We start from the raw sequence: 57,671 nt of genomic DNA on the forward strand, positions 1-57,671 counted from the left end.
TATCACTCGGTAACCGCGGCACAGGTAAGCGAATTTGCTTGCGAGAAACTTGGGCCCGACAACAGGGCGCTGCTGCTCTATGTTCCACGGCCGGAACGAGCTGTCGAAAGTGACGCTGATCTGATTGGAGCGACCGTGTCATGACAGTCGCTATACGGCCGCAACCGGGTCCTGCGCGGGAATACCATTTCCCGGATTTCGTCCGGAGACAACTCGATAACGGGCTGACGCTTATTGTTGCCTCCGTAAACAAACTGCCCATCGTCAGTGTCGTTGCCGTCGTCGATGCGACAGCACTGGGGGACAAGAAGGGGAAAGAAGGCACCGCGAATCTCACGGCACAAGCGCTGAGAGAAGGCACGACTACACGCGATGGGACCAGGCTCGCCCTGGATCTCGAGAAGCTGGGTACTTCCATCGAGGCCGGTGCTGACTGGGATAGCACCGTCGCAAGCATGACGGTGCTGAAAGACAGGCTCGCGGCGGCGTTTGGCATCTTCGCGGAGGTGCTGACGAAGCCACGTTTCCGGACGGAAGACATCGAGCGTCTCAAGGCCGAGCGTCTCGCCGAGAGAATGCAGCTCCTCACGGAGCCGCGCGGCCTCGCTGACGAATCGTTTGCGCGTTTCATCTATGCAGACAATTCCCGGTACGCTCAGCCAATGAGCGGTGACAGCCGCTCCGTATCGTCCCTCTCGCGAGACGATGTCGTGAGCTTCTACGAGTGCAACTATGTTCCGCCGCAGACGACGTTGATAATGGCCGGGGACATTACGATCGAAGAAGCAGTGACTCTGGCCGAATCAGCGCTCAGCGAATGGTGCGGCGAGCGCAAGACGTCCTCGGTGGACGCGGACAGAGGTGCCCGGGACTCACGGGCCATAGAGATAATTGTGAAGCCTGATGCCGCGCAGTCGGAGCTCAGGATCGGGCACGTGGGCGTCCCGCGATCGCATCCGGACTATTTCCCGATAGTGGTAATGAACGCGGTGCTTGGTGGACTCTTCTCATCACGAATCAATCTCAATCTGCGCGAGGCGCACGGCTACACATACGGGGCGTCGTCGTATTACGACTGGCGCCGTCAGTCTGGTCCTTTCGTGATCTCGACGGCGGTACAGAGCGAAGTGACGAGGGAAGCAATCGCCGAGACGCTAAAGGAGATTGATAGAATGCATGAAGAAGAAATTGGAGAAGAGGAGCTAACGCTGGCGACGAGTTATCTGGAAGGTGTGTTCCCAATTCGCTACGAGACGACCTCGGCGATCGCATCGGCGCTGGCGAATCTTGTGATGTTCGATCTTCCGGAGGACTATTACGACAGATACAGGGCCAACATCGGATCTGTGACGACTCACGACGTGCTTGACGCCGCGAGAAAGCATGTCCAGCCTGAGCGCCTGCAAATCGTGGTCGTAGGGAATCCGGAACTGGTAAAGTCGTCGATTGAGGCGCTGGGCTTCGGTTCAGTGCGAACGCGGGAGGTGACGGATTTCTAAGAAGGATCAGGACGGAGAAAGAATGTCCGCCGACACCGGGCAGGTTGCGTCGCGGCGTGTCTATGCAGGACGGATCGTGTCTCTGGACGTGGATACCGTTCGCTTTCCCAACGGCTCGACCGGCGAGCTGGAAATGGTGCGACATCCGGGAGCAAGCGCGGTAGTACCGTTTCTGGACGATCCATCTGATGAAGACCCGAGAGTCCTTCTCATCAGACAGTATCGGTACGCTGCCGGCGGACATGTGTACGAGATTCCGGCAGGCCGGCTCGATGCAGGGGAAGCCCCGGAGGTTTGTGCGGGAAGGGAGCTCAGGGAAGAAACCGGATACACGGCGGAAATCCTGGAACCGCTGACAACCTTCTATACGACGCCCGGCTTCACCGACGAGCGGATCCACCTTTTCATGGCATCTGGACTTACGGCCGGGATTTCTCAACTGGAGTCCGACGAAATCGTAGAGTTGCAGCCGATGCGGATATCGACGGCCCTGAGAATGGTCGATTCTGGTAAAATCGTGGACGGCAAGACAATCGTAGGGCTTCTCTTCGTAAGCTTATTTTGCCGGGGTGGGTAAACCCCCTGGAACCCAAAAGCATCCAATTGACGTAGAGCCAGAATGGACAGGTGTCCGGAAGAGTGGACACTTGATGATTCATAACTGGACAACCGGACGGCTTCCCACGTTCTATCTTCTTGATATATAAGGACTTACGTCGCGTTCCAAGATCGGCATATGCTCTGCTATATCAGATGCGTGAAGAATCTCTATAAGGAGGCAGACCCAATTCTTTCCTTATCAGATTCTCAATTTCTGGGGGTAGCAGCAATGGCAACTATTGCTCGTAAGCAGGTAGACCAGCTTCAGGGGACCAGTGTCAGGGAGCAGTTGCAGACGATGGATGACTCAGCCGTCGTTACCGCGTTCCTGGGCGGGGAAGAGAGGGCTTTCTCCGAGCTCGTCGAGAGATACCAAACGCGGCTTCTGAATTTTGTATACCGGACCATTGGCGACCGTGAAAGGGCGGAAGATCTGGTACAGGAGGTGTTCATCCGGGTATACCGGCATCTTCACAGGTTCGATCGCTCGAAGAAATTCTCGACGTGGGCTTATACGATCGCGTCGAATCTGGCCAAGAACGAGCTCCGGAACCGCTCAAGGAATCCGCTTGTTCTCTTCCAGACGGTTCAGAAAAACTGGCAGGATGAGGATCGTCCGCTACAGTTTGAGGACAGCAGGTCGCGTCCTGACGACATGTATCGGAAGCGCCACCTGAGAGAGATCGTCGAGGAGTCAGTAGCGAAGCTGCCGGAGCATCACAGGAACGTGTTCATCCTGCGGGAGCTCGAAGGGAAGTCGTACGAAGAAATCGCCGAGATCACCAACTGCAATCTCGGCACTGTGAAATCGAGGCTGAACAGAGCCAGAAACTCGTTCGCGGAGATTGTTGCGCCCTATCTGGAATAGGTGATAGCGTTGAGGGATTCGGGAACCAGTGCCCTCGAGACGGGTACTGCTATCCGAACCCTCATAGCCGCCTAAATGGACTGTCGGGAATTCCGGAAAAAACATTTCGCATTCGTGGATGACACCCTGCCGGGTGTCGAACTGGTCGGCATGCAGGTGCATATCGGCGAATGCGGTGAATGCGCCCGACAGGATGCGATCATCCGCCGGTCGCTGATGCTTTTCCGCAGCCTTCCCGTGATCGAGCCGTCATCGGGTTTTTCAGCGTGTCTTCAGCAGAAGCTTCGTAACGCAAGAGTGGCAGATGCGACGGCGGCACAATCAGGACGAGCCCTCACATTTGCAGCGACTGTAGCGATCACGAGCGTTGTCATGCTCGGCTACATCGGAGTTTCTCTCCGGCAGGTGGATTTCCCGCAGGACATCGTACTGCCTCCGGTAGTTGCCACCGCTTCCTCTCCGGGTACGGTATCGATGATGGCTCCAGCGCCAGCCATGGTAGCTTCAGTACCCGCCGGCTTGCTGATCTGGACTGCCGCACTTTTCGCTGAGCAGACCCCTGTCCATTTCGCTTCGGCCGATCTGACGCCTGCTACCAGGTAGAAGCAGAAGCACGTCAGCCGCCAGCGGACATCTATATTAGCATCATGTCCGCGACCGCCCCCAAGACCCTTAGTGACGCCCTCAAGAGAGGCACATTCGATGGGGCGTATTACATCTGCGGGGAGGACGATTTTCAGAAAGAAGATGCGATGAGACAGCTTATCGAGGCGGCCGTGGAGCCGGCAATGCTTGATTTCAACATGGAAATCAAGCGTGCGCAGGATACCGATGCCAAGTCCCTCGACGCCGCGTTGTCGGCATTGCCGATGATGGCCGATCGCAGAGTGGTCGTGATTCGTGATGCCAGCGCGCTTAAGAAGGACGTGCGGAAGGTGATGGACCGGTACCTGTCGAAGCCGTCTCCTGATGTCCTGCTGCTTCTTGTAGAGACGTCCGGTGGAAAGACAGAAAAGGACTTGGCCAAAAACTCGACTTCCCTGGAATTCGATTTTCTGACGGCAGACGAGATTCCAAAATGGATCGCACATTATGCGTCCACCCAATTTCAGATGCGAATATCGGCTGAGGCGACAGAGCTTCTGCAAAGCGCAGTGGGAACTGACCTGCACCAGCTTGTCGCAGAGCTGGACAAGCTTGCGAGCTTTGTTCAGGGCCATGAGATCGTGGAGTCGGACGTGACCGCGGTGGTAGGGGTGCGTCGTGGCGAAACGATGGCGGATTTTCTTGACGAAATTGCGCGTCGCAACGTGCCGCGGGCACTCGAGCTCGTGCCGCAGATTCTCAGTCAGCCGAAGACAACGGCCGTGTCGCTGGTAATGGCCCTGGCGACGCAGACAATCGCGTTGGCGTGGGGTCGGGCGAGACGGAATGAAGGGTTGTCGCAGAGCAGGCTGCAGAGCGAATACTTCGGATTCCTCAAGCAGTCCGGATCAGCTTTTACCGGGAGGCCGTGGGGATCCGCCGTCGCGGCCTGGACAGGGGCGGTGGATCGATGGAACGAACAGTCTTTAGGGCGCGCGCTCGATTCTCTTCTTGAGGCGGACATAGCGCTCAAGGAAACAAGGTTCTCGTCCGAGGAGCAGGTCATGGCGACGCTAGTCCTGTCAATGTGTGTGGACGACGAACGCAGCATCGCGGCATAACGCAGTGAGGACAGTGAAAATGTCGAGAATGTTCTGGTGTGGAGCGATCCTGGCACTATGCCCGGTCGTCGCGACGGCGCAGGGAACCACCGGTCTGAATCCTGTCTACAGGAGGGCGCAGACGATGGTGAATGATGGAAATGCCGCGCAGGGACGCGCACTCGTGGACTCGATGATTGCGGTCACTGCTCCGGGATCCAACAATTACGCTGAAGGCATCTACTGGCGTGCGGTGCTTGCAGCGACCGCGGCCGACGCGGAGATGGATTACAAGCGGATCGTGGTGGATTACCCACTTTCGCCAAGGGTCGAGGACGCGCTGATCCGGCTCGCGCAGCTGGAGATCGCGCGCGCGAACTACGATGGTGCACTGCGGCACCTGAATCGCCTGGCTACGGAACATCCCCAGAGTCCGGTACGGGCACGTGCCGCCTACTGGATGGCGCGAGCCATGTTCGAGAAAAACGATGTTCAAGGCGGATGCAGCGCGACCGCTGATGCTCTCGGGCGCACGAGTGAAGACGATGCCGAGCTGCGGAATCAGATCAACTATCTGAACCAGCGGTGTGCAGGCGTGGTACTGGCGGGGCCGGCACTGTCACCGCCGGCTTCTGTAGCCACTGCTTCCGTAACGGCAGATCCGGGTACGGCTCCAGTTGCGGCGGACAGTACGAAGGTCGCGGTCACAGCGCCCGTCGCAGCCACTCCCGAACCGGTAAAAGTAACGCCACCCCGACAGCAGGTATCGCAGCCTTCTGCAAAGCCACGTGATACCGAGCCGAGCATGATTGAGCCGAGCGCTGCGCTGGCGAGGGGCAATCGCGGTTACTCGGTTCAGGTTGCGGCCTACAACGTGAAGTCGCAGGCGGACGCGATGGTCGCCAAACTGAAGAAGAGCGGCTACGAAGCGCGCGTAGATGGAACCAGCGCGCCGTTCAGGGTTCGCATCGGCAGGTACGCGACACAGGCGCAAGCGAGCGCCGTCCAGCGGTCACTCAAGGCGAAGCAAATAACCGGGTTCGTTGTACAGGCCAACACCCGGTGAGCCGCGCCACATCAACACCGTTGATGCAGCAGTACCGGGAAATCAAGGATCGGCATCAGAATGCGATCCTGTTTTTCCGGATGGGTGATTTCTACGAGATGTTTTATGAGGATGCGGAGATCGCATCGCGCGCCCTTGGCTTGACTCTGACCTCGAGGAACAACGGCGGAGCCGCTGAAGTCCCACTCGCCGGAGTGCCGGTGAAAGCGGCTGCCGAATATCTGCGACGCCTGGTGCAGCAGGGATTCCGCGTCTCGATCTGCGAGCAGACCGAAGATCCCCGACAGGCAAAAGGAATAGTGCGGCGCGAAGTAATCGAGACGATAACACCCGGTGCGGCGTTTGCGGACGATCTGCTCGATCGTGCACGGAACAACTTCCTGTGTGCGGTTTTTCCGGCGGACGAGGAAGTTGGAATCGCGGCAGCCGACCTGTCAACGGGCGAGCTGCGACTGATAGTGACCGCATCCGGTGACACCGACGCCGTGTTGTCACGTCTCTCTCCGCGGGAAATCCTCGTTGCGCGCGGACTGAGTCCGGCAATGAAGCTGGTGCAGCAGAGCCACGACGAAGGAGCTCTTGTTACGGAGCGTGAGCCGTGGGAGTTCGATGCGGCACTTGCGTCGAGTGACCTGGCCAGGCATTTCGGCGTTGCGTCGGTGGAAGGGCTTGGTGTTGGTGAAAAGGATGCGCCAGCGCTAGCCGCGGCCGGCGCGCTCATGCGATACATGCATGAGCTTCAGCCGGGAGGCGTGCCGCATCTTTCGCGTCCGACGATGGAGCGTCCGGGAGGCACCATGCCGCTGGACGAAATGACGCGGCGGAATCTGGAGCTTGTAGAGTCTCTACGTGGTGGCGACACTGGCGGGACACTATTGTCAGTGCTGGATAGGACGCTTACCCCAATGGGATCGCGTCTTCTCCGGCAATGGATACTTACGCCGCTGACGAATTGTAGAGAGATCGACGCACGTCTCGACGCTGTCGCTGCGTTTGCACGGGATCCGATAGGACGGGAAGCTCTGCGTACGGCGCTCGACGGTGTCCGTGACATCGAGCGCCTGGCCAGCAAGGCGGCAGTGGGTCGTGGGACACCGCGCGATCTTCGCGCGCTGGGTGATTCCATCGCCAGACTGCCGGACGTGTACGCCGTGCTGGAGAAGCTGGCAGGAACCACGGGGGTCGCATTGGGGCCGCTTTCCAAGGTAATGGAGCGATGGGACGCATGTGCTGATCTCGCCGCCGACATCATCGCGACGATTGTGGAGCGGCCACCGATCGTGATGGGCGAAGAGATCTGCATTCACAACGGAGTGGATACCAGGCTCGATGAATGGCGCTCGCTGCGTGACGGCGGAAAGGACGCGATCGCGCGCATTCAGATGGAAGAGCGGGCGCGCACCGGGATCAATTCCCTCAAAGTGGGCTACAATCGGGTGTTCGGATACTTCATCGAAGTGACGAACGCCAATGCCCATCTCGTGCCTGGCGACTATCAACGCAGGCAGACGCTCACGGGGGCGGAACGATACGTCACTCCGGCGTTGAAGGAGCACGAAGAAAAAGTTCTTACAGCTGCGGAACGAATCGAAGAGCGCGAGCGTGAGCTCTTCGAAGCGCTCAGAAAAAGAACTGGAGCACAGATCCGCAGGCTGCAATGCGCGGCGCAGATCACTGCGGAACTCGACGTTCTCTCGACGTTTGCCGAAGTGGCCGAGCGTGAGGGTTACGTGCGTCCGGTGATAACCGATGGCTTCGATCTCGTGATTACCGGCGGCCGACATCCGGTGGTGGAGCGGATGATGGCGAGGGAGAAATTCATTCCCAACAACGTGGGACTGCCGGAATCGGCAAGGATGATCATTCTTACCGGACCGAACATGTCCGGCAAATCCACGATCCTGCGACAGATCGGGCTGATCGTGCTAATGGCGCAAATCGGGAGCTTCGTTCCTGCAGCAGCAGCGGAAATTGGCGTGGTAGATCGGCTCTTTACACGGGTGGGGGCGAGCGACAACCTTGTGCGCGGTCAGTCCACGTTCATGGTGGAGATGTCGGAAACGAGTGCGATCCTCCACACGGCGACGCAGAGGAGCCTGGTGCTGCTGGACGAAATCGGGCGTGGCACGTCGACATACGACGGGGTGTCAATCGCATGGTCGGTGAGCGAGCACCTGCACGACGTGGTGAAGTGCAAGACCGTGTTCGCAACGCACTACCACGAGCTGACGCAGCTCACCGATGAATTAGTAGCCGCTTGCAACTATAGCGTGGAAGTAAAGGAAGCAGGCGATCAGGTGCTGTTCCTTTATCGGCTTGTTGCGGGAGGGGCCGATCGCTCGTACGGGATAGAGGTGGGGCGGCTGGCAGGCTTGCCGACGGTGGTACTGGAGCGGGCGAGGAAACTGCTTGCGCTCTTCGAAGGTGAGCAGATCGTGTCGGCGCTCGGCGGACGCAGTCATAGAAAGACGGGGCCTGAGGGGGCGGAAAAAGAGCAGGGCGGAAGCGGTGAAGACGGAACGATGGGATCGGATCAACTGGGACTGTTCGCGAGTGCACATCATCCGGTGGTGGCCGAGCTCAGAAAGGTCGATCCTGATTCCATGACGCCGCTCGAGGCGCTGACGCTATTGAATCGACTCGTGAGTCGCGCAAGGCAGGGGTAGATTATCGTGATGTCGATGAAAGTCCGGATACTGGCAGTGATGGCGTTTGGGACCCTGGCGAGCTGCCGAAAGGATGGGGCGCCGAATGGGACATTTTTTGGAGTGGGGCCGAGACCTGACATTCTTCCGGTGATATTGAACGAGGATCTTCCGTTCAGATATCCTTCTTCGCTCTACTCGAAGAAGGTGCAAGCCAACGTGACGCTCAGGGTGTTCATTGACAAAGAGGGGCAGATCGTGACCGAGTCGACACATGTCGCCGAAAGCTCTGGCTACCCTCCGATGGATTCCGCGGCGGTCAAGGGATCGAAGGACCTTCGGTTTGTTCCGGCAAAAACACGGGGACGGGCGGTGCCGGTGTCGATTCTGTTTCCGGTGTATTTCCGTCACCCGGAGGCATCGCCGCTTCCCGGCGACACGATTCTCCAGAAGGGTGGATCCGGAGCACAGCCCGCCAACACGAACCGCTGATGGCTCTCCAGGAGCGAAACAAACGGCCGTACGCGAGTGTGCTGGAGACTATCGCGTGGACGCCACTTATACGATTTAACGCGGTTACGCGTGGAATTCGCACGCCGGTCTACGGCAAGGCGGAATTCTTCAATCCCGGTGGATCGGTCAAGGACAGAATCGCGATGCCGATCATCGAGCGCGCAGAGCGGGAGGGTCGTCTCAAGCCAGGCGGCACGATCGTCGAGGGTACCAGCGGCAACACCGGAATAGCGCTGGCGATCGCAGCGGCACTCCGCGGCTACAAATGCATCTTCACGATGCCGGACAAGATGTCCCAGGAAAAAGTGCGTCTGCTCAAGGCGTTCGGCGCCAAAGTGATCATCACGCCCACGGCAGTGCCGCCAGACCATCCCGACAGTTACGTGACAATGGCAAGGAGAATCGCAAAAGAAACGCCCAACGCAATTCTTGCCGACCAGTTCTACAATGAAGCAAACCCTCAGGCTCATTACGACACCACCGGGCCCGAGCTCTGGGAGCAGACCGAAGGCCGCATCACGCATTTCGTAGCAGCGGCTGGGACAGGCGGGACGATCACTGGGGTCGGGCGCTACCTGAAGGAGAAGAACCCGAAGATCCGCATCATTGCCGGTGATCCCGTCGGCTCCATTCTGGCGGACCATTGGCGCACGGACGGCAAGGAGGTTCGTGAAGGAGTGCCGTACAAGATCGAGGGAATCGGTCAGGACAAAATTCCCGGAGCGCTCGATATGAGCGTGATCGACGATTTCGAGTCGGTCAGCGACAAGGACGCGTTTACGATGGCGCGGCGTCTCACCCGTGAAGAAGGATTGTTCGTTGGCGGCTCGTCGGGGCTCATTACTCACGTCGCCTTGCGTGTGGCGCGCGAGGTGAACGATCCCGATGCATTCGTCGTAGCCGTGCTGTGCGACACGGGAGAACGGTATCTCTCGAAGCTCTACAACGATGAGTGGATGCAGGAAAACCAGCTGCTGGATTCAACCCGCGTGACGCTCATGCATGTCCTGGGTCGAAAGGGAGCTGAGACGCCAGCGGTGGTCAGCACCACACCCGGCGCACCCGTTCGTCAGGCGCTCGGGCTGATGTCGCTTCACGACATCTCACAGCTTCCTGTGATGGAAGGCCAGAACTGTGTTGGTTCCGTAAGCGACTGGTCGTTGTCACAGAAGAGCCTGGAGAATCCGAAGCTTCTCGACGCGACCGTGAGTGAGGTGATGGATTCTCCGTTTCCGATGGTGTCGGGAGACCAGCCAGTGGAGAGCGTTGTAAGGCTGCTCTCCAAGTCGAATCCTGCGGTTCTCGTTCGAAACGACGGAGTGATTGATGGAATCGTGACGCGATCGGACATGCTGCATTACATGATGAGCCGGTAGGAGCATGAAGTTGAAGATCACGGTTTTGATGGGTGGCTCGTCGGCCGAGCGAAACGTTTCGCTCGCGTCGGGCATGCGAATCGTGCTCGCTCTGCGATCGCGCGGTCACGACGTGATCGCATTCGACCCGTCAAAGGGACTGATCAGCCGAGAAGAAGAGCAGAGACTGGCGTTAAGCGCTGTCGGCACCGAACCGCCGTCTCTCGACGCGCTGGCCCGGAGCACCGGGGGAGCATTTCTGCCAGCGCTCGAAGCACTTCCCGAGATATCCGGTGCGGACGTCGTGTTTTTGGCGCTGCATGGAGGCATGGGCGAGGATGGAACGCTTCAGGCGCTGCTTGACATGGCGCACGTGAAATACACAGGCAGTGGACATCTCTCGAGTGCGCTGGCGATGGACAAGGATCTTTCGAAGAAGCTCTTCCGGGCCGCGGGAGTGCAGACTGCGAACTGGCTCATGGCGCCCGCAACGATCGAGGAAGTCGAAAATACGCTGGGTTTTCCAGTGATAGTGAAACCCTCGAAGCAGGGATCCACCGTGGGCCTGTCGGTCGTCAAGCAGGCCGAGCAGCTGCAGCCGGCGATTCAAGAAGCGTGGCGTTATGATGACGAGGTAATGATCGAGCAGTTCATCGCCGGGCGTGAGTTGACAGTGGGAATACTCGGTGATCGAGCGTTGCCCGTGGGTGAGATTATCCCGGTGCACGAGATCTACGACTACGAGTGCAAGTACACGGCCGGCATGGCGAAGGAAGAGTTTCCGGCGAGGCTCTCAGTCGAGCAGACCTCGCTCGTGCAGCAGCAGGCACTGGCGGCTTTCAGGGCGCTCAAGCTTAGTGGTTATGCACGGATTGATTTTCGGCTGTCGAAGTCCGATGATGGAGATAGTGGTGGAGGGTTCTATTGTCTCGAGGCCAACACCCTGCCCGGGATGACGGAGTTCAGCCTGATACCACAGGGCGCGGCCGCGGCGGGACTGTCTTTTCCGGAATTGTGTGAAGAGATAGTTCGTTCTGCAGGCAAGTGAGGAACCGCGCGGCACGATCAGTGTTATAGAAGAAAACCCAACGCAGTAAGCAGGCTCTCATGTCCGACGCGCTGTACGATTCGCCTCCGCAACCCAGAATGACGCCAGCCGTGCAGTGGCTGATCGCGGCGAACGTCGGAGTGTATTTCCTTCAGGTCACGCTGTTCGGTGCGGAAGGCGTATTCGGCGTGATGGGACTCGATCCCGGCCACTTCCCGTCTGCGTGGTGGACGATTGCCACCTACATGTTCGTCCATGCGGGGCTCTGGCATCTTGCGTTCAACATGCTGTCGCTGTGGATGTTCGGGCCGCGAATCGAGAACGTCTGGGGCGCGCGGAGCTTCACGTACTTCTATCTCTGGTGCGGAATCGGTGGTAGCGTCGCCCATCTGCTACTGGGGGGGAATGCGGGACTGGTGGGAGCATCGGCGGCGATAATGGGAGTGCTGCTCGCTTATGCTCTGAGGTGGCCCGACGAAGAGGTCTACATCTTCGGCGTGATTCCGATGAAGACACGCTGGCTCGTCGTCTGGCTCGGGCTGATCAATCTCGCCATGGGCATATCGTCCACTAAAGGCGGCTCCGGGATAGGATGGTTCGCACATCTGGGCGGACTCGGATTCGGCTGGGTCTATCTGCGTGTGTCAGCATTCGGCGGTCTCGACAATTTCAGACGATGGGTCTCACCGGTACCGGACGAGCCGGAGGACGCATTTCGGGCGATACCACGGACGCACAGGAATCGTAACCGCGAGGAACACGCCGAGGGCATCGACGAGGTTGTCGCGAAGAGCAACGCCGTCGCAGCGAAGACCACCCGCCGAGCGCTTCTTCCGAGAGCAGGCAGTGACGGCTCACGGGAGTCGGCGGAGCGGCTGGACATGGTGCTCGACAAGATCTCGAAACATGGGATCGAGAGCCTGACGAGCGAAGAGCTGCAGGTTCTTGATGAGATGTCACGAAAGCTCAAGGGGCGCGACATCCACTGATTGAAACGGCATCCCGAATCGTGCATAGTTCGGAATGCCGAAGCCCGACCTGCTTGAGACTTTCGCGAATCCGTACGCGGATCGCGACTACGAAATCCACATGGATTGCAACGAGTTCACGTCGCTCTGCCCGCTGGGCGGAATCGAGAGCGACGCGGAGGAGCTTGCGCTGCTAAAGGGCGGAGCTCCGGATTTTGGGATCATCAGGATTACCTATCTGCCCGCAGAAGTATGCCTCGAGCTGAAGAGTCTCAAGCTCTATCTGTGGAGCTTTCGTAACGACGGAATATTCTACGAGCGGGCCGTCAACCGGATTCTGGACGATCTCGTTGCGGCGGCGAATCCCAAGTGGATGCAGGTTGTGGGCGATTTCAATCTCAGAGGCGGGATCAAGTCGGTGATCACGGCGGAGAAAGGAAAACGGTGAAGGCGGGAGAGACCTTCGGTGAATCGGTGAAGGATTCCCTCAATTGCCTGGTCTGCGCGAGGGGTTCCAGCGTCAGGCGGGCAGAATTACATTGCGAGCCGCGGCATTGTGTGTCGCAGGGGCAGGGGCCAGGTAGCTCAGTTGGTAGAGCAGCGGACTGAAAATCCGCGTGTCGGCAGTTCGATTCTGCCCCTGGCCATTCATGAAGGTGTGCTTGAGAACTCAATAGCAGATAACGCCATCAACTGCCCGGAACTCCGTGAGGCCAACCCACCGGAGTCGACAGTGGTGGCGTTTGTGCTGCAGACGACGTCAGTCCGAGGTACAGCAAAATGCGCATAGGTCTTCTCACGGGGGGTGGCGACGCTCCCGGGCTTAACGCCGTGATTCGTACGGCCGTGCTCTCGGCGGTTAATCGCGGCTGGAAGGTGCTCGGGATACGCCACGGGTTCGCCGGACTACTCGGCGAATGTGACGTCGCTCCGCTTACACGGTTGTCGGTAAGCGGAATCGCGCATCTTGGTGGCACCATCCTCCGTACAACGAACCGGGGGAATCCGCTTTCCTTTCCGGTTCGGATGGAGGATGGCAGCTACGTCGAGAAGGATCGCTCGGGCGAGCTGATTGCCAACGTGAAGAAGCTTGGCATTGACGCACTGGTCGCAATCGGCGGCGATGGAACGCTGCAAATCGCCCTCGAGCTGGTGAACCGCGGGTTGAGGATCGTCGGAGTTCCCAAGACGATCGACAACGACGTGAGCTGCACGATTACGACATTTGGCTTCGATACGGCGGTGAACACGGCGATCGAAGCGATCGACAAGCTGCACACAACAGCCGAGAGCCATGACCGGGTGATTGTGATGGAGGTGATGGGACGCTACGCGGGGTTCATCGCGCTGCATGCGGGGGTGGCGGGCACCGCCGATGTGATTCTGATCCCGGAGATTCCATACGATATTGACAAGGTCTGTGCGAAGATTCTGGCGCGTGACAGGGCGGGCCAGAATTTCTCGATCGTGGTTGCGGCGGAGGGTGCCTATCCGAAGTCAACGGAGACGGGCGATTCGAGTGTATCGGGTCCACCCCGGATCATTCACGCCGGGTTAGTGGCTGAGCGTCTGGTGGAGCGGATACATGCGGGGACAGGGAAGGAATGCCGGTCTCTCGTGCTGGGGCATCTGCAGCGAGGCGGGATGCCGACGGGATATGACCGCCTGCTGGCAATGAGGTTCGGGGCTGCAGCAGTGCGGGCCATCGAGAGCGAGGCATGGGGCCACATGGTGGCGCTCCAGTCACCTCACCTGGTGACGGTGCCAATAAGCGAGGTCATCCGTCGGGAGAAACGAGTTGAGTTAGGCCACGACATCGTGCAGACGGCCCGGGCGACCGGTATTAGCTTCGGCGATTAGATAGTTATCTAATTAATTAACATGTGGCGTATTGCTGCTCGCGGTCATATCAATGAGGGCGAGCCGGCAGGATAAAGTCGCCGAAGCCGGGACTTGGTCTGAAAGTCGCGAGCAACACCGGATAGCTGTTCTTAAAATGGAGATCGAATGCGGAAGTGGATTCCCGTACTGTTGATCGCGGTGGCAACGATCGCATCAGTGGCGATCTACTCCAAGCTGCCGGAGAGGATTCCGACGCACTGGAACATGTCAGGTGAGATTGACGGATGGTCGAGCAGATTCTGGGGAGCGTGGATGATGCCGCTCATGATGGCGGTGATCTGGCCGGTCATGCGGCTGATTCCACACATCGATCCGCACCGAGCTAACTACGCAAAATTCAGAGGGATGTATGAAGCGCTGATCATCGCAACGATGGCATTCATGCTGGCGATGCATCTGCTGCTGCTCGCGGCGGCGACAGGAAGCCATATCCCGATATCCCGTATCGTCATCGGTGCGGTCGGCGCGTTCTTCGTGGTGATCGGCGTACTGCTGCCACACGCGCACCCGAATTGGTTCGTGGGAATCCGAACACCGTGGACACTCAGCAGCGACCTCGCGTGGGAGCGCACCCACAAGGTCGGCGGCCTGCTGTTCATCGCGACAGGGACATTGACGATGCTGACGACGCTGCTGGCGCCGAAGCAGGCCATGTGGGTGCTTCTCGTTTCGGGAACTGCGATGATGGTGTTTCTCTTCGTCTATTCCTACGTGGTGTGGAAGAAGGACGGCGAAAGGCACTCAGCCGCCTGAGGCGCACTGGCCGCGCTCGAAGTCGAGCAGGAATTTCTTTCGCCATAGTCCCCCGCCGTATCCGCAAAGATCTCCATTCTGTCTGACCACGCGGTGGCAGGGAATAACGATCGCGATTCGATTGTCTCCATTTGCCTTGCCCACAGCGCGCTGGGCTCCTGCCCGTCCCATTGCCCTTGCCTGCTGTTCGTAACTAATGGTCTCTCCGTAGGGAATCTTGAGGAGCTGGTTCCAGGCCGCAGTCTGGAAATCGGTGCCCTTGAGGAGGAGCGGCACCGTAAAGCTCCTTAGACCTCCGGTAAAATATCTATCTAACTCATCCTTGAGCTGGGCAACATGCCGGTTCTCGCCAGGCACCGTCGGACGAGAAAACCGCTTTCTCACGCGTTCGAGCTGCGTTTTCAGCATACGGCGGTCGGCGAACTCGAGCAGGCATATTCCGTCGGCCGTGGCTCCGGCGATCATGGGGCCGAGGGGAGTGAGAAGGCGCGTAACGACGACAGGGGCGACGTCGGCTAGGCGGTTGGGTGCTGTCTCGAATGTACGCGTGAACGCGTCGTGGAAACCGCTGGCCGATTCGAAGCCGTGCGTATAGCCGACTCCTTCCCACTTTTCGCCCTGGCTTATCCGTCCGAACGCAAGGCCAAGGCGGTGTGCCCGCTGGTACGCCTGGAAGGTCAACCCGTGGTGGCGGAGAAACCACCGTCGGACGCGCGCCGGATCCAGCTCGGCCGCCTTGAGATCCGAGTCCTTCCAGCGTCTCGATGGATCTTCCTCGACTTGTTCGAGCAGCCTCTTGATCCAGTTGGGAGCGGCGCCCTCAGGCTGCATCGGATGGCAGCGCAGACACGGGCGATAGCCAGCGACGAGTGCGTCGCGAACGGACGGATAGAACTCGACGTTCTCGGGGCGTGGCTTCTTCGCGGCGCAGGTCGGCCGGCAGAAAATTCCAGTGGTTTTAACGGCGGCAAAGAACACGCCATCAAATGTCCCATCGCGCTCGGCGAGCGCGCGGTACATGCGGTCCGCGGAGGGAAGAGATGCTGTCGTCATGGAAGCCAATCTAGGACCGGAGACGGGGCGGTTCCACCGAAAAATAGACACTGAATTCACGGGCATTGTGCGATATTTTCCGAAGCACAACCGGAGGGCTCATGAGCGACGAACTTGAGGACAAGTGGGAGAGCATCGAGAAGGAGCTGAATGCTGCCATGTCGAAGCTCTCCGATGCGATCGAGAAGGCGAGAGAGGAGATCCCTGAAGCGGCGAAGGCGATCAATGAAGAATACCTTCGCATGCAGGAAAAACTCGACAAGGCCGTGAATAATCTCCGCAAGTAGAGACCGCAAGCGTCTGATGAAGAGGTGGCCGATACGGGGCACCCCTTTTTTGTTCCCCGAAAAAGAATCGACTCGCAACGCAGTGAGGCACGATTCCTGTAATCCGTAACAATGCTGCATTCTCAGCGGAGACAGAAACGTCCCAATCGACGTATTACCATCAGGCGCGCAACGTAATGGCGACCGATACAGGAGAAACATGATGCAACTGAATTCACGAAGGGTGCTGACAGTCCTTGCAGTCGTTGGCTCGTTCGGCCTTTCTGCATGCGCGAGCATGAAGAACAAGGAGCGTGGTGCTGTGATCGGAGCCAGCGCTGGCGCCGCGATAGGCGGCGTGATCGGCAAAACCACCGGCGGATCGACGGCCAGAGGAGCGATCATCGGAGCGGTTGTCGGTGGGGCGGCGGGGGCCGTGATAGGTCATCAGATGGATCAGCAGGCGAAGGAGCTGGATCAGTCCATACCCGGTGCCAAGGTCGAGCGTGTGGGCGAAGGCATCGAGGTCACATTCGACTCGGGTTTGTTGTTCGACTTCGATTCCGACAAGATCCGTCCGGCTGCTGCGGCGAACCTGCAGGAGCTCGCGCAAAGCCTCAACAAGTTCGGCAACTCGAGTCTACTCATCGTCGGTCACACGGACAGCAAAGGCGACGACACATACAATCAGACCCTGTCGTATCGTCGTGCCAACTCAGCTTCGGTGTACCTGCAGTCGCAGGGCGTACCGACTATGAGAATCTCGACTGCTGGCCGCGGTGAGTCCGAGCCGGTGGCATTGAACGACACCGAAGCGGGCAGGCAGCAGAACCGCAGGGTGGAGGTCGCGATCTACGCCAGCGAAGCCTACCGCGATCAGGTAAAGAAGAGTTACAGCGGGAAGTAGCCCAACGCCTGAAATGGGGAAGCACCCCGTAGATGTCGGACGGGGTGTTTTTTTGTCCACACGACGTCACGCCCACCTAGCGCGAAAGTGTGATAGGACGATCTTACCTCTAATGGAGCGCACGCGAACCGTCACATGGCAGGATCCCGCACTCGGAGTCGAGGCGGCGACAACACTCACAGGCGTGGAGTATCTGCGAGCAATGGCGCGCGGAGAGGCACCGCCATCGCCGCTGGGGCAGGTTCTGGGATTCCGTCTGGAGGAGATAGAAGAGGGACGCGTTGTGGTGACCCTGGAACCGGCGGAGTACCACTACAATCCGCTCGGTGTGGTGCACGGTGGTCTTGCGGCCACCCTCTTCGATTCATCGCTGGGCTGTGCGGTGCAGAGCCTGCTGCCGCCGGCGCACACGGCTCCGACGCTGCAGCTCCAGATCAACTACGTCCGGCCGATCACGGTTTCGACGGGGAAGGTCTACTGTTCCGGCGATGTCGTTCACATGGGCAGGCGGTCGGCAACCGCGGAAGGGAGATTGACCGACAGTGACGGCAAACTATACGCACATGCGACAGGGACGTTCATCCTCACAGGGCCCGAAGATCGAAAAGCCCGATAGCTTTCTTCCGGCGTACCTCTGACATTCGGCGATTCGTGGCAACCGTAACTCCGGCAAAAGACTCCTCCAGCAGACTTCTGCGATTTTTTCGCCGCTCAACAGACGAAGCGGACTGGAAGCTCGTGGGACCGATCAGGGGCGAAGTCTTCGGCACCGACCGACTCGCCAAGCACGCCCGGAACATCGCGCGCAAGCATCGGTTGCTTCCGCCGAAGAAGCAGCGCGGTCATGGACCGCTTCTCGGGCGGCTCGACGACACACGGCGCGTACTCGACGAGATCCACGATCGTCTGAGCGACGCCGCCGAGCGGGAAGTGGACATCAGCCCCGCGGGCGAGTGGCTGCTGGATAATTCGTACATCGTGCAGGAGCACATTCGCGAGATCCGGACGAACCTCCCAGGTGGATACTATCAGGAGCTTCCAAAACTGGCGAGCGGCATGCTGGCGCATTATCCGCGCGTGTACGACGTGGCGATCGAACTCATCGCACATTCCGAAGGCCACCTCTCGATTGATAACATCACGCTGTTCGTGCGGGAGTATCAGAAGGTCGCGGCGCTCAAGATGGGCGAGCTGTGGGCGATACCCACGATGCTCCGTCTCGGCCTCGTGGAGAATCTTCGGCGGATGTCGATGCGCGTGGCTGCGCGCCTGGATGAGGTAGAGGAAGCGGACCGCTGGGCAGCCGGGATAATGGCGGCGAACAACCAGTCGCCCGAGGCGCTTGCCGCATCTCTCAACGCGTTCATCAGCGATCATCCTCCGTTCAGCCCGAACTTTGTCGCGCGGTTCCTTCACCAGATTCGCGGCTATCAGGTCAACTTCACGCCGCTGATATGGCTCGAGCAGTGGATCGCGGAGGATGGGCCAAGCGCCGAAGTCGCGGTGATGCGCTCGAACCGGATGATCGCGCTGACGCAGGTGACTGTCTCGAACTGCATCACGAGCCTGCGTACGATCGCGCGTCTAAACTGGAAAGACTTCGTCGAGTCACAGAGCGCGACGGAGAAGATCCTGAGAAAGGATCTGTCGGGGCACTACACGGCCATGACGTTCGGGACGCGGGATTACTACCGCCACGTCATCGAGCACATCGCGAAGGAGACGATCAGGCAGGAAGAGGAAGTCGCGAACGTGGCGCTGGGACTTTCAGTGCAGGGCCACGGGCAGGGCGACGAGCGCCGATCGCACGTCGGGTACTATCTGATTGACAACGGCAGGCTCGAGCTCGAGGAGGCGACCGGCTACACGCCACCGTGGGGCGAGCGTGTGCACAGGTGGACGAAGCGCCATCCGACGTCGCTGTATTTCGGCGGGATTCTCGTGATGACGATTGTCCTGTTGGCATCTCTGTTCTGGATCGCGCCGGGAATGACGGTTAGCGAGCGGTTTGTGCTCTTCTTTGTGGCGGTGATTCCCGTTAACGAGATTGCAATCAGCGTGGTTAATCAGCTCGTCACGTTGTTGATGCCTCCGAATCTTCTTCCAAAGATGGAATTCCGCGACGACGGAATTCCGGAAGACTGCAGGACAGCAGTCGTGGTGCCGACGCTCTTCGGAAGCGTGAGGGCTGTGCAGGAAGCCCTGTCGCACATTGAAGTGCAATACCTCGCCAATCGCGATCCGAACCTGCACTTCGCCATTCTCAGCGATTTCACGGACGCCGCGACGGAGAAGAAGCAGGGCGATGCCGAAATACTACAGGCGGCGGTAGAGGGAATCGACGAGCTCAACCAGAAGTACGAGCGAGCGAGTGGCGATGTGTTCTTTCTCTTTCACCGTCGCCGGCTCTGGAACGAGAAGCAGGGTGTATGGATGGGCTGGGAGAGGAAGCGTGGAAAACTTGGCCAGTTCAATCGTTTTCTACGCGAAATGGCGGACGATGCGTTCTCGACGATCGCGGGAAACACCGCGGCACTGCAGAAAGTCCGCTATGTAATCACGCTCGACTCCGACACAGTGCTGCCGCGCGATGCTGCGCAGATACTCACCGGCATGATCGCGCATCCGCTCAACAAGGCGGATTACGATCCGCAGCTTGGACGAATTGTTCGCGGGTACGGCATCTTCCAGCCAAGGGTAGGCGTGTCGCTGACGAGCGCGCACGCGTCACGCTTCGCGGCGATTCACTCCGGGCATCCGGGCGTCGATCCGTACACGACGGCGGTGTCCGACGTCTATCAGGACCTGTTTGGTGAGGGAAGCTTCACCGGCAAGGGTATCTACGATGTAGATGCGTTCGAGAAGGCAACTCACGGCCGCTTTCCAGAAAACACGCTTCTTAGCCACGATCTCATAGAAGGCGCGTACTCGCGAGCCGGGCTGGCGACGGACATCGAGTTGTACGACGACTATCCGGCGAGATATCTGACATACACGCGCCGGAAGCATCGATGGATCCGAGGCGATTGGCAGCTCCTGCAGTGGCTTGGCCCGATTGTGCCGGGACCTCAGGGACCGACGAGAAACAGGCTGTCGGCGATCTCCCGGTGGAAGATTTTCGACAATCTCAGGCGAAGCGTTGTCGAGATATCGCAGCTCGCGCTTGTTGTATGCGGGTGGTTCGTGCTTTCCGGATCGGCGTTGCTGTGGACGACGGTCTTGCTGTTCGCGATCGCCGCTCCATGGATCTTTTCCCTCTTTGTATCGCTGCTGAGACCGCCGCGCGATCAATCCTGGATCGCGTATTACGCGGCCGTCGGCCGGGATACGCGAGTGAGTGTGCAGCAGTGGGCGCTGGCGGTTGCATTCCTTCCTCATCAGGCGGTCGTCAGCGCGGACGCGATCATCCGTACGTTAGCGCGTCTCTGGATCACGAAGCGAAATCTGCTGGAATGGCAAACAGCGTCGCAGGTGGAGCGCGCCATGGGCACCGGCTCGCGTGTCGAGATGTGGCGCAGGATGTGGCCGGTCACCGTGCTGAGCCTGATGCTTCTGGCCATGGTGGCTCTGCGCGCGAATCCCGCCGAATCCGAGATGTCGGGGCGAGTGCTGTTTCTCGTGGGCACGCTTCCGCTGCTCGGATTATGGCTGGGCTCGCCAGCGATCGCGCATTCTCTCAGCGCACCGGCGACGCCTCCGGAGCTACGACTGACGGGGACGGAGCGTCAGGCCGCGCTTCGATATGCACGTCTGCACTGGCAGTTCTTCGAGCATTTCGTGACGGAGCAGACGCAGTGGCTGGCGCCAGACAACTTCCAGGAAGATCCGGAGCCTGTGGTGGCTCCAAGAACATCGCCGACGAACATCGGACTTCAGCTGATGTCCATCATCTCGGCGTGGGACCTCGGGTTCATTACACTGGGATCGATGATCGAGCGCATGGAGAAAGTGTTCAGGTCGCTCGAGCGCATGCGACGCTACCGTGGCCATTTCTACAACTGGTACAATCTGACCGATTTCCACGTACTGGAGCCGGCGTACATCTCGACCGTGGACAGCGGCAACTTCGCCGGGCATCTGATCGCGATGAAGCAAGCCTGTCTGGAGGCGACGCATGAGCCGGAATGCAGTTCAGAGGATGCGCAGCGATTGCGGGCGATTGCCGAGCGTGCCAGAGCATACGCGCTGGAAATGGATTTCAGGTTCCTGTTCGACGAAAGGAGAAAACTGTTTTCGATCGGTTATCAGCCGGCGGCAAACACGTTCGACAACTCGTACTATGATCTGCTGGCGTCAGAGTCGCGTCTCTCTTCCTTCGTTGCGATCGCGAAGAACGATGTACCGGTGGATCACTGGTTCCGGCTCGGCCGGACGCTCACGGCAGCGGGCGGTACGCGCACGCTCGTTTCGTGGAGCGGCAGCATATTCGAGTATCTCATGCCGGCCCTCGTGCTGCGGACGTTCCCCTCGACGCTCCTGAGCCAGACATATCAGGGGGCCGTGCGCAGGCACATAGCCTACGGCGCGGAACACGGCGTACCGTGGGGCACGTCGGAATCCGCGTATAACCTGCGAGATCGTGCGCTCACATATCAGTATCGAGGGTTCGGTGTTCCCGAGCTTGCGCTGAAGCGGGGTCTGAGCAGAGAGGTGGTGATCGCTCCGTACGCCACGGCGCTCGCGCTGCTCGTGGAGCCGCATCAGGCGATCAGGAATCTGGCGATGCTCGAAGCCGAAGGAGCACTGGGCCCATACGGCTTCAGGGACGCGATCGACTACACGCGTCCACTGCCCGGATCGACGAAGGCGGTCGTCGGTGCGTACATGGCTCATCACATCGGAATGAGCATCGTTGCGTTCGACAACGCGCTCAACGCCAATGTGTGGCAGAAACGCTTCCACACGGATCCGATAGTGAGATCGGCCGAGCTGATACTCCAGGAGAGGATTCCGCGGAGACTCGTTCTCCAGGACGTGCAGCAGCAGGACGAGGCGATGCGCGTGCCGTCGGAAATGGAAAAGCCGGCAGTGCGGGAGCTCGACACAGCAAATACTCCACAGCCGCGGGTGGCTCTGCTTGGCAACGTTCCGTACACGACGATCGTCAGCAACGCCGGCAGCGGAGTTACCCGTTATGGCGAACTCGCGATCAACCGATGGAGAAGCGACGGAACACGCGACGACTTCGGCCAGTGGTGTTACGTGCGCGACATCAGCGCCGGGAAGATATGGTCGGCCGGACACCAACCTGTTTGCGCGGAGTACGCGTGGTATCGGGTGCTCTTCGCCAGCGATCGGGTCACGCTGCATCGGAGGGACGACGACATCGAGACGATGATGGAGATCGCCGTCGTGCCGGGAGAAGCGGCGGAAGTACGGAAGGTTACCATCCATAATCGCTCGCAAAAATCCCGCGACATGGAGCTGACGAGTTACATGGAAGTGGTGCTCGCCAGCGCCGACTCGGATCGTGCGCATCCGGCGTTCGGCAATCTCTTCGTGCAGACGGAGTGGCTACCGAACAGTGCGGCGCTCCTGGCAATGCGACGCCCAAGGTCGGCGACAGACAAGCCGAGCTGGTGCGGACATGTGATGGCAACAGCCGTCGGGAACAGTACCGTGACGTGTGAGACGGATCGCGCGCGATTCGTGGGACGGGGGCGGTCGGGCCGCGATCCGGTCGCCATGGACGCTCCCGGTGATCTGTCCGGCACGGTGGGAGCGGTGCTCGATCCGATATTCTCACTTCGCACGACGGTAACGATACCTGCGGGCAGGTCCGCCGAGGTGACGTTCACGACGTTCATAGCGGAGGATCGCGAGCAGGCGATTCAACTCGCGGATCTCTATCATGATCCATACAGTGCGCGGCGTGCGCTCGATCTGTCGTGGGCCCACGCGCAGGCCGAGCTCCGCGATCTGGGAATCACTCCCGCCGATGCCGCGCTGTATCAGGAACTGGCGGGCCACCTGCTCTACGCGCACCCGGGGTTCAAGGGACTGCCGGCGAAGGGAAGTGACAACACCCTGGGCCAAGCGGAGCTTTGGGGACTCGGCATCTCAGGCGACTGGCCAATTCTTCTGGCCACACTGGCATCGGCGGATGGACTTCCGAGCGTACGGCAGCTTCTCAAGGTGCACCACTACTGGAGAATGAAAGGAGTGGCATGCGATCTCGTGATTCTGAACGAGCATCCGCCGACATACCTGCAGGAGCTGAACGACGAGCTTCTGTCGACGGTGATGGCATCGAGCGAGGCAGGTTTGCTCGACAGGCCGGGAGGAATCTTCATCCGCCGATCGGACGTGCTCCAGCCGGCTGATATCAGGCTGCTGCATTCGCTTGCGAGAATCCAGGTTGATTGTGATGGCCTGGGTCTTGGCAACTTCCTCGAGTTCCCAAATGTCGAGGACAAGTATGTATCGAGCAGCCAGATTTCTGCGTTGTCAGCGATCACCGGCGACAGGGTGAACGTCACCGCGTCCGATGGCATAGCTGCAGCGAGGTCCCGGGTCGTGAATGCAATGCGCGGTGGCGGGTCTGATGGAGTGGAGGTTCCGGGCGGCGACACATCCGGCCTCGCGCTGTTCAATGGCCTAGGCGGATTCAATTCCAGCCATGAGTACGAGATCAGACTGGAAGGCGACAATCTTCCACCCGCGCCATGGGTGAACGTGATCGGAAACCCTGCGGGCGGGTTCATTGTCAGCGAGACCGGGGCGGGCTCCAGCTGGACGGACAACAGTTACTTCTTCAGGCTCACTCCGTGGCATAACGATCCGGTGCGTGATCCGGCCGGGGAATGCATCTACCTGCGCGATGACGATCGTGGCACAGTGTGGACGGCGACTCCGGAGCCGATCAGGCAGCCGACCGCATACACCGTGAAGCACGGCGCGGGATATACGGTATTCGAGCATTTGCACGACGGAATCTCAACGATGCTGAGGGTGGGAATGCCGGAGGCCGATCCGGTGAAGATCCAGGTGTTGCGGCTCACCAACCACGGATCGAGGTCACGCCGCATCAGGATCACCAGTTACGTCGAATGGGTGCTCGGCGTGAACAGGGAGAAGACACAGGCAAATATTCGGACCGAAATGGCTGCCGACGGGCAGGTGATGCTGGCGCGGAACTACTTCGATCCGGTGTTCTCGTCGCGTGTCGCGTTCACGGCGCTCAGCGAGCCGGTTGCAGCGTTTACCGCGGCGCGGCGCGAGTTCATAGGACGCAACGGAACACTGTCCGCGCCGATGGCGATCATGCGCGAGACTCTCACGGGCGACATCGGAGACACTATTGACCCGTGCGGAGCGCTCCAGTCGAGAGTCGAGCTGGCGCCAGGGGAGACACGTGATATCGTCGTGCTGCTTGGCGCCGGCGACGGACCGGAAGACGCGATCTCACTGTTCGAGAAATACAAGCATGCCGACGCCGCAAACGCCGCTCTCGATCACGCTGCGAGAGTATGGAGAGCGCGGCTCGGGACGATCACGGTGAAAACACCGGAGCCCACGTTCGACGTCGTGCTCAATCAGTGGGCGCTGTATCAGGCGCTGTCATGCCGCATGTGGGCCAGATCGGCGGTGTATCAGTCGGGCGGCGCGTTCGGGTTCAGGGATCAGCTTCAGGATGTGTTGGCATTCGTCTATACGGAACCGGCGCTCGCGAGGGAGCACATCGTCCGGTGTGCAGCGCGCCAGTTCGAGGAAGGTGATGTACAGCACTGGTGGCACCCGCATAGCGGTCGCGGTGTGCGCACGCGATTCTCCGACGACCTGGCGTGGCTGCCGTATGTTGTAAACCACTACCTGAGCCTAACGGCAGACCACTCGGTGCTGGACGCGACGGCACCGTATCTCAGAATGCGCCAGCTCAATGCTGACGAGCACGAGCTGTACGAACTGCCGCAGGTCTCGGAACTCGTCGAGCCGGTGTATGACCACTGTGTTCGCGCGCTCAGGAAAGCGTGCACAACCGGCGAGCACGGGCTTCCGCTGATCGGTGTCGGAGACTGGAACGATGGAATGAACCGCGTGGGAATCGACGGGCGCGGAGAGAGCGTGTGGCTTGCGTGGTTCCTGATCGTCACGCTGCGCGAGTTCGCCAAGCACGCGGAAGAGCGCGGCGACCGAGCTGTGGCAGACGAATTCCGCGCGACGGCACAGCGCTACAACGAAGCGGTCGAAAACGCGGGATGGGACGGCGAATGGTACAGGCGCGCCTACTATGATGACGGCACGCCGATGGGATCCGGGGAAAGCGACGATTGCAAGATCGACTCGATCGCACAGAGCTGGAGCGTCATCTCCGACGCCGGCGACCCCGCGCGCAGCCGAGCAGCGATGCGCGCGCTGAACGAGCATCTCGTACGTGAGGACGCGCGTCTCATCATGCTGCTGACGCCGCCGTTCAACAATTCGAAGCATGATCCCGGATACATCCAGGGATATCTGCCTGGAGTGCGCGAGAACGGTGCGCAATACACGCACGCGGCACTGTGGGCTGTGCTGGCGACCGCTCTCCAGGGAGACGGAGGTCGCGCGATGGAGCTTTATCAGATGGTGAATCCGGTGACGCATGGGCTGACACCGGAAGACGTCGCGACCTACAAGGTGGAGCCATACGTAGTCGCGGCCGACGTGTACACCGCCGAGGGCCATCTCGGCCGCGGCGGCTGGACTTGGTACACCGGCTCAGCGAGCTGGCTCTACCGCGTGGGACTGGAGGCAATACTCGGGTTCACCAAACGCGGCGAGACACTGGAGATGAATCCGTGTATTCCATCATCGTGGAAGGAATTCTGCGTGGGCTATCGACACGAGGACAGCATTTATTCCATCGTTGTGAGAAATCCGGGAGGAGTCGAGCGGGGCGTGGCTTCGACGACGCTCGATGGAACACCGGTCTCCGGGCCCATCACGCTCGTGAAGGATGGTCGCATTCACGAAGTTATCGTGACGCTGGGATCTCCTCCTCCTCCACCTCAGCCAGCGAAGTAATCGCCGGGCCGTTGACGACGTTGCCATAGGCATCGAATCGCGAGCCGTGGCAGGGGCAATCCCATGTTCGCTCGGCCGTGTTCCAGTCGACGATACAATAGAGATGCGTGCAGACGGCCGAGCGCTGGTGGATGTTGCCCTGGTCGTCGCGGTAAACGGCGATCTTCTTCGTCCCGCGGCGAAGGACGGTACCGGTACCCGGGGCAATGTCGTCGAGTGATGCAACCTCACCCTTCGTTGCCCAGTCCCCGTACTGTGCAGCGACGTTGAGGTTCTGTTTCACAAATTCCGGAGTGGCGCGGAGCTTCTTGCGTGACGGATCATAGAGCATCTGCCATGGATTGGGTCTTCCGAGCACGAGATCGGTGAGCAGAATGCCGGCGATCGTGCCATGGGTCATGCCGTTTCCGGAATCACCGGTGGCGATGTAGATGTGCTCGTCGGTTCCCGGATTCTTTCCGATGAACGCCATGTAGTCCACCGGCTCAATGATCTGTCCCGACCATTTGAAGTCCACGCTCTCGACCATCGGAAAACGCTTGCGCGTCCAATCCTCCAGGGACTTGAAGCGCTCATCGGCGTCGTCTTCCTGGCCAGTCTTGTGGTCCTCGCCACCGACGATGAGGATCTCCTCAGTGCGGGCGGGATCCAGGCGGGAATCCACTTCCTGGACGCGTATGTAGTGATACGGATCCTGAGTGTCCCAATACAATCCGTGTGGCACCGATCCACGCGGTATGCGCGCACCAATCACGAAGGTTCGATACGCGGACTGCTTGGTGTGCAGTATCACCCAGTCATTTACAGGCGTGTTGGTCGCGACGACCACGTGATCGGCGGTGATGACGTGGCCTTCGCTCGTCGTCACGCGACAGGGCTCGCCGTCCTCGATCTTTTCGGCGTGAGTGAAGCAAAAAATTTGCCCGCCATCGCGGAGAATCGCTCGTGTAAGGCCATTCAGATACTTGAGCGGATGGAACTGGGCTTGGCGAGGGAAGCGGAGCGCGGGTCCTGTATTCCAGAAATCGAGAGGTGCGCGATCCACCATTTCGACGTCGGCAAGCCCCGCGCGATGGGCGGCAGCGAGCTCGCGATCGAGCTCATTCTTGTGGCTGTCACCGAGGAAGAGATAACCGTCCACGCGCTCGAAGTCGCAGTCGATGTCTTCCTGTGAAGCGATGGACTCGATACGGGCGACGGCAGCGGTGTGGCTCTCGGCGGCGAGCCTTGCGCCTTCCTGACCGTGGAGCTTCTGAATCTGATAGTACCTGTCGTCGAGCGCGGCGGTCAGGTGGGCAGTAGTCCGGCCCGTCTCACCACCGCCGATCTGGCCATCGTCTATCACGACCACAGCACGGCCGGCGCGAGCGAGGAGGTACGCTGTGGTCATACCGGCTATCCCCGCTCCGATGACGCAGACACTGGTGCGCAAGCTCTGCGTGACACGCGGGGGCTCGGGCATGTCTGTCGTGCCCATCCAGACGGAAGTGGTGTGACCTGAATCGCTTCGCATTGCGGTGAGTGCGGTAAGGTGATGGCATCACGGAGAGCCGGCGCGTCCTATGGCGCATAGCGTATGCCAATGATACTCTAGCCGTAAGCAGCTGAATTCACAGTCCACTCCCGCGGACGCTCGAGGAAAGAAGATCATGGATTCGAATGTCCTGGACGCGGCTCGTGCCGCATTTCCCGTCATAGCCAACACTGTCACTCTCGCCGCCATCGTCCACAGTGGCGAATGCAATCCCGAACCGATCGTCACGATACCGATATCGATGATGAATCGGCACGGCTTGATTGCGGGAGCGACGGGCACCGGCAAGACGCGAACGCTGCAGCTCATCGCCGAGCAGCTGTCGGCGGTGGGCGTGCCGGTTTTCGTTGCCGACATGAAGGGTGATCTGTCGGGAATTGGCGCTGATGGCCCGGCCAGCGACAGGATAAACTCCCGGGCGAAAGAGACTGGCTACAAGTGGCAGCCGTCGGCATTCCCCGTCGAGTTCCTGAGCCTTACTGGCGCGAAAGGGGCGCGAGGGCTGATGGGCGCGCTCCTCGGCTCGCCGAGAAGACGCAGTACGCGAAGCCGCTGGTAGTGCGGAGGGGTTAGCGCTCGAGCAGGATCGCGCGCACCGGCGCGGCATCCAGCGACATCATCTTGATGGGGAACGCCATGATGTCGTACGGGCCTGGCGGCGTGCGCCGGAGGTCGAGGTTCTCGAGAATGAAGGCATTTCCCGAGAAGAGCATCTTGTGAACTGCGAGTGACTTGCTATCTCTCGCGTCCACTGAAGGCGCGTCGACGCCGAGCAGCCTGAGGCCGAGCCCGAGAAGGACACGCACGCATGATTCGGAGAGAGTAGCCCAGTGATCGGGGAAAGTGCCGGACGCAATGGTCGCTCCGGTCCTGAGGATCAATCGCTCCGTGGGCTGTCCAGCGAGAAGCGGCTCGATGTCGTTGAAGTTCAGCTCACCGCGCACATCGCTCACATCGCTCACATCGCTCACATCAATGACAATGACGGGGCCGTAGAATGCCTCGAGCGGAAGCTCGTGCGAGCCCGGCCAGCCATCGCGCACATGCAGCGGTGCGTCGGCGTGTGTTCCGACGTGCGGGCTCGACGTAATGCTGGAGAGATTGACGCTCGATCCGTTCGATGTCGTCGCCGTCCATCCGCACGAGAACGGTGTGTCGCCCGGCCACTCGGGGATGCCGGGCGCGAGTGTGATGCTGACGTCGTACAGGCGCATTCAGGCCATCTGCGTGGAATCGGTTACGTGTGTGTCAGGCGACGAGCTGTTTTACGGCCTCGACGATCTTCGAGACCGTAATGCCGAGGTGCTCGTAGAGCTCCTTGTACGGTGCCGAGGCACCGAAGCACTCGAGGCCGATGGTGATCCCATCTGACCCAACCCACCGATCCCAGGACATGGGGTGTCCAGCCTCAATGGAAATCCGTTTTACCCCCAATAGCAAGACACTGTCGCGATACTCAGCGCCCTGCGAAGCGAAAATCTCATGACTCGGCATGCTAACGGCGCGTGCCCGAATGCCCTGAGCCTCGAGCTGCTGCTGAGCTTCGAGAATGAGGGCGACCTCGGATCCGCTCGACATGAGCACGACCTGGGGTGCTCCGCCGGGGGCGTCGGCAAGGACGTAGGCACCCTTCGCCAGGCCGCTCGCGGGCGCATATTTCGTGCGGTCAATGAACCCGAGCTTCTGTCTGGTGAGAACGAGCGCGACCGGCCCGTGGGAATGCTTGAGAGCCGCTCGCCAGGCCTCCGCGGTCTCCGAGGCATCCGCGGGACGAATCAGCGTGAACCCGGGAATCGCGCGGAGCGTGCTGAGCTGCTCGATGGGCTGGTGTGTCGGACCATCTTCGCCAAGCCCGATCGAGTCATGCGTGTAGACGTAGATGACATGGCGCTTCATGATCGATGCGAGGCGCACCGAGGGGCGCATGTAATCCGAGAAGATCAGGAACGTCGCTCCGTATGGAATGAATCCGCCATGGGCCGACATTCCGTTCATGATCGCGGCCATGCCGTGCTCACGAATCCCGAAATGGAAATTGCGACCGGCATAATTGTCCGGCGTGATGTTGGGCGCGCCTTTCACGATGGTGTTCGTGGACGATGCGAGATCGGCAGAACCGCCGACGAGCTCGGGCAGCTTCGGAGCGATGGCATTGAGCACGGTCCCGGAAGCAGCACGGCTCGCGACGCTTCCGTTCTCCGCTGTGAACGACGGGATGAGATCTTCCCATCCTTCGAGGAGCTCGCCGCGCAGCCGGCGCTCGAGCTCGGCCGCATCTGCGGAATGAGTGGCCTTATATGCGTGGTACCTGTGCTGCCACTCGCTCTCGATCTTCGCGCCGCGATCGGACATCGTCCGCCAATGCGCCAGCGCTTCGGGCACAACGTAGAAAGGCTCCTGTGACGGGTAGCCCAGAGCTTCCCTGGTGAGCTTGATCTCTTCGACGCCGAGGGGTGATCCGTGCGCCTCGGCCGTGTCGTGCTTGTGGGGACTGCCGTATCCGATGTGCGACCTGACAATGATCAGCGAGGGCCGGTCGCGCACTTCCCTGGCGGCGACGGTCGCGTTGTCGAGCGCATCGAGATCGTTCGCGTCCTCGACGCGCTGGACGTGCCAGCCGTATGCCTCGAAGCGTTTCGCGGTGTCGTCGCTGAAGGTGAGGTCGGTATCACCCTCGATCGTGATGTGATTGTCGTCGTAGAATCCGACGATCTTTCCCAGCCCAAGATGTCCGGCGTATGATGAAGCCTCGTGCGAGATGCCTTCCATCATGTCACCGTCGCTGGCGATGAAGTAGGTGTGATGGTCAATGATCTCGTGCCCCGGGCGATTGAACGTCGCCGCAAGCTGCGCCTCGGCCACCGCCATTCCCACCGAGTTGCCGACTCCCTGGCCGAGCGGGCCGGTGGTGGTCTCGACTCCCGCGGTGTAGCCGTACTCAGGATGTCCGGGAGTTCTGCTCTCCCACTGCCGGAACTGCTTCAGATCCTGAAGGGTGAGGTCGTAGCCGGTGAGATAGAGCACGCTGTAGAGGAGCATCGAAGCGTGGCCGGCAGAGAGGATGAAGCGATCGCGGTCTATCCACCCGGGATTGTGCGGATTGTATCGAAGGTGGCGGGTCCAGAGCACATAGGCGAGCGGCGCGAGCGCCATCGGCGTGCCCGGGTGTCCTGAGTCCGCCTTCTGGACCGCATCCATGGACAAGACCCGAATAGCATTGATGCAAAGCTGGTCGAGACTGGCGGACGAGGGAGTGGATTTCGTTTCAGGCATCGGAGTCATGGGGGCTTTGCGTCGAGTCTGAAGTTAACGTCGGAAGCTGTCCGCGAAACACGAATTCCGAGACGTGCCTGCGACCGCTCGGCTTTTCGCGTCCGCGGTTGCGTTCATCGAGCTGACTGGGATCGCCATACTTTCCGATCGCGATGGCGGCCATCACTTCGTATCCATCGCGAGGGACGTTGAGCGAATCGTACGCTTTGTTCAGGTCGAAGCCCGCCATGGCGTGTGCGTAGAGCCCGAGCTTTCGCGCCTCGAGGGCGAGAGAGAGCCATGAGGAACCGGCGTCGAAGCGAGCGGTGCGATTCGGCTTGCCATTCCGGGCGAGCGTGAGACGGGCGACGACGAAAGCGATCATCGGCGCGTGCTTTACCCAGATTCGATTGGACTCGTCAAGGATGTCCAGAAATCGGGCGCGTTCCTCGGGAACAGTGGCGTAGAGGTAGATCCACGGCTGCTCGTTCCCGGAGGACGGAGCCCACCGAGCGGCCTCGAAGAGTGACATGATGGTGGCTTCATCCAGGGGCTCGGGCGAGAAGGCGCGCGGAGACCAGCGATCCAGGAATTGCGGATCTACCGAAGCGTCCGCGGTGCGGCTGTTGACGACCAGGGGATCGGGAAGGGTATCGGGCATGCGGGAAAGCTAATTCCGGAGGCACCAGCACTCTGTCCCGTACCTATCCGTTGTGGTTTTCTTCGCGCATGTTCATGTGTTCCTTAGAATCTCCGTGCGTCATACATCGGGTCTCCGTCGAGTTGACATAACCGGGCAATGGACATGCCGCATATCAGGGAATCGATCCCTTGAGCAAAAAGTCCGACGCCTCAACTCACTCCCGGTTCAGGAGCCTGAGCGATCCGGAGACTCTCACCAGGTTCGCACAAAATCTCGGCGAAGGAATCTACATAACCACAGAGCGCGGAGAGATTCTGGACGCCAACCCGGCATTCCTGAAAATCTTCGGCGTCGCCACACTGGACGAGCTGAAGAGCTACCGCGTGAGCGATTTCGTGGATGCCAGCATCAGGAAACAGGAAGTGGAGCTGGTGGAGCGGGAAGGCTCGATCCGCGACCGGGAACTTCAGATCACGCGTCCGGATGGCGGAGTGCGAACGGTTCTGGACACATGGTACACCAACACGGACCCCGAGACAGGGGAGCACGTCTTTCACGGCATCCTGGTGGACATTACGGGACGCAAGGCGCTCGAGACGCAGCTCATCGAGCAGAGCCTTCGCGACCCGCTCACGGGATGCTACAACAGAAGGTATCTGGGGACGCTGTATGCCGCGGTTCGCGAGCTGACGGCAACGTGGGGATGCATTTACGTGGACATCGACCACTTCAAGCAGTACAACGACATGAACGGCCACGCGGCGGGCGACGCTGTGCTGGTGAAGATGAGTCGCTTCCTCATGAGGCACGTGCGGGCGGAAGAGCCGGTGATACGGATGGGGGGCGACGAATTCATGGTCGCGCTATTCGATACCGATCTCGCGGAGACCGAGCTCATCGCGCACCGTCTGGAGAAAGCGGGCGAGGAGCGCGGGTCGGTTTCGTTCTCTCTCGGATGGGCAGCGCGGGACAATGCCGAGAATCTGGAGGAGACGGTGAACCGCGCCGACCGCGAGCTGATCAACGTGCGCGTCGTTCGCCGGCCGGGCAGCTATACGCGCCGGACCCCCGCGGATTCAGCCAGGAAATAGACAACGCCGCACGATTTGTCGTGATCGGCGACCCGGACAAGATCACGCGCGGACTGCTCGTGTCGTTCTGATTTTCCTACCGCTCGGGATTGAGAATGCGCTGGATCTCTGAGCGGGCATCCACGATGTGAAGCCGCGTTGTCCGGTCAGTGGCGTGGCTGATCGCCAACTTGAGCGCGGTGTCGAGATCCAGCAGCTCGCCGCGCATCAGCGATCTCACATCGCTGTTGGGGCCGGTGCTGCTTCTGGCGCGCGGGCCTCGCGAAGGTGTCGAGCTGATGATCATCGCGGGCACGGGGTTCAGCCGGGAATCCGCCTGTGCCAGCCATGCGCGCTGAAGCGAGCGGCGGAACGGATCAATGGTCACACGTTCTGCAGCGAGCTCTCTCCAGACAGCGCGACGAACATCGCCAAGCATCTCGCCGAGCGGGTAGATGTCGGCGCGGCCTCGGGCGAGGGCCTCATACTCGGCGAGGCGGTTCAGCCGATCGGTGTCGAAGAGACCGCCCAATATGCGTGCCTGTGCCGCTCCTATCCGGCGTAGCGTGCCGTCGGGCTCGATACGTCGCAGAAGATTCGTGTCTATCAGATATTCAGGCGTGCGGAAGGCGTTGTCGGCGAGGAAGCGAATGGCAGCCCGCTGGCGCGCGGAAGCAATCGGGGTGAAGCGCGGTCCTGGCTGTCCACCGTATTTCTCGCGTGAGTCCGAGCCGCCAACGATGTTGACGACGTGCTCGAGCTCCTGGCTCCATTGATCAACGAGGTCGTCGTAAAGCTCCGACAGATCGGAGTTGTCCTCTCCTCGCCGGAGCGCGACGGACATGAGGATGGGCATCGTTCGCCGGATGTTGCGAAGTCCCAGCGCGGTGGATTTCACCGCGTCCGCATCTCCGACGGCCTCGGTCTCGTCGCCAGGATCGCTGTCGCGGGCTCCGGAAGTACTGAAGCGGTACCACGGAACGGTGTCCTGCATCCGAGCCCAGCTATCGAGAGTCGGTTTCTCTTCATCCGGGGTGCGCGCGCCGGGAACAGGCGCATATCCCCACCGGGTGGCGAACAGATCATAGGGCCCTATGCGGGGGACCAGATCCTCGACGGCGATGTGGTCTTCGGGCTGTGCCACGTAGTTGAATCGTGCGTAGTCCATCAGCGTGGGCGTGTGGCCCATGCGGTGCACCCACATCGCGCTGCGAATGCTATCGGCCGGATATGTCGAGCTCGCTTTCATGTTGTGCTGAAAACCGAGCGTATGTCCGACCTCGTGTGCGACGACGTACTCCACGAGCCGTCCCATCAGCGAATCGGGAAAGGGGATGCGACGCGCGCGCGGATCGAGCGGTGCGACCTGAGTGATGTACCAGTTCCGCGCGAGATTGAGGACGTTGTGATGGACGCGGATGGATCCATTCAGGATCTCGCCGCTGCGCGGGTCGTGGACATCGGGCCCATCGGCGTTCTCTGTCGTCGAGGGGAGCCAGCGCACGACGGTGTTGCGAACGTCGTCCGGTGACCAGTCGGGGTTCTGGGCAGGAGTCGGCGCATCGCGGATGATGATGGCGCGACGAAATCCGGCGGCAGCAAAGGCCGGCTGCCAATCCTCGACTCCCTTCCTGATCCACGGAATCCACTGAGCGGGCGTGGCCGGATCGATGTAATACACGATCGGTTTCACGGGATCGGAAAGTGCCGAATCCGGGAATTTCTTCTCGAGGCGCCATCGCCGGATATATGATCGTGCGACGGAGCGATGCTGCGACGTTCCGAAGTCCGTCTGCTTCACGTCCGTGTAGCTGAGTCGCTTGTCGGCCAAGCGCGGCATCATCGGACGCGTGGGGAGCCGGATCATGCTCCAGTGAGCGAGGATGCTCTGCGCCGGGACCGGGCTGAGTCCGCGCTCCGAATCGGGCGGATTTTCCGGAGTGAACGTCTGCGTCGCTTCGACTTCGACGTTCTCGGGGAAAGCCGAGACACGCTCGACGAAGGATCTCTTCTCGTCGAACGATCCACGCGTAGCGACGAATTCCGGAACGTTGGTGGTGTAGAGCGGCGTGACGTCTATGACAGCGGAGCTGTCGGGACCGTAAGCTTCGACCTTGAAGGCGGCGACGATTGTGGGATAGCTCGCCTGGAAGACCGCCTGATATACGGGCAGCGTGGAGTCGGCGGCAAGCTCGAACGTCATGCTTCTGAGAAGCACGCGATTGCCTTCGCGCTCCCATCGCAGCACGCGCTCGGTGAATTCGTCGCCACCGTAGGATGATCCTCCCGAGGCGCGGGCAAATCGTCCAACGAGGAGCATGTCGCGCCCCATCTCGCGACGTGGAATCTCGAAGAGGAGAGTGTCGCCGACCCGGTGGGTAGTGAACAGGCCGGTGCGCGTGCGTGCAGCGCTCGTGACGACCTTGCCGTAAGGCCTGATTCCTGCCGCTTCGTTCGCCTTCTCGATACTGTCGGTGCGAATCTGTGCCGGAGACTTCTTCGACTCCGGCATGACAGTCGTCCGCGAGAGGAGAAAGCAGCCCTGCGATGCGAAAAAAAGGCAGCAGGCAGTGAGCGGGCTACGAAGCAATTTCAGGGATGAATCGAGCGAGGGTTTACGCAGGGGGAGGGCTGTCGTTTCCGCCCATTTCGGAGAGGGACATTCCCATTGTGTGATAACCCTTGTCCACGTAGACCGTCGTGCCGGTGATGCCGCTTCCCAGCGGGCTACACAGGAATGCCGCGGTGACACCCACTTCCTCCGCGGTCAGCGGATCCGGAAGCGGCGAGTTTTCCGCGCAGTACTGCACCATTCGCTCAATGATTCCGATCGCGCTCGCGGCGCGTGAGGCATACGGTCCGGCGGAGATGGTGTTCACGCGGATTCCGTACTTTCTTCCGACCTCATAGGCAAGCGTGCGGGTGTCGCTCTCGAGTGCCGCCTTCGCCGAAGACATTCCGCCGCCATAACCGGGAATGACTTTTTCGCTTGCCATGTAGGTGAGAGAGAGGAACGATCCGCCTTGACGCATCAGCGGGGCCAGCCGGCTCATCATTCCGACGAGCGAGTAGGCGCTGACACTCACGGCGGCGAGGTATCCGTTGCGGCTGGTCTCGAGCAGCGGCTTCTTCACCTCGGGTGCGTTGGCGAGGGAATGGATGACGATGTCGAGACCCTTGTCGCCGAAATCCGCCCGAATGCGATTGGCGAGGCCGTCTATCGAGAAATCGCCCGCACCGTTGTACCGTTTGCTCGCGCGGAGGTCCTCCGGAGCGTCGGCGATGGTGTCGAATGCGACATCGAGGGGATATATCCGCTCGAATTCCAGCAGGTGTCCGTTCGACATCCGGCGGGATTCATCCATCTTCCCGCGCTCGAGCAGGTTCATGAAGATGTTGAGTGCCGGAGGCCAGGTCGCCACCGACACCGATGCTCCTGCCTCGGCAAGTGCCTTGGCGATTGCGAAGCCGAAACCACCGTCGTCCGCGACGCCGGCCACGAGCGCGCGGCGCCCGTTGAGGTCAATATTGAGCATGTTGAGGAATATGTCCCAATCGCGTATTTGCGGCAAAGGGAGACGGGCCGGGATTTGCATTCCGAATCCCGAAATGAACGTCATGAACCCTGGGGTATTCGATTGAGAAGAGCCGGCTTTTCGCTTCTGCTTCTGTCGCTAGCCATCTCCGCTTCGGCGGGCGCGCAAACCGCGGACACTCTCTGGAAGGAGCGTCCGCTTTTCAGGACCAGTGACGCGGTCCTCGCCGCGGGGTTCATCGCCGCCGCGGCCGCTGCTGCGCCTGCGGACAAGTACTTCACTCGCCAACTGCAGGAGCCGGCACGGCAGGCCAACCGGTTCCTCAAGGGAGGCGCGACGGCATTTCGTATTTTCGGGAGCCCGGGAGGACTGGTCGCCGGCGGCAGCATGTACCTGATAGGGCTTGGCCGGGGCAGCCGAAGGGTCGAGGATCTGGGCCTGCACACCGTCGAGTCTATTCTGATGGGGAGCGTGGTGGCGGGGGGGATCAAGGTGGTGACGGGTCGCGCGCGACCGTATGCAGATACCGCGAATGCCGCGAACTTTCAGCTCATGCGGGGCCTGAAGAGCGACGACTACCGCTCCTTTCCATCGGGCCATTCGACGGCCGCGTTCGCGTTCGCGTCGATCATATCGGCCGAGACGAGCCACTGGTGGCCGCACACGAAATGGATCGTTGGTCCGGTCGTGTACGGAGCTGCGACGCTAACCGGAATTTCGCGCATATACAACGATGACCACTGGGCCAGTGACGTGATAGCTGGCGCGGCAATTGGCACGCTCGCGGGGATAAAGGTGTTCCGGTATCAGCACTCGCACCCCGGCAACCATCTCGACAAGCTCTTGTTGCGCGCGGGAGTCCAGGCGATGAACGACGGAAACTGGGCCCTGACCTTTTCAACGGCTTCGAGGTAAGTGCAGGCCAACGGCATCTTCATAATCGCCGAGATCGGAGGCGCGGCTGGCAAGCGAATTTGCGAGATCAACGAGAAGTACGACCCACGTCTCGCTCGATACAAGGCGCCGCATGTGACACTCGCCGGATCGTCGGGGGTGGGACCGGTTCTGGCGTCGGTGACGATCGCCGAGCTATGGGACAAGCTGGCGCCGATCACGTCCAGCACCGCCGCGCTGTCCCTGAGGTTCGGCCCTCCTCTCCGGTTCATGCAGACGGAAATCGTCGTGCTTCCACTCGATCCGCACGGCCCGCTGCGTGTTTTCCACGACCGGATCGCGACCTCCGGCCTGCTATTTCAACGGGCGCGGTTTACGTTCAGTCCGCATTGCACGTTGAGCTTGTATCCAACCCTCACGCGCGACGCCGAGCGGGAGCTGCTTGCGGTGCGCGTGCGGGAGCCGGCAATCATCGACCGAATCACCGTCTATCAGACTCTCGATCCGCAGCCGTCGAGAAAACTCCTGGAGCTGCCCCTCGGCGCGGAGGTTCCGCAACAGATCGCGATGCCCGACGTCTAACATCACGGCGACGTAGCTCTGGGGCGACGATCACCGGATGACCGGCGACGAGATGATGGAGCACCGCCACTAGCGGGCGAATGTTGGCAAGTGCGGCTACCGCGCTTCGCCCAGCGCCGTAGGATCCGCTGATTCATCGAGCGCGAAGAGAGTGCGTTTGTGGAAGATACTGTTCTCGTCGTCTATCAGGCCGAGCTCGATGACGCGGTCCACGACCCAGCCCTCGGACACCTTTAACCTGGGTTGTTGTATGTTCACGGGCAGGTCGAAAACAACGGTGGCGTCAACCGGCTGATGCGTCACTCTCGTCTCGGTGCCAAGCGGCTCGGGGCGTGCGCTTCCCGCGAGAGCCGTTTCCCCGGCGGCAGAGCGCGTGTACTCATGGCCGCGTACATCCACGACACGGACATCAGGGAGGTAGAGCAACATGTCCACCTTCGGATTCCGCGCGCTGTTGTGAAGCCGGAGGGTGAGCACGTAGAACGATCCCGCGGTCTTGACGGGACCTCTGGCGTCAGGCAGTGCGGTGACATTCTCGGTCCGCTCGACCGACATCCCGAGATGGCAATCGAGATAGAAGCCGCAGAACCATTTCGTATCCCCGGGCGCCACGATCTTCTCGGTGCTGGCCGCTGACGCTGCGATCACTCCACCGCAATAGGCAATCGCGAGGATCGCAGCGCCCCCGAGAAAAGCTCTGGTGATATTCGGCTTTTGTCTTCGGGCGGTGATGAAGGCGATCAGAATTGCGCCGCCGAGCGCCATGAACGTGAGAAGAAGCAGAATCGCGTTGCCGCCACCGATGAGAGGACCCATCGCCATGCTCCGGACAAGAGTTGAACCGATCCAGTGACTTCACCGTGATAATAGCGCGGGATTCAGAATTGTGTCAAGTACTTTGTATTACAGAGTAAACCGATGCCAGGCGCGGGACGGGGGTGTATTTTCCTCTGATGCGATACTTTCCCCTGCTTCGTTTCATTGCCGTCTTTCTGCTCGTAACCGGCTGCACTCCGGGCCCGCAGACGATCGCCAGGCCGGCCGCCGAACATTCCCGCGCCGTCACGCCCCTCGCCGACGAACGGCACTTCCGCGTGGTTCGCCAGATCACTTTCGGAGGCGAAAACGCCGAGGCGTACTTCAGCCATGACGGTCAGTGGTTGACGCTGCAGAGCACACGCGAGGGACGCACGTGCGACCAGCAATACGTGATGCGGCCAGACGGCACCGAGGTTCATCGCATTTCGGACGGACGCGGAAAAACGGCGTGCGGCTGGTTCTTCCCCGGTGACAAGCGCCTCTTCTTCGCCTCCACCAGCGCGCACGACTCGGCGTGTCCTCCACGTCCCGATCCATCGAAAGGGTACGTGTGGCCGCTGGACCGGTACGACATCTACACTGTGAACAGGGACGGGAGCGATCTCCGCCGCATCACGCACTACGACGTGTACACGGCGGAAGGCGTGCTGTCTCCCGATGGAAAACGAATCGTGTTCACGTCGCTCAAGGACGGCGATCTTGAGATCTACACGATGAATACGGATGGGAGCGACGTACGTCGCCTCACGCACACCCTTGGTTACGATGGCGGAGCCTGGTGGTCGCCGGACGGAAAGCAGATCGTGTACAGGGCAAACCATCCGACAGATTCGGTCGAGCTCAAAGCGTATCGCGATCTGCTGGATCAGCGGCTGGTGCGCCCGGCCAAGGTGGAATTGTTCGTGATGAACGCCGACGGCTCCAATCAACGGCAGATCACTAAGCTCGGCGGCGCCAACTTCGGTCCTTCGTGGACGCCCGACGGACGACGGATCGTTTTCTCGTCCAACTACAAGAACCCGAGAAGCGGGAATTTCGACATCTACATGGTGGATACCAATGGAAGCAATCTCGAACAGATCACGTTCGACCAGGCTTTCGACGGATTTCCGATGTTCAGTCCGGACGGGAAGCGGCTCGTGTGGGCCTCGAACCGGAACGACGACAAGCCTGGCGAGACGAACCTGTTCATAGCGGACTGGCAGTAGACGAGCCGCCGTTTCACCCCGAAGTCATCGCGGTATGGGCGCTGAGTCACGCGCCCATACCGCGATTTTGTCTCATTACTTCGCCGGCGGTATCTCCTTCAGGCCGCGCTCCTGGATGAGATACTCGACGCTCGGATCGTGTCCTCTGAACGCGCGGTAGAGCGCGGCCGCGTCCTGCGTGCCTCCGCGCGAGAGGATCATGTCGCGGAGGCGCTGGCCGTTGGCGCGCGAGAGCCCGCCGTTCTCGACGAACCACGCATAGGCGTCGTGATCCAGCACCTCGCTCCACAGGTACGCGTAATAGCTCGACGCGTAGCCGCCCGGCCAGATGTGGGAGAAGTACGTCGTGCGATAGCGCGGCGGAATCTCCGGCATCGCTACATCATACCGCTTGAGAGCAGCCGCCTCGAATGCGTCAATGTCCTGCTGCGGCGAGCCCGGCGGCAGCGTGTGCCAGGCGATGTCCAGAAGCGACGCCGCGAGATATTCTGTCGTGCCAAAGCCCTGATTGAACGTGCGTGCCTTTCTGATCTTGTCCACGAGCTCCTGCGGCATCGGCTGCCCGGTGCTGTAATGCTTCGCGTAGCTCGCGAACACGGCTGGATCGAGCGCCCAGTGCTCATTGAACTGCGACGGGAACTCCACGAAGTCGCGCGGGGTGTTGGTGCCCGACACGGACGGGTACTGCGTGTTCGACAGCATGCCGTGCAGCGCGTGTCCGAACTCGTGGAACATTGTCGTCACGTCGCTGAACGACAGCAGCGTCGGCTGTCCCACCGCCGGCTTAGTGAAGTTCGCGACGTTGAAGATGACGGGCTTCGTTCCACCGATGCCGGACTGGTCCACGAAGTTGTCCATCCACGCCCCGCCGCTCTTCTCGTCACGTTTGAAGTAATCGGCATAGAACAGGGCCAGTGGCCTGCCGTCGGCGTCGAACACCTCGAAGATACGAACGTCGGGATGATACACGGGAATGTCCTTGCGCTCCCTGAACGTCAGCCCATAGAGCTTGTTGGCGGCGAAGAACAATCCATCGCGCAGCACATGATCGAGCTCGAGGTACGGTTTGATCTGCGACTCGTCCAGCGCGTACTGCGCCTTTCTCACCTGCTCGGCGTAATACTGCCAGTCCCAGGGCGCGAGCTTGAATCCACCGTTCTGGCGATCGATGAGCGCCTGCATCTGGACGATCTCGGAGCGTGCCCTGGCCATGGCCGCGGGCACGAGATCGGTGAGGAGCTTGGTGGCGTTCGCCGGAGTCTTCGCCGTCTGATTGTCGAGCGCGTACGCTGAAAAGTTCGGGAAGCCGAGCAGCTTCGCTTTGTCGGCGCGCAGCTGCGCGAGACGCTTCACCAGATTACGCGTGTCGTTGGAATCGGAGTGCTCGGCACGGGTGGTCGAAGCGATGAACAGCCGCTCACGAACCGCGCGGTTCGTGAGCGACGCCTGGGCCGGGTGCTGAGTCGTATTCTGGAGTGGAATCACCCATTTGCCGGTGAGACCGCGCTGCTTCGCCGCCGCGGCGGTGGCCGCGATCTCGCCTTCGCTCATTCCATCGAGCTGCGCCACATCGTCTATCACCAAAGCTCCCGCCTTGGTTGCGGCGAGAAGCCGGTTCTGGAACTCCGTCGTGAGCTTTGACTCCTCGAGGTTGAGCGCGCGCAACTGTGATTTATCCGCTTCCGGAAGCTGCGCTCCGGCACGCACGAAGTTGCGGTTGTACAGCTCGACGAGCGCCTTCTGCTCGGGGTTTAGCCCAAGAGCGTCGCGGCGGTCGTAGATGCTCTTCACGCGCTGATAGAGCCGGTCGTTGAGGAAGATCGCGTCGGTATGCGCGGCGAGCTTGGGCGCCTCCCCTTTCTGGATCTTCTGAAAAGTGTTGTTGGTGTTCGCCTGCGTGATTGCGCCGAAGACCTTCGATACACGCGTGAGCAGTGCACCCGAACGCTCCATGGCGACGATAGTATTCTCGAACGTTGGCGGAGCCGTCTGCGCGGCGATCATGCCGATCTCCGCCAGTTGCTGGCTCATTCCCGCCTCGAGCGCGGGCTGATAATCCGTGTCGTGGATCCTGCTGAAGTCGGGCGCCTGGTACGGAAGAGCGCTGGGCGTGGCGAAGGGGTTGGAGGCCGGCAGCGTCGTTGCCGCGGCGACCGGCAATGTTGCGGGTGCCTGCTGAGTAGCTGGCGCGCACGCGGCGAGCCCCGTCATGACGACGGCAGTCAGGCAAAAGGCACGGGAGCTGAACATGCAGTTTTTCCTCAGGGTGATTGCAGACTTCCAGATAGTGAACGCCACGCCCCGCGAAGAGGGACGCCCGATCAGCCGCTGGAACCCGGCCGTGGCACGAGAAGCTTCTCCCGTCCGGTGAGGTAAAGGATGATCATCATCAGCACGAACGGGATCAGCGAGAGCAGATCCGACGACGGCCCAGTGCGGAACGGATTGGCTTCGCCGAAGGCATCAATGCGCTGGTTGAAACCCGCCATTGACGGCACTCCCGCGAGGAACGCGATGAAAATGCCCGCGATGGCGCCGCCGGCGATGTACCCCGACGCCATCAGCACACCGGGACTCTTGTCGCCCTCGGCGATCAACTGATCCCCGGTCAGGTTGCTGCCGGCGTGCTTGCGGGCAATCCACTTGTCCACGGCCCAGCGTATCAGCCCGCCAAACAAAATCGGTGCTGACGACGAGAGCGGCAGATAGACGCCAACCGCGAACGCGAGTGATGGAATGCCCGACATCTCGAGCACTATCGCGATCATCGTTCCGAGCAGCACCAGCGCCCACGGAAGCTTCCCGCCGAGTATGCCCTTGATGATGTAGGACATGAGCGTCGCTTTCGGCGCGTCGAACTTGGGAACTTGCTGTCCGTTGGGAAGCGTACGGATCGTTCCGTTGATGCCGCGGTCCACGAAGTAAACCGGCGTCCCGTTGTCGTCCACGAGGTATTTCTCGGCATTGCCGCCCGACGGATCCTGGCGGTGCCACACGAGATAGTGCCTGCTGTCCGCGGTACCACTGGCCAGGACGCCTTCGATTCCCTCGCGCCTGCTGAGCCCGGAGACGTCGGCTTTTTCGCCCGGCTTTACGGTGCCCGCAGAGATGCCGTTGATTGTCGTGCCGACGGGAACGTATACCGAACCAGCCGCGTTCAGTTTGAGGAGGATCGGACCGAGCGCGAGCGCGGAGACGAGAGCGCCGACGAGAATCGCGATTTGTTGCGAGCTCGGAGTCGCACCGATGAGGTATCCCGTCTTCAGATCCTGCGAAGTCGTCCCGCCGTTGGATGCGGCGATGCAGACGATGGCGCCGATCGAAAGCGCCGTAACGAAGTAGTTGCTACCCGTCCAGCCAAGTATGACGAAGGTGAGGCAAGTGAGGAGCAGTGTCGCGACCGTCATCCCCGAGATCGGATTCGACGACGAACCGATCTCACCCGTGAGACGGGAGGAGACGGTGACGAAGAGAAATCCGAAGATGATGATCAGGAAGGCAGCAGCGATCCGTGTGACAATGGACGTGCCGCCGATGTAGAGCGGGCTGGCGAACGCGATTGCGACGACGAGCGCGACGATGCCGATGAGAACGGCGCGCATGGGGAGATCGCGATCCGTGCGCACCGTGGCGGGAGCACCCGCGGCCTTGGAGGCGTTGAAATCGGCGACGCCACCTCTGATGCCGTGCCAGATGATGGGCAGAGAGCGGAACACGCTGATGATTCCGCCGGCGGCCACTGCGCCTGCGCCGATGTAGAGGACGTAGGCGTTGCGGATAGCGCCCGGGTTCATGTCCTTGATCAGTGTCGTCGTCTCCGGCGCCAGCGGCACCGTCAGGCCCTGGCCGAAGAAGCTGATCATCGGAATGAGCACCAGGTACGCGAGGACGCCTCCGGCGCACATGATTGCCGCGATACGCGGTCCGATGATGTAGCCCACACCCAGGAGCTCAGGAGATATCTCGGCGGAGAGGGACGCGGCCCTGAACGGAGCGCCGAATATCTTTTCCGGCACTTCCTTCCATCCGCGGAAGGCCACCATGAAGGTCTTGTAGGCCAGCGCCAGTCCGAAGCCGGTGAAGATCGTCTTGGCGCTGGTGCTGCTGCCGAGCTTTTCCTGATCTTTTCTCGCGGCTTCCGACGCTGCGGCGCGAGACTCCGCCGAAGCGCCGGCCTTGAGGACTTCGGCGCAAGCAGTGCCTTCGGGATATTTGAGAACTCCATGCTGCGCAACAATGAGCGCGCGGCGCAGCGGAATCATCATCAGGATTCCGAGGAGTCCGCCGAGGATCGCGACGAGCATCACGCGCGTGATCTCGAGGTCGAATCCGAGTATGAGGATGGCGGGCATCGTGACGCCGACGCCGAACGCGATGGATTCTCCGGCCGAACCGGCGGTCTGCACGATGTTGTGCTCGAGGATCGTCGCGTCGCGCGCGCCCATCTTGGAGAACAGGCGGAAGAGCGTTATCGAGATGACCGCGACGGGAATCGAGGCGCTGACCGTGAGGCCGACCTTGAGGACCAGGTAGAGCGACGACGCGCCGAAGATGAGACCGAGTATGGCGCCGACGATTACCGGGAGCGGCGTCAGCTCGCGCAGGGCCGTTGTGGCGGCGATGTACGGCGTGAACTGGGGCGGACCTTCGGGCTTGAAGTCTATTCTATCCGGATATTCCTGAGGGGGGACACCCATTCGATCACACCTCGTGGCTTGTGAGCGGTTCTATTGCGGGGCGCGCCACGGTGACGCGCGTGCATCGGGTCAGAATTGCAGAAAGCTTACCGCTGGGCGGGAGTAATGTACGGGATGGGAGGTAGTGGGGCGAAATCAGGGAATACCGCGGTGCACTGACCTCAGCGATCCCAGACTTTGTCCACCTCGCGATCGTAGCGTGACATCTTCGTTCCGCCTGGTCCGTAAAGCTCGCGTTTCAGGCGAAGGACTACCCAGACCGCAGCGGCGGTACCGGCGGTGACCGCGATGGCCTTCTCGAGTTTCTGCCGGCGGGATGGCTCGAGCTTCTGCCCGAGAGCTGATAGAGGATTTGGCAGTCGCATATTCGGAAATCTAGTCCGCCACGGGACGGCGAGCCAAGGTCATCCGCGTCGTCTGAACTCCAGCGGGAGAGGAGTCCAGCGCTCGCGTCCCCTGAAGTATTTCCACGGCTTGTAGCCGTTCTTTCGGACGAACTCGCGATATCGCCGGTGTCTCACGCGGAAGAGCTTGTCGGAGGAAATGATGGGGCGATGGGGCCAGTCGCGCAGAAGCTGCTCGACTTTCCAGAGATTCCTGTCGGACAGTCGCCAGTCGTACGGGTCGAGCACGCGGAGATCGAGGACCGCGTAGCCCTTGATGCGGCCCGAGTGGTCCACGTAGCCCTCGGCGTAACTGAGTGCGAGAGCGCGTGGCGTCGCGAAGACCGGCTTGCGTCCGTGCAGTCCGGGATCGCGTGAGCGGGCTACGGATCCCCAGCCTTGTCGAGTGCGATAGACGAAGATGACGTGATCGAGCAGATCAATGGATTCGAAGCCGAGTATGAGTGGAGGATACCTGTGCTGCTCGAGGGTGGTGGCGGCGAAGAGCGCGGCTTCGAGGCAGTGAACGGTGCGGGTGCGAACGACGCCGCGAAATCCGCGCATGGTGTCGCCAGCGGGCTCCGTGTTGTATGGAAGGTCGTTCAGCCAGCGCTGCACCACGGCCGGTGTGCGCAGGCGATGAATGAGCCGTTGCTCCGCCGCAGTGAATGGGAGCTGCGGCGGGTCGATCGTGGGTGTGTCGGGAAGTCGCTTGCTCGTGGTCAGGGTAGGCTGTGTCGTCTGAGGCCGCCCGAATATGGGTTCGAGTAACGGCCGAGGCCACCTTGGCGTTTTATCTTTGGAGTCGGCTCAGGCCGTCACTCATACCACATAGAGGCAACAGGCAGTGGCACCACAGTTCATCTATGTAATGAAGGATCTGCGCAAGGTTGTCCCGCCGTCGCGGGAGATTCTGCGTGGTATCTGGCTCTCTTTTTATCCCGGCGCGAAAATCGGCGTACTCGGCGGCAATGGCGCGGGAAAGTCGACATTACTGCGCATCATGGCCGGAGTCGATCACGATTTTCAGGGTGAGGCGTGGGCGCACGAGGGGACGCGGGTCGGGTACTTGTCGCAGGTTCCGGAGCTCGATCCTTCCAAGAATGTTCAGGAAAACGTCGAGGAAGCGGTAAAGGCGCAGCGGGATCTACTCAAGCAGTTCGAGGAGATCTCGATGAAGTTCGCCGAGCCGATGTCGGATGGTGAGATGGAGAAGCTGCTGGATCGCCAAGGGCGAGTTCAGGAGAAGATCGACGCGGCGAATCTTTGGGAGCTCGATAGGAAGATCGAGATCGCGATGGATGCGCTGCGACTGCCGCCGGCGGAGGCGGAAGTGACGAATCTCTCCGGTGGCGAGATGCGTCGTGTCGCGTTGTGTCGCACGCTGTTGGCAGAGCCGGAAATGCTGCTTTTGGATGAGCCTACCAACCACCTCGACGCTGAGTCGGTGGCGTGGCTCGAGAGGTATCTGGCCGAGTTTCCGGGAACCGTCGTGGCTGTCACACACGACCGGTACTTTCTGGACAACGTGGCGAAGTGGATTCTCGAGCTCGACCGCGGGTACGGGATTCCGTGGGAGGGGAACTACACGTCGTGGCTCGAGCAGAAGAAGAATCGGCTGGCTACCGAGGAGAAGCAGGCTTCGGCTCGGCAGCGCACTCTCGAGCACGAGCTGGAGTGGGTGAGAATGTCACCGCGTGCGCGGCAGTCGAAGAGCAAGGCAAGGCTTCAGAAGTATGAAGAGCTGGTGAGTGAGAAACAGGAAGAGCGGATCGCGCAGAACGAGATCGTGATTCCGCCTGCTCCGCGGCTCGGAAATGACGTGGTGATTGCTGACGGTTTGGCGAAAGCGTACGGCGACAAGGTGCTGTTCGATTCGCTGTCGTTTTCGCTGCCGCGCGGTGGTATCGTCGGAGTGATCGGGCCGAATGGTGCGGGAAAGACGACGCTGTTCAGGATGATCGTCGGCGAGGAGAAGCCGGATGCAGGGTCACTGAAGATCGGTGAGACCGTGCATCTCGCGTATGTGGATCAGGGGCGTGAGCTAGATGGATCGAAGACCGTGTACGACGAAGTGAGCGGCGGGCAGGACATGATCCAGGTGGGGAAGCGCGAGATCAATACGCGCGGGTATCTGTCGAGCTTAGGCTTCAAGGGGGCGGATCAGCAGAAGAAGGTCGCGAATCTCTCGGGTGGTGAGAGGAATCGTCTGCATCTCGCGAAGCTGCTGAAGAGCGGGGGCAATCTATTGCTGCTCGATGAGCCTACGAACGATCTAGATGTAGATACTTTGCGAGCTTTGGAAGACGCCCTGTTGGACTTTTCAGGATGTGCGGTGGTAATAACGCACGATCGGTGGTTCCTGGATCGTATTGCTACGCATATCCTGGCGTTTGAAGGGGATTCGGAGGTTGTCTGGTTCGAAGGGAATTACCAGGCGTATATCGAGGACCTGAAGAAGCGGAAGGGGGCGGATGCGGACCAGCCGCACCGGATCAAGTACAGGGCGCTGGTGCGGGGGTAGGTTGTCTGATTGCTCGGCGAGTTTCTAGAGGTCAACGGGATTAGACAGCGAAGCGTCGCTGTTTAAATCCTCGAGCGTTGATTAGTACCCAGCGTATGTCGTTTTCTGACAAGCGAGTTGGCGATGAACCCGGAGGGCGAGTGCAGATGAGACAGCGAGGGTTCGTCGTGTTTTCTGCAGTTTGCTGTCTAATCTGGCTGTCCAATTGGCGTTAAGCCTCTCTATCAAAGGCTTAAAATAGGTCTCCCCCGCGTACGCGGGGATGCACCCCTCGACAGAAGTCTCGCCCGTTCGACAAGCCGAAGAAGGGGAGAATCGTCGTGAAGGTGATTGAGGTGTTCAGAGTCTAGAACATTTTTGATTTAATCGTACGTTGTGTGTATACTCCCTGTACTCATATTGCAGGGGGGGGCGTGTATGGCGGCGTATTCGCAAGATTTGCGTGATCGGGTGCTCCGAGCGTTGGATCGCGGGGACGGGGTGACGGCCACGGCGCGGCGCTTTGAAGTCAGCGTGCGGTGGGTGGATGAGGTGAAACGCCGGCATCGGGTGCACGGCGAACGCGAGAGTCGGCCGGTCGGCGGGTATCGGCGGTCCCGAGTGGCGGGCTTGGAGCCGCAGCTTCGGGCGTGGATCAAGGCGGAGGCGGATCTGACGTTGGCGCAACTCTGCGAGCGGCTGGCGGACCAGGGCGTGACGATTCAGCCGTCCGCGCTGTGGCATCAGCTCGATCACTGGAAGCTCACCTATAAAAAAAACTCTACACGCCAGCGAGCAAGAGCGCGACGACGTGCAGGCGGCGCGGCGCGCCTGGATTGAGACGCAGCCCGCGCTGGACATCGCGACGCTGGTCTTCTTGGATGAGACCGGCACCAGCACGAACATGACGCGCGCCCGGGGGCGGGCTCCCCAAGGCGAACGCTGTATCGCCGCCGTCCCGCACGGACACTGGAAGGCTACGACGTTCATTGCCGGCCTGCGCTACAACGACATCACCGCGCCGATGGTGCTGGACGGGCCAATGGATGGGCCGGCCTTTCTGGCCTATGTGCAGCAATGCTTGGGGCCGACACTGAAGCCGGGCGACCTCGTCATCGCCGACAATCTGTCCTGCCACAAGGTGGCCGGGGTTCAGGAGGCCATCGAGGCACGGGGCGCCACGCTGCGCTACTTGCCGCCCTACTTGCCGCCCTACTCCCCGGATTTGAATCCCATCGAGCAAGTGTTCGCCAAACTCAAAGCCCTGCTGCGCAAGGCGGCCAAGCGCACGGTCGATTCACTCTGGGAGGAAATCGGACGACTCCTCAGCGCCTTCACGCCCGCTGAATGTCAGAACTACTTCGCCTCCTCAGGATACAACGCATGAGTAACTCAAAAGTGCTCTAGACAGCTCATCGATCGTTGCTTCGAGACCGGCGAGGTGCAGGAGATCGAACACGCGATCGGAGACGGGATATGGATGCGCACGCGCATCGCTGCGCTGAGCCCGGGCCGCAAGATTCGTCAGATCATGATTGTCTCCACCGACGTTACCGCACGCAGGAACGCGGAGGCAGCAAGGGTCTATCTCGAGGCGCAACTGCAGCAGGCCCAGAAGATGGAGTCCGTGGGCCGCCTGGCGGGCGGCGTGGCCCATGACTACAACAACATGCAGGCGGTGATCCTCGGCTACGCCGAGCTGGCCCTGTTGCGCGCGGACGCGCCGCCGCCGCTCCGCCAGGACTTGACGGAGATTCACAAGGCGGCCACGCGATCCGCCCAGATCACGCAGCAGCTCCTCACCTTCGCGCGCAAGCAAGTCATTCAGCCGCAGGTGCTTGACATCAACGCCACCGCGGCGCACTCGCTCACGATGCTGCGGCGGCTGATCGGCGCGCAGGTGCAGTTCATCTGGACACCGGCCGGCGACCTGTGGCCGGTCATCATGGACGCCGGCCAGGTGGATCAGATCCTGACCAACCTCTGCCTCAACGCGCGCGATGCCATCGGGGGCGCGGGAACGCTGGTCATCGCCACCGCGAACCGCGTGGTGGATGCGACGCAGTGCGCGGTGCTGCGCGAGACGGCCCCCGAAGCGGTGCCGGGGGATTTCGTCCAGCTCACCGTCACCGACAGCGGCGGCGGCATGAGCCGTGACATGATGGCGCAAGTCTTTGAGCCGTTCTACACGACCAAGGGCGTCGGCGAAGGCACCGGCCTTGGGCTGGCTTCGGTGTACGGTGCCGTCAAGCAGAGTGGTGGTTTCATTGCGGTGGCGAGTGTGCTGGGTGAAGGCACGACGTTCAGCGTCTATCTCCCCCGGTGCACGGCGGCCTTGGCGGTGTCACGGGCGCCGGACCCGGCCGCACCCCATTTGCGGGGCCAGGAGACCATTCTGGTGGTGGAGGACGAACCTGCGGTGCGTCGCATGACCGTCCAGGCGCTCGAGCTGCAGGGCTACACCGTGCTCGCGGCCGACCACCCGCGCGACGCGATTCTCCTGGCGCAGGAGCATGGCGACGCCATTGCGCTATTGCTGACCGACGTGCAGATGCCCGAGATGAGTGGCTACGATCTGGTCGTGGCGCTGCGGTCGTCCCACCCGTACCTCAAGCATCTCTTCATGTCCGGGTACCCCTCCGGGCACCCGGTGCACGGCCGCGCGGGAGAGGGCCAGCCAGAGGACGCGGACCGCTTCATCGCGAAACCGTTCAGCCTGGCGACACTGACCGCCAAGGTGCGCGAGGCGCTGGACGGGGCGTAGGGCGCGGGTGGGCACTGAGGAGGAGGTGCGCCTGGCGGTCGCGTGGAATCGTTGGGCGGTCGCGCCATGGCGAAGACCTTTCGTCGCGCTCGACATTGCCTGCCTTGATACGGAGATCAGGCAGGGGCACACGCATGGCGCGGTGCGGTGTGATCATCCTCCCGACTTTTCCGCTGTTTTCAACACTATACGCCGAATGGTCGCGACTGTAATCAACCCATCTCTATTGTGCCGATGAGATACCTGAGAATAGGGGAGATCGGCCATCGCCCGTGCCCAGTTGCCGTAACTCCTCGTGTGGCGTGCCTGCGTGTTCCACCGCAGGAGGCGGCGTCCCGGCGACACGCGCATTCGCGCGCCGTCGCCGGGACGCCGCCTCGGGGCTGGCCGCCCGAGTCTTGCCCGTCAGTTCTTGCAACCCGAGGCAGAGAAGTCGGCGTCGATGCTACCCCAACTGTTCGACCCGATCAGCGACGAAGCCTTCACTTGTAGCGTATATTCGCCGCTGGTCTTGGCGACCAAGCAGAGCGCGGGGTCGTATTTTTCGCTGCGCTTGAGAACCGTTCCAGCACTGTCCAGAATCGAGATTTGAATGTTGCCCATCCGCGGGCATCCGTTTGCCGCGAACCAGTAGGCCTTGCCGGCCTCGAGAGTAATCTTCTTGGTTTGCTTTTCATTCAGGTGAAAATCGCCGGCGATCCTGACGAGGGACTCAGCCCCGGCTGGATGCGGGTCGCGGGGAACGGCCGAGGTGCGGCAACTCTGCGCTCGTGCCAGTGAAGGCGACAGGTAGAGGAGCAATGCAACGGCAACGGTCGTGATCCTCATTGTGGTCCTCGTAGTGGTTGTGTGAAACCTCTGAATGATGCCGAAGCGCCGCGTTGTATTGACGTTCTTCATGGTCCGTACGTCCCTAATCCTGCGTGAGTTGTGTTCATTGGGCGCTGAGCTATTCAGCACGAGCGAGGCGAAGACGACGCAATGAACGACGAATGCCGACCGGAATGAAAATCACCCCAGGGTTGAAGTTCGTTCCGGACTCGATTCTCCGCCATTCCTGATTTCCTTCTCCTCGACCGCGTCGAGCTCGCAAGCACCGACCAACCGAAACTCACGCAAAGTCAAGGTTCAATCACGGTTATGCAAGTATGGCACGACGCTGCACGCCGGGCAACCAGCCCGCGCGGGGTGTCGTCGCTTCATGCCAACTATCCCGCTACACGTCATCGACGCCTCTGGCCGTCAGTAGGAGAACATCATGAATGACTGGTGGACCGAACAGCACATGCTGGAGGTGGCGCGTGCGCACCTCTCGCCTGAGGATACCACAGAGGGTCTTTTCACCTGCGCCTCGTTCGGAGCGAGTTTCTACCTTGCCGCTGCGACGCTTGGCTTGGCCAGTCTCTTCTTCGTGAAGCGCTACATCATGGTGCTCACCCCGATTGCCGTTCACTTCGTTGAGCACAAGGCTCAGCTTCGGGCAACGGAAGTTGTCGGAGTTCTCCATTTCCCGTACGACCAGCTCTCCGTACGATTCAGGCGAGGACTCCTGAACAACTTCATCACCTTCCACGCAGCAGGCGGCGGGACCACGGAGATGCAGTTCCCGAAGCGGCGCTACGCCCCCAGTTCCGCCCTTACGAGCTGGGATTCGGTGTGTGAGATTCTACGGACGAGGTGCACCGTCCTTCAGTAGTCCTACCACCGGTCTGCTTTCTGGCCGAAAGGTCCAACACCACGCTCGACCTGACCGGGCGGTGGTATCGTGGGCCGGCGGGTAAGCACAAACGTTCGGTTGGGCAGAGACCTGATGGATTGTCGCGAGGAGGCACGTGCCGATGATCAACGCGGGCAGCACAGACAAGGACGACAGTAGGATCAACCAGTTGGCCGCCGACATCAGGAGTATCTACGCGGCCACCGCCCAAGAGTGGGTCCTCTGGTGGATTGTTGCGCTTGCCCTAGCCGTTGCCGCTCTGGTTTGGGTTGGCACGGAGGTCTATCGCTCCGGCCTCGCGACGGTACTGCTGTTTGGCGCACTCACCGTCATTGCCGGGCTGGCGGTTCTTGTGTTGGGAGATCTGATCCGCGACAACATTAGAGCGCGAGACACGACTCGGAAACTGCAGGCGTTGGCCTCGCGAACGGACTTCACTCGTCGCGAGATGTATGACGCCGCCTGCGGACAGCCCGAGATCTCTCGGATGAGTTGGTTCCTGCGACTCATCGATCCTGCGAGGTGCGCGTTCGATGAGGTGTTCGTTGAGGCGTTCGGCAACGCGTACGCTGCATTACAGGACCCGCAAACGCCTCTCGGCATCTGCTTCGCGAGATGGAGCAGATGTTCCAATGAGGGCGAGAAACTGGCCGATCAAGACAAGACCGACGAAGATGCTTGGAGGCTCGTGGGTGTCGCGCACTTCTGGCGAGCGCTGATTTTCGCGACATGTGCCGAGCAAAGGAGGAGTTACAGGCAGACCATGGCGATCGGCAGCGGCTCCATCCGCTCGTCGTGGCAGACGTTTGCGGGCTGGTCCGTCGAAGCCACCGAGAGGGGCGCCCCGTATTTCTGCCCTGTCCCGGAGGAGAGGCTCCAGGAGCTGCGCACGCGCATGGAGCGACTCCAGGTTCTCTCAGAACAGGCGGCGGCGACAGACCCACGGCACCAGCTGGCTGTCGTTCCCGAGGGCGGCCACTGGCTGGGGATACTTCCCGGAGTCACCGCCAAAGACATCACCTCCTATGCGGAGGACTTGGGGGTGCTGTCAACCATGATGGGGTATCAGCCACGGCCCTGCCGAGGGCCGACGAAATAGGGCCTACGCAACAGCAATTGACTCGATGTTTCTTGCCGCGCGGTCGGATGGTGTAGTTCCACGCGCCCTGAGGGTGCTGAATGTTGCCCGGCGCCCCCCGGCTTACCAGCCGGAGCCGCGCGGTGTGCCCGCTCGTCCGGAATCGAGTCCCCGCGCGGCAACGACAACCCGTCGCGGGGCCGACCGGCCGACCCGCGACGCGGGCAGGCGGGCGACAGACGGGCGACAGACCCCACGTGGACTGCACACGGGCTGCACACGGGACTGCACACGGGCTGGTGGCGCGGCGTGAAGTGTCGCGCCATACTTGCACAACCGCGAATGAACCACACCGCCCCAAGGGGCGGGGTATCACTGCCCGAACCCTCGTTGATACTGTCGCCGCAAGCGGCGGGGAATGGACCCGACAGGTGATTCAAATTCCTTCTGTGGAGGTTCCATGCGAAAGGTTGCCGTCGCCGTCGCCCAGGGACTGATCTGCGTCGTCGGTGGCATCGCAGCGCTCGCTGCAACGGCCATCGGGCAGACTGCGACTCCAAAGCCGCTATCCGTGTTGTCGTGCGGGGCGGGGCAGCGGATCGTGATCGCGGCGTCCCCAGTGAAGAGCCCCAACGCGGCCGGTGTCTACAAGCACAGCGGGTCGAGCGGTGTCTCCGGCCCGGGCCTCGTCGGCATTATCATCCGCCTCGTTGACCCCCCGCGATTCGACGATGTCACGCCCGAATTCAAGACGGCCATCGGGGCGGTGCTCGACCCGGTCGATTTGCGGCAGTTGCTGCTGGCGCGGGCAGAGCAGGTCATCAAACCTCGGACCTCCTGCGAAACGGTCTTCCTGCCGGTGACATGGGAAGGGGAAGAGCCTGCGGCGTTCCGCCCGTCGGATCGGGTGGTCGCCATCTCCTTGTCTTTCTTATTCATCGGTGAACGGCCTGCCATCACGGCGCTCCTGGCAGTGTCAGTCACGACCGGTGAGAATATCGCCGAGACCGATAAGCGCGCCCCAGAGATCAGGAAGATCGTGGAGGAGATAAATCAGCTGAAGCCGTACTTCCCGGTCTACAACAAGCAACCCGATGTCGCCAAGCTCACGCAACTTGCGGCTCTTACACAGAAGATTGTGGCGATCGTGATGCCCTACGTCGACCAGTCCGGGACCGTGAACTACAAGTCGCGCGGTCACTCGACCAAAGAGTGGCTCGCAAACCGCGGGGCGCTCACGACGCAAGAGATCGCCGCCGCAATGGATCGGCTGATGGACGACCTCGCCGGAATCTTGTTCAAGTAGAGCAGCGTGCGAGAGGATAGGGGTCGGGTCACATTTCGGGGGCCTTCGCGGGTTCTCACCAAGAATGTGACCCGACCCCACAGGGATGGATTCCGGCGTACGCCGGAATGACGAGATGGAGAAGATCCATCCGAATTCGGCGTGTGAGGATGAGCGTCGCTACGGGCTCACACCTGACTTCGCCGCGCGCCGGCGCACGACCCACCAGATCAACGCGATCGTGCCCATCTGGATACTGAGAAACTGGGCGGTGGTCAGAAGCCACAGGTGGCCGGGGTCGCCTCGGAGAGTCTCGAGAGCGGATCGGACGACGGCGTAGACCACAAGAAAGCAGAAGAACACCTCGCCCGAGGTCTTTCGGAATCGCCGAACGTTGATGACCAGGAGGAAGATCAGGAATTTGGCGAACGCCTCATAGAGCTGAGCCGGCTTCACTACGCCAGGGGGAGCCTGCGCCCTCGCGGCCGAAGCCAGGGCGCAGCACGACAGAGCAGTCAACAGTAGGCCCGCACACGGACGTTGCGTCAGAATGGCCTGCGACGCAACACCATGGCGCGTGACACTCCTGGCGCACGGCGCCGACCGACCGCGAACGCCGCGCCCCTCCCCGCGCCCTGAGGGTGCTGAATGTTGCCCCGCACCCCCCGGCGCACCAGCCGGGGCCGCGCGGCGTGCCCGCTCGTCCGGAATCGAGTCCCCGCGCGGCAACGACGACCCGTCGCGGGGCCGACCGGCCGACCCGCGACGCGGGCAGGCGGGCGACAGACGGGCGACAGACCCCACGTGGACTGCACACGGACTACACACGGGCTGACTGCAGACGGGCTGGTGGCGCGGCGTGAAGTGTCGCGCCATACTTGCACAACCGCGATTCAAATTCCTATCCTGTAAGAAGTACAGTGGGAACCTCGGCAAGAAGGGCGGCATCGAGCTGGTCACGGTGGCCGCGGCCAAGTAGCCGCACGACCAACTTGCTCCGGCGGTTGACGCGGAGGGTGGCGCGGTATCGCTGGGGACGGGCGTTTCACCGATCGAAGGGAGTCGGCGCATCATGGGCTGGTTAGATTTGTTTGGGCCGAGCGAAAGGACCATCGCACAGCGTGAACAACAGCAGGATGCCGTTTGGATAGGCAAGCTGCTCCGTCACAAGCAAGCCGCGTTGCGGCGCAAAGCCGCCGAAGCGCTCGCACGCATGGGAACTCCGCGGGCGTTACGGGAGTTAACGATTGCATTGGGGGAGAGCGAGACCCACACTGGCGAAAGAGACCTGGCGCTTTCGGTTTTCCGCTCCCTCGAACTCGAAGCGCTGAAAGACGCTTTTGACAGCGCGGTGAGCCGTTCGAGCTACATGCGGAATGAGGCGCTCAAGGCGCTGCGCGCGATAGAAACTCCGGCATCGCTCGCGCTGGTCGTTGAGCTGTGCAAGAGCGCGGACGGGGACACCAGCAAGGACGCCCTGGACCTCTTGGTCCGCTGGGATGTCTCCCGCGCGCTCCCCATCTTGACCGACGAACTCGGCAGCGGCGCGGAACAGCGGCAAAAGCGTGCGGTGTCCCACTTGAAGAGTCTCGCGCGAACACGCCCCGAGATCTTGACCCAGGCGTCGGCCGGCCTCTGTGAGGCGCTCGCCGCCCAGTTGCGCAGCGCGAAGGGTTGGGACCGGCAGGAGGCCGCTTCGGTTCTCGTCACGGCCGGTTGGTCGCCGCAGACGCCGGAGGACCAACTCCTCTTTGCGGTCGCGCGCAGCGACTTCAGCCCGTTCCCGGACCTGCGGCCCGCGGCCCCGGCCATGGCCGAGGCGCTGTTTCAGTCCGGCCTCCTCACCTCCGATGAGTTCGATCGAGTCCAGGAGGAGTTTCCCTCGCGTGACGCTGTCATCCTCTTCTGTCAGAAGAAGAATTACAGCGCCTTGGGACGCATCAGAAAGAGAAGTGCCGAGTTCGACGATTTGATGCTCGCCTCCGTTGTCCAGCGCCTGGTCAAAAAGCTCGCCGCCGCCGAGTACTTTGACGGCACCCGCATCTCCGCGCTGCTTGCCATCGGGCATCCGCACTCCGCGCAAGCTCTGCGGCGGGCATTGGAGCGCGGCGCCTGCGAACACGACTCGACTCTTGAGCAGAATGTCGCCCGGTTTGTGGAGGCCCACAAGGACCTCTGCGGGCCGCCGGAACAGGCGTACTGCTCCATTTGCCACGCCCAGAAATCTGCCGACGAGATGAAGTTGTACGGCAGAGCCACTGGTTCCGGCGGCGGGAAGATTGAGTTGCTCTGGTTCTGCAAAGGCAAGTGCTGGGACGCGCGCGGGAGGGAGATCGGCTCACGGTTGGGCGGGGGCTGTCCCTTTTGGGATGACGGTATCTGCAAACCAGCGAAACCCGCCGGTCAACCGGCCGCTTGCTCAATCGAGGTCAACTCCCACCTTGAGTGCCACGTTTATCGGATGCGATAGCGAGCATCCGCCTGCCGAAGCTGAAATGAATAGAAGCAGAAGAACACCTCGCCCGAGGTCTTTCGGAGCGGGAGTTCAAGATCCTCAACACATGAAATTGAGATGAATGCCGGGCAACGGCGCGCAGTTGACCTCGTATTCACGCCACGCCTGTTGCCGGGCGCAAGGCTGCTCACACCGAACGGAGGGTGCCATGCGAGAGATGGGAGGTCGGGTCGTCGCATCATTCATCGTGAAGGGCATTGGCCCTGCGCTTGGACTGGTTGCTGGTGTCGTCTTCTTCTTCATGATCTGGCCGAGACCCGGCCACGAGGGCTATCTCACGGCAACAGAGCGTCTTATCGGGGCAGCTCTCGGAGCCTTCTTCGTGGTGCTTGGCAGTGTCGTTGCCGATTTCGTTCGGCGCTTGATCGGCCGCGGCAGGAGGAAGTCATGAGCGAGAGCCCGAGTAGTACGGTCTATTGGTCGACGTTCAAGTGGGGGCTTCTCCCGCAGCGAGGGATCCTCTTCCTGGACGCCCGGGGGCCGAGTCACATTCGAATCCTGCGAAGCTACGCCGTCATCGTCGCATCGCTGCTGTTAGCCGCGGTTCAAATTGCTCTCGTACTCTGGATGGCCAGCCGAGGCCAATTCGCCGGACTTGTCCCCACTTTCCTGTTTATTGTCGTGGTGGTCTCCCCAGCGGTCCAGTTTGTCCAGAGGTCCTTGCACAGACGAGCGTTGACGCTGGAGCAACTGTTCCTGCAGAACGCGGACAAGGAACTCGGAGATCAGCAATCTCGCGCAGAGCTCTCGATTCCCTGGACATCCGTCACCGGGTTCAGTGTTGCAGCCAGGAAGCCATTCCGTGTCTCCGTCCGTGTGGGTAAAGGCACCGTCAATCTCGGTGCGATCCTCGGCGGCCCGGAATGGTCCGCGTTTGATCACAAGGACAGCGCTTCTGCTGCTGAAGACTTGCGGGGTGCCCTGAAGAGAATGCTGCCTGGCGTCGTGGATGCTCGCTGATCGGATGACCGCAGATCAGGCCAGCTCCACGCGCCCTGAGGTTCCTGAACGCCGCCCCGCGCACCCCCAGCTCACTGGTCGGGGCTGTTCGACGCACGAG

The 57,671-nt window shown here is 61.0% G+C and carries 47 protein-coding genes and 1 tRNA gene (1 of these 48 only partly in view); 34 read left to right on the top strand and 14 right to left on the bottom strand.

Translation table 11 applies throughout. The annotated features are described in order from the left end of the window. From Q7S20_07840 to Q7S20_07915, 16 genes are all read left to right on the top strand, one after another. Window positions 1-144 carry the end of a pitrilysin family protein gene (locus Q7S20_07840; GenBank protein MDO8501740.1) on the top strand. 1,170 nt of this gene lie to the left of the window's left edge, so the window shows 144 of its 1,314 coding nt (coding positions 1,171-1,314); its start codon lies off the left edge, out of view; the stop codon is at window positions 142-144. After that, window positions 141-1,499: a pitrilysin family protein gene (locus Q7S20_07845; GenBank protein ID MDO8501741.1), complete on the top strand. Its 1,359-nt coding sequence runs from the start codon at window positions 141-143 to the stop codon at window positions 1,497-1,499. Before Q7S20_07840 ends, Q7S20_07845 begins: the two co-directional genes overlap by 4 nt. 22 nt (window positions 1,500-1,521) lie before the next feature. Next, window positions 1,522-2,076, top strand: coding sequence for an NUDIX hydrolase (locus tag Q7S20_07850; protein ID MDO8501742.1), 555 nt, complete (start codon window positions 1,522-1,524; stop codon window positions 2,074-2,076). A gap of 180 nt (window positions 2,077-2,256) precedes the next feature. Beyond that, window positions 2,257-2,967, top strand: a complete 711-nt coding sequence (locus Q7S20_07855) for a sigma-70 family RNA polymerase sigma factor (GenBank protein ID MDO8501743.1) — start codon at window positions 2,257-2,259, stop codon at window positions 2,965-2,967. A gap of 75 nt (window positions 2,968-3,042) precedes the next feature. Next, complete coding sequence (locus Q7S20_07860; GenBank protein ID MDO8501744.1) at window positions 3,043-3,570, top strand: hypothetical protein; 528 nt, start codon at window positions 3,043-3,045, stop codon at window positions 3,568-3,570. Between the two features lie 44 nt (window positions 3,571-3,614). Continuing rightward, window positions 3,615-4,673 (top strand): DNA polymerase III subunit delta, encoded by a 1,059-nt coding sequence (gene holA / locus Q7S20_07865; protein ID MDO8501745.1) that lies wholly within the window; start codon window positions 3,615-3,617, stop codon window positions 4,671-4,673. 19 nt (window positions 4,674-4,692) lie between these two features. Next, entirely contained in the window at window positions 4,693-5,718 is a 1,026-nt protein-coding gene (locus tag Q7S20_07870) for an SPOR domain-containing protein (GenBank protein ID MDO8501746.1), read from the top strand. Next, the gene (gene mutS / locus Q7S20_07875) at window positions 5,715-8,384 is read left to right on the top strand and encodes a DNA mismatch repair protein MutS (protein ID MDO8501747.1); all 2,670 of its coding nucleotides are present in this window, start codon (window positions 5,715-5,717) and stop codon (window positions 8,382-8,384) included. Before Q7S20_07870 ends, mutS begins: the two co-directional genes overlap by 4 nt. Before the next feature lie 9 nt (window positions 8,385-8,393). Continuing rightward, on the top strand, window positions 8,394-8,855 hold the full coding sequence (locus Q7S20_07880; GenBank protein ID MDO8501748.1) for an energy transducer TonB: 462 nt from the start codon (window positions 8,394-8,396) through the stop codon (window positions 8,853-8,855). Beyond that, window positions 8,855-10,252: a pyridoxal-phosphate dependent enzyme gene (locus Q7S20_07885; GenBank protein MDO8501749.1), complete on the top strand. Its 1,398-nt coding sequence runs from the start codon at window positions 8,855-8,857 to the stop codon at window positions 10,250-10,252. The genes Q7S20_07880 and Q7S20_07885 overlap by 1 nt, the downstream gene beginning before the upstream one ends. Window positions 10,253-10,256: 4 nt before the next feature. Next, entirely contained in the window at window positions 10,257-11,279 is a 1,023-nt protein-coding gene (locus tag Q7S20_07890; GenBank protein ID MDO8501750.1) for a D-alanine--D-alanine ligase, read from the top strand. Between the two features lie 59 nt (window positions 11,280-11,338). Beyond that, entirely contained in the window at window positions 11,339-12,268 is a 930-nt protein-coding gene (locus Q7S20_07895) for a rhomboid family intramembrane serine protease (protein MDO8501751.1), read from the top strand. 34 nt (window positions 12,269-12,302) lie between these two features. Next, window positions 12,303-12,695, top strand: a complete 393-nt coding sequence (queF, locus tag Q7S20_07900) for a preQ(1) synthase (GenBank protein ID MDO8501752.1) — start codon at window positions 12,303-12,305, stop codon at window positions 12,693-12,695. A 126-nt stretch (window positions 12,696-12,821) separates the two neighbouring features. Next, window positions 12,822-12,894, top strand: a tRNA-Phe gene (locus tag Q7S20_07905). Window positions 12,895-13,027: 133 nt separating this feature from the next. Next, entirely contained in the window at window positions 13,028-14,107 is a 1,080-nt protein-coding gene (locus Q7S20_07910) for an ATP-dependent 6-phosphofructokinase (GenBank protein ID MDO8501753.1), read from the top strand. Window positions 14,108-14,254: 147 nt separating this feature from the next. Next, complete coding sequence (locus tag Q7S20_07915; GenBank protein MDO8501754.1) at window positions 14,255-14,902, top strand: DUF1648 domain-containing protein; 648 nt, start codon at window positions 14,255-14,257, stop codon at window positions 14,900-14,902. On the opposite strand, the gene Q7S20_07920 is transcribed toward Q7S20_07915, so the two are convergent. Further along, entirely contained in the window at window positions 14,891-15,955 is a 1,065-nt protein-coding gene (locus tag Q7S20_07920; protein MDO8501755.1) for a methylated-DNA--[protein]-cysteine S-methyltransferase, read from the bottom strand. The genes Q7S20_07915 and Q7S20_07920 overlap by 12 nt on opposite strands. Window positions 15,956-16,056: 101 nt before the next feature. Here Q7S20_07920 and Q7S20_07925 point away from each other — a divergent pair, with 101 nt between their 5' ends. From Q7S20_07925 to Q7S20_07940, 4 genes are all read left to right on the top strand, one after another. Beyond that, window positions 16,057-16,242, top strand: coding sequence for a hypothetical protein (locus Q7S20_07925; GenBank protein MDO8501756.1), 186 nt, complete (start codon window positions 16,057-16,059; stop codon window positions 16,240-16,242). 199 nt (window positions 16,243-16,441) lie between these two features. Beyond that, the gene (locus Q7S20_07930; protein MDO8501757.1) at window positions 16,442-17,128 is read left to right on the top strand and encodes an OmpA family protein; all 687 of its coding nucleotides are present in this window, start codon (window positions 16,442-16,444) and stop codon (window positions 17,126-17,128) included. Window positions 17,129-17,240: 112 nt separating this feature from the next. Further along, window positions 17,241-17,744 (top strand): PaaI family thioesterase, encoded by a 504-nt coding sequence (locus Q7S20_07935; protein ID MDO8501758.1) that lies wholly within the window; start codon window positions 17,241-17,243, stop codon window positions 17,742-17,744. A gap of 122 nt (window positions 17,745-17,866) precedes the next feature. Further along, window positions 17,867-26,131 carry a glucoamylase family protein gene (locus tag Q7S20_07940; protein MDO8501759.1) on the top strand — a complete coding sequence of 2,755 codons (8,265 nt, stop codon included), beginning with the start codon at window positions 17,867-17,869 and terminating at the stop codon, window positions 26,129-26,131. Here the strand turns inward: Q7S20_07940 and Q7S20_07945 are convergent. After that, entirely contained in the window at window positions 26,082-27,521 is a 1,440-nt protein-coding gene (locus tag Q7S20_07945; protein MDO8501760.1) for an FAD-dependent oxidoreductase, read from the bottom strand. The two genes, Q7S20_07940 and Q7S20_07945, sit on opposite strands and share 50 nt — an antisense overlap. A 259-nt stretch (window positions 27,522-27,780) precedes the next feature. On the opposite strand from Q7S20_07945, the gene Q7S20_07950 reads away from it, so the two are divergent. Next, window positions 27,781-28,224 carry a DUF853 family protein gene (locus Q7S20_07950; protein MDO8501761.1) on the top strand — a complete coding sequence of 148 codons (444 nt, stop codon included), beginning with the start codon at window positions 27,781-27,783 and terminating at the stop codon, window positions 28,222-28,224. 10 nt (window positions 28,225-28,234) lie between these two features. Here Q7S20_07950 and Q7S20_07955 read toward each other — a convergent pair whose 3' ends face one another. From Q7S20_07955 to Q7S20_07965, 3 genes are read right to left on the bottom strand one after another with little or no spacing between them, the layout of a single operon-like run. After that, on the bottom strand, window positions 28,235-28,879 hold the full coding sequence (locus Q7S20_07955; GenBank protein MDO8501762.1) for a cyclase family protein: 645 nt from the start codon (window positions 28,877-28,879) through the stop codon (window positions 28,235-28,237). Window positions 28,880-28,913: 34 nt separating this feature from the next. Continuing rightward, a complete protein-coding gene (gene tkt, locus Q7S20_07960) occupies window positions 28,914-30,938 on the bottom strand; it encodes a transketolase (protein ID MDO8501763.1) in 2,025 nt (674 codons plus the stop codon). Next, window positions 30,931-31,578: a nitroreductase family protein gene (locus Q7S20_07965; protein ID MDO8501764.1), complete on the bottom strand. Its 648-nt coding sequence runs from the start codon at window positions 31,576-31,578 to the stop codon at window positions 30,931-30,933. Before Q7S20_07965 ends, tkt begins: the two co-directional genes overlap by 8 nt. Before the next feature lie 170 nt (window positions 31,579-31,748). Between Q7S20_07965 and Q7S20_07970 the strand changes: the two genes are divergently transcribed. Then, the gene (locus tag Q7S20_07970; protein MDO8501765.1) at window positions 31,749-32,651 is read left to right on the top strand and encodes a GGDEF domain-containing protein; all 903 of its coding nucleotides are present in this window, start codon (window positions 31,749-31,751) and stop codon (window positions 32,649-32,651) included. A 76-nt stretch (window positions 32,652-32,727) separates the two neighbouring features. Here Q7S20_07970 and Q7S20_07975 read toward each other — a convergent pair whose 3' ends face one another. Together Q7S20_07975 and Q7S20_07980 are read right to left on the bottom strand one after the other, a co-directional pair. Further along, a complete protein-coding gene (locus Q7S20_07975; GenBank protein MDO8501766.1) occupies window positions 32,728-35,142 on the bottom strand; it encodes a zinc-dependent metalloprotease in 2,415 nt (804 codons plus the stop codon). A 103-nt stretch (window positions 35,143-35,245) separates the two neighbouring features. Then, window positions 35,246-36,226, bottom strand: a complete 981-nt coding sequence (locus Q7S20_07980; GenBank protein ID MDO8501767.1) for an enoyl-[acyl-carrier-protein] reductase — start codon at window positions 36,224-36,226, stop codon at window positions 35,246-35,248. Between the two features lie 42 nt (window positions 36,227-36,268). Here Q7S20_07980 and Q7S20_07985 point away from each other — a divergent pair, with 42 nt between their 5' ends. Beyond that, on the top strand, window positions 36,269-37,081 hold the full coding sequence (locus tag Q7S20_07985; GenBank protein ID MDO8501768.1) for a phosphatase PAP2 family protein: 813 nt from the start codon (window positions 36,269-36,271) through the stop codon (window positions 37,079-37,081). Further along, window positions 37,082-37,642, top strand: coding sequence for a 2'-5' RNA ligase family protein (locus Q7S20_07990; protein ID MDO8501769.1), 561 nt, complete (start codon window positions 37,082-37,084; stop codon window positions 37,640-37,642). 96 nt (window positions 37,643-37,738) lie between these two features. Here Q7S20_07990 and Q7S20_07995 read toward each other — a convergent pair whose 3' ends face one another. Continuing rightward, complete coding sequence (locus Q7S20_07995) at window positions 37,739-38,458, bottom strand: hypothetical protein (GenBank protein ID MDO8501770.1); 720 nt, start codon at window positions 38,456-38,458, stop codon at window positions 37,739-37,741. Window positions 38,459-38,595: 137 nt separating this feature from the next. Between Q7S20_07995 and Q7S20_08000 the strand changes: the two genes are divergently transcribed. Further along, window positions 38,596-39,669, top strand: a complete 1,074-nt coding sequence (locus tag Q7S20_08000) for a hypothetical protein (protein ID MDO8501771.1) — start codon at window positions 38,596-38,598, stop codon at window positions 39,667-39,669. Window positions 39,670-39,744: 75 nt separating this feature from the next. Here the strand turns inward: Q7S20_08000 and dcp are convergent, their stop codons facing one another. The 4 genes from dcp to Q7S20_08020 all read right to left on the bottom strand — a co-directional run bounded on the left by dcp (window position 39,745) and on the right by Q7S20_08020 (window position 45,367). Continuing rightward, window positions 39,745-41,919 (bottom strand): peptidyl-dipeptidase Dcp, encoded by a 2,175-nt coding sequence (dcp, locus tag Q7S20_08005; GenBank protein MDO8501772.1) that lies wholly within the window; start codon window positions 41,917-41,919, stop codon window positions 39,745-39,747. Window positions 41,920-41,990: 71 nt separating this feature from the next. Continuing rightward, entirely contained in the window at window positions 41,991-44,366 is a 2,376-nt protein-coding gene (locus Q7S20_08010) for an oligopeptide transporter, OPT family (protein ID MDO8501773.1), read from the bottom strand. Window positions 44,367-44,527: 161 nt separating this feature from the next. After that, window positions 44,528-44,731 carry a hypothetical protein gene (locus Q7S20_08015; protein ID MDO8501774.1) on the bottom strand — a complete coding sequence of 68 codons (204 nt, stop codon included), beginning with the start codon at window positions 44,729-44,731 and terminating at the stop codon, window positions 44,528-44,530. A 39-nt stretch (window positions 44,732-44,770) separates the two neighbouring features. Next, window positions 44,771-45,367: a hypothetical protein gene (locus Q7S20_08020; protein ID MDO8501775.1), complete on the bottom strand. Its 597-nt coding sequence runs from the start codon at window positions 45,365-45,367 to the stop codon at window positions 44,771-44,773. 229 nt (window positions 45,368-45,596) lie between these two features. Between Q7S20_08020 and ettA the strand changes: the two genes are divergently transcribed. From ettA to Q7S20_08035, 3 genes are all read left to right on the top strand, one after another. Beyond that, window positions 45,597-47,273 carry an energy-dependent translational throttle protein EttA gene (gene ettA, locus Q7S20_08025; protein MDO8501776.1) on the top strand — a complete coding sequence of 559 codons (1,677 nt, stop codon included), beginning with the start codon at window positions 45,597-45,599 and terminating at the stop codon, window positions 47,271-47,273. A 417-nt stretch (window positions 47,274-47,690) separates the two neighbouring features. Then, a protein-coding gene (locus Q7S20_08030) for an IS630 family transposase (protein ID MDO8501777.1) occupies window positions 47,691-48,639 on the top strand; the annotation gives its coding sequence in 2 pieces (ribosomal slippage) (window positions 47,691-48,020 and window positions 48,022-48,639; 948 coding nt in all). Between the two features lie 93 nt (window positions 48,640-48,732). Next, the gene (locus tag Q7S20_08035; GenBank protein ID MDO8501778.1) at window positions 48,733-50,016 is read left to right on the top strand and encodes a response regulator; all 1,284 of its coding nucleotides are present in this window, start codon (window positions 48,733-48,735) and stop codon (window positions 50,014-50,016) included. Window positions 50,017-50,421: 405 nt separating this feature from the next. On the opposite strand, the gene Q7S20_08040 is transcribed toward Q7S20_08035, so the two are convergent. Further along, the gene (locus Q7S20_08040) at window positions 50,422-50,844 is read right to left on the bottom strand and encodes a hypothetical protein (GenBank protein MDO8501779.1); all 423 of its coding nucleotides are present in this window, start codon (window positions 50,842-50,844) and stop codon (window positions 50,422-50,424) included. A gap of 430 nt (window positions 50,845-51,274) precedes the next feature. On the opposite strand from Q7S20_08040, the gene Q7S20_08045 reads away from it, so the two are divergent. The 3 genes from Q7S20_08045 to Q7S20_08055 all read left to right on the top strand — a co-directional run bounded on the left by Q7S20_08045 (window position 51,275) and on the right by Q7S20_08055 (window position 54,117). After that, window positions 51,275-51,712, top strand: coding sequence for a hypothetical protein (locus Q7S20_08045; protein MDO8501780.1), 438 nt, complete (start codon window positions 51,275-51,277; stop codon window positions 51,710-51,712). A gap of 136 nt (window positions 51,713-51,848) precedes the next feature. After that, window positions 51,849-52,832: a hypothetical protein gene (locus tag Q7S20_08050; GenBank protein ID MDO8501781.1), complete on the top strand. Its 984-nt coding sequence runs from the start codon at window positions 51,849-51,851 to the stop codon at window positions 52,830-52,832. A gap of 439 nt (window positions 52,833-53,271) precedes the next feature. Further along, complete coding sequence (locus Q7S20_08055; protein MDO8501782.1) at window positions 53,272-54,117, top strand: hypothetical protein; 846 nt, start codon at window positions 53,272-53,274, stop codon at window positions 54,115-54,117. 159 nt (window positions 54,118-54,276) lie between these two features. Here Q7S20_08055 and Q7S20_08060 read toward each other — a convergent pair whose 3' ends face one another. Further along, the gene (locus Q7S20_08060) at window positions 54,277-54,972 is read right to left on the bottom strand and encodes a prolipoprotein diacylglyceryl transferase (protein MDO8501783.1); all 696 of its coding nucleotides are present in this window, start codon (window positions 54,970-54,972) and stop codon (window positions 54,277-54,279) included. Window positions 54,973-55,168: 196 nt separating this feature from the next. Between Q7S20_08060 and Q7S20_08065 the strand changes: the two genes are divergently transcribed. From Q7S20_08065 to Q7S20_08075, 3 genes are all read left to right on the top strand, one after another. Further along, the gene (locus Q7S20_08065) at window positions 55,169-56,566 is read left to right on the top strand and encodes a hypothetical protein (protein MDO8501784.1); all 1,398 of its coding nucleotides are present in this window, start codon (window positions 55,169-55,171) and stop codon (window positions 56,564-56,566) included. Between the two features lie 193 nt (window positions 56,567-56,759). Beyond that, window positions 56,760-57,002: a hypothetical protein gene (locus tag Q7S20_08070; GenBank protein MDO8501785.1), complete on the top strand. Its 243-nt coding sequence runs from the start codon at window positions 56,760-56,762 to the stop codon at window positions 57,000-57,002. Further along, complete coding sequence (locus Q7S20_08075) at window positions 56,999-57,571, top strand: hypothetical protein (protein MDO8501786.1); 573 nt, start codon at window positions 56,999-57,001, stop codon at window positions 57,569-57,571. The genes Q7S20_08070 and Q7S20_08075 overlap by 4 nt, the downstream gene beginning before the upstream one ends. Window positions 57,572-57,671: the final 100 nt, after the last annotated feature.

The organism is Gemmatimonadaceae bacterium (assembly GCA_030647905.1).
In the GTDB taxonomy this organism is placed as follows: domain Bacteria; phylum Gemmatimonadota; class Gemmatimonadetes; order Gemmatimonadales; family Gemmatimonadaceae; genus UBA4720.

Excerpts from the sequence above, each read along its gene's own strand:
- Q7S20_07995 (MDO8501770.1), bottom strand. The coding sequence starts at position 38,458 with ATGGGTCCTCTCATCGGTGGCGGCAACGCGATTCTGCTTCTTCTCACG.
- Q7S20_07885 (MDO8501749.1), top strand. The coding sequence starts at position 8,855 with ATGGCTCTCCAGGAGCGAAACAAACGGCCGTACGCGAGTGTGCTGGAG.
- Q7S20_08015 (MDO8501774.1), bottom strand. The coding sequence starts at position 44,731 with ATGCGACTGCCAAATCCTCTATCAGCTCTCGGGCAGAAGCTCGAGCCA.
- Q7S20_07930 (MDO8501757.1), top strand. The coding sequence starts at position 16,442 with ATGATGCAACTGAATTCACGAAGGGTGCTGACAGTCCTTGCAGTCGTT.
- tkt (MDO8501763.1), bottom strand. The coding sequence starts at position 30,938 with ATGCCTGAAACGAAATCCACTCCCTCGTCCGCCAGTCTCGACCAGCTT.
- Q7S20_07955 (MDO8501762.1), bottom strand. The coding sequence starts at position 28,879 with ATGCGCCTGTACGACGTCAGCATCACACTCGCGCCCGGCATCCCCGAG.
- queF (MDO8501752.1), top strand. The coding sequence starts at position 12,303 with ATGCCGAAGCCCGACCTGCTTGAGACTTTCGCGAATCCGTACGCGGAT.
- Q7S20_08010 (MDO8501773.1), bottom strand. The coding sequence starts at position 44,366 with ATGGGTGTCCCCCCTCAGGAATATCCGGATAGAATAGACTTCAAGCCC.
- Q7S20_08070 (MDO8501785.1), top strand. The coding sequence starts at position 56,760 with ATGCGAGAGATGGGAGGTCGGGTCGTCGCATCATTCATCGTGAAGGGC.
- Q7S20_08040 (MDO8501779.1), bottom strand. The coding sequence starts at position 50,844 with ATGAGGATCACGACCGTTGCCGTTGCATTGCTCCTCTACCTGTCGCCT.
- Q7S20_07950 (MDO8501761.1), top strand. The coding sequence starts at position 27,781 with ATGGATTCGAATGTCCTGGACGCGGCTCGTGCCGCATTTCCCGTCATA.
- Q7S20_08035 (MDO8501778.1), top strand. The coding sequence starts at position 48,733 with ATGCGCACGCGCATCGCTGCGCTGAGCCCGGGCCGCAAGATTCGTCAG.
- Q7S20_08055 (MDO8501782.1), top strand. The coding sequence starts at position 53,272 with ATGCGAAAGGTTGCCGTCGCCGTCGCCCAGGGACTGATCTGCGTCGTC.
- Q7S20_07965 (MDO8501764.1), bottom strand. The coding sequence starts at position 31,578 with ATGCCCGATACCCTTCCCGATCCCCTGGTCGTCAACAGCCGCACCGCG.
- Q7S20_08060 (MDO8501783.1), bottom strand. The coding sequence starts at position 54,972 with ATGGCGCGACACTTCACGCCGCGCCACCAGCCCGTCTGCAGTCAGCCC.
- Q7S20_07945 (MDO8501760.1), bottom strand. The coding sequence starts at position 27,521 with ATGACCACAGCGTACCTCCTCGCTCGCGCCGGCCGTGCTGTGGTCGTG.
- Q7S20_07850 (MDO8501742.1), top strand. The coding sequence starts at position 1,522 with ATGTCCGCCGACACCGGGCAGGTTGCGTCGCGGCGTGTCTATGCAGGA.
- Q7S20_08065 (MDO8501784.1), top strand. The coding sequence starts at position 55,169 with ATGGGCTGGTTAGATTTGTTTGGGCCGAGCGAAAGGACCATCGCACAG.
- Q7S20_07880 (MDO8501748.1), top strand. The coding sequence starts at position 8,394 with ATGTCGATGAAAGTCCGGATACTGGCAGTGATGGCGTTTGGGACCCTG.
- Q7S20_07890 (MDO8501750.1), top strand. The coding sequence starts at position 10,257 with ATGAAGTTGAAGATCACGGTTTTGATGGGTGGCTCGTCGGCCGAGCGA.
- holA (MDO8501745.1), top strand. The coding sequence starts at position 3,615 with ATGTCCGCGACCGCCCCCAAGACCCTTAGTGACGCCCTCAAGAGAGGC.
- Q7S20_07925 (MDO8501756.1), top strand. The coding sequence starts at position 16,057 with ATGAGCGACGAACTTGAGGACAAGTGGGAGAGCATCGAGAAGGAGCTG.
- Q7S20_08075 (MDO8501786.1), top strand. The coding sequence starts at position 56,999 with ATGAGCGAGAGCCCGAGTAGTACGGTCTATTGGTCGACGTTCAAGTGG.
- Q7S20_07935 (MDO8501758.1), top strand. The coding sequence starts at position 17,241 with ATGGAGCGCACGCGAACCGTCACATGGCAGGATCCCGCACTCGGAGTC.
- Q7S20_07870 (MDO8501746.1), top strand. The coding sequence starts at position 4,693 with ATGTCGAGAATGTTCTGGTGTGGAGCGATCCTGGCACTATGCCCGGTC.
- Q7S20_07980 (MDO8501767.1), bottom strand. The coding sequence starts at position 36,226 with ATGCAAATCCCGGCCCGTCTCCCTTTGCCGCAAATACGCGATTGGGAC.
- Q7S20_07845 (MDO8501741.1), top strand. The coding sequence starts at position 141 with ATGACAGTCGCTATACGGCCGCAACCGGGTCCTGCGCGGGAATACCAT.
- Q7S20_07860 (MDO8501744.1), top strand. The coding sequence starts at position 3,043 with ATGGACTGTCGGGAATTCCGGAAAAAACATTTCGCATTCGTGGATGAC.
- Q7S20_07920 (MDO8501755.1), bottom strand. The coding sequence starts at position 15,955 with ATGACGACAGCATCTCTTCCCTCCGCGGACCGCATGTACCGCGCGCTC.
- Q7S20_07975 (MDO8501766.1), bottom strand. The coding sequence starts at position 35,142 with ATGCCGGAGTCGAAGAAGTCTCCGGCACAGATTCGCACCGACAGTATC.
- Q7S20_08045 (MDO8501780.1), top strand. The coding sequence starts at position 51,275 with ATGAATGACTGGTGGACCGAACAGCACATGCTGGAGGTGGCGCGTGCG.
- dcp (MDO8501772.1), bottom strand. The coding sequence starts at position 41,919 with ATGTTCAGCTCCCGTGCCTTTTGCCTGACTGCCGTCGTCATGACGGGG.
- Q7S20_08000 (MDO8501771.1), top strand. The coding sequence starts at position 38,596 with ATGCGATACTTTCCCCTGCTTCGTTTCATTGCCGTCTTTCTGCTCGTA.
- Q7S20_07910 (MDO8501753.1), top strand. The coding sequence starts at position 13,028 with ATGCGCATAGGTCTTCTCACGGGGGGTGGCGACGCTCCCGGGCTTAAC.
- Q7S20_07915 (MDO8501754.1), top strand. The coding sequence starts at position 14,255 with ATGCGGAAGTGGATTCCCGTACTGTTGATCGCGGTGGCAACGATCGCA.
- Q7S20_07895 (MDO8501751.1), top strand. The coding sequence starts at position 11,339 with ATGTCCGACGCGCTGTACGATTCGCCTCCGCAACCCAGAATGACGCCA.